This is a genomic window from Streptococcus sp. A25 (genome assembly GCF_043674095.1).
Classification (GTDB): domain Bacteria; phylum Bacillota; class Bacilli; order Lactobacillales; family Streptococcaceae; genus Streptococcus; species Streptococcus suis_V.
This window is the reverse complement of record NZ_JBIMJO010000001.1, coordinates 115,343-173,013: the sequence shown is the minus strand read 5'-3', so window position 1 is coordinate 173,013 and position 57,671 is coordinate 115,343. Positions and strand designations below refer to the sequence as shown.

The window sequence follows — 57,671 nt, the reverse complement described above, 5'->3', positions numbered from 1 at the left end:
TGGGCAAACAGTAACACCGAGAGAGGTTGTCCAGAAAACATTGAATTTCTCTGAGGAACTGAAATTCTATTACGAACTCTACCAGGTCCTTCTCTTCCATTTCCAAGAGAAGAACTTGAAACATTTCTTCGATCTTCTAGAGAACAATCTGAATCTTGTCAATCCAACCTTTAGGACTGTTTTTAAGACATTTCTAAAGTATAAAACGTACATCACGAACACCATGGTGCTTCCATATTCCAACGCTAAACTGGAAGCGACCAATAAACTCATCAAAGATATCAAGAGGCAAGCATTCGGATTTAGGAACTTTACGAACTTTAAAAACAAGATATATATTTCTTTGAATATACAAAAAGAGAGAACGAATTTCGTCCTCTCTAGGTGTTAGCTTTTCACCTACCCACTACAGTTGACAAAGAGCCCAGATATTGGCAGGTAATATTTTATGATTCCGTAGTTTCCTTGGCCAATCGCTCGCGTTCCAAACGAAGTTTACGATTGGGGTTGAGTTTATTGAAAAGCTCTTCTAATTTTTCAGCATTCCAAACATCGGCTGCCGAAACAAAATTTCCATCCTTATCCTTGAAGGATATTGGTTTATCACCCATTGCATACCTCCTTGAGGAATAAAATGTAGTCCTGAAACACAAGCTCAGGTTGATGATTATTGAATAATAGCGGGACACTCAGTCTTATGGTCCCGTCCAGTTTCTGGGAGACCAGCTGAAAAAGTCCACTAAACAGGTTACGACACGGAACCCAAATGGGCGATACTACCATTTGGGTGTAGTTAGTAAGGTAGCTAGCCAAGATCCCATAGGACTTGGCGTAGTTTGACTAGCAAGTTAACTTGCAGCCAAACTGCTACGTTAATCAACAAATTCAAATTCAAATTTACCGATGCGGACAGTGTCACCGTCCTTGGCACCGCGCGCACGGAGGGCTTCATCAACACCCATTCCACGCAACTGACGGGCGAATTTCATGACAGATTCGTCGCGGTCAAAATTGGTCATGGTAAAGAGTTTTTCTAGCTTGTCGCCAGACAAGATCCAGCTGGCATCATCCGCACGGCTGATGTCAAATTCAGGCTCATCTGGATTGAAACCATAGTAAGCTTCTTCCTCTTGGAAATCAGAATCTTCATACAGCAAGAATTCTGGCGTTTTCTCAAGCAATTCTGCTGTCGCCTCCAGTAAGTTTTCCAATCCTTGATGAGCAATACCGGAAATCGGGAAAATCTGTGGCAGTTCGTCAAACTCGTCATAGTTGGCTACCAGCTTCTTCTTGAATTCTTTCAAATTCTCTTCCGCATCTGGCATGTCCATCTTATTGGCAACAATAATCTGCGGGCGTTCCATGAGACGAAGATTGTAGGTTTCCAATTCATTGTTAATGGCCACATAGTCCTCATAGGGATCACGGCCTTCGCTGGCTGACATGTCCAAAACGTGCAAGATAACACGCGTCCGTTCAATATGACGGAGGAATTGCGTTCCCAGGCCGACACCTTGACTAGCTCCCTCAATCAAGCCTGGCAGATCGGCAACCGCAAAGGATTCGCCTGATTTAGTTCGCACCATTCCCAAATTCGGTACAATGGTTGTAAAATGGTAGGCACCAATTTTTGGCTTGGCAGCTGTAATAACGCTGAGGAGAGTGGATTTCCCAACAGATGGGAAACCAACCAGACCAACGTCCGCCAGAACTTTTAGTTCTAATTCCAGATTGCGTTCCTCACCTGGTTCACCATTCTCAGCAATTTCAGGCGCAGGATTTTTCGGCGTGGCAAAGCGGATATTTCCACGGCCACCACGACCACCGTGGGCAATGACGAACTCCTGACCGTGCTCCACCAAGTCAGTGATAACCTTGCCAGTCTCCGCATCACGAACGGTTGTTCCCTGCGGCACGCGCACAATCAAATCTCCCGCACCACGACCGTGCATGCCCTTGGTCATACCTTTTTCACCGGCATCCGCCTTGAAAATGCGGTTGTAACGAAAATCCATGAGGGTACGCAAGCCTTCGTCTACCTTGAAAATAACGTGACCGCCATGACCACCGTCACCACCCCACGGACCGCCGTTGGGAACGTATTTTTCACGACGGAAGGCAACCATCCCGTCGCCACCCTTACCTGCCTTGACCTTAATCTTGGCAGTATCTAAAAACATACTCATAATCTACCTAATCTTTCTCTGAAAAAGACGCTAAAAAGCGCCTTTTTAGTTCATCAATGCATTGATTGCAGGGAAAATTAAACCAGCGATCGTGGCAACCACCATAATAATAACAATCAATAATGTAAAGCGTTCAAATAAAGTTTTCTTGTGTTTTTCTTCTCCAAAAGCCATTGCTTTCTCCTTCTACAGTCATTATCCTTTATTTTACCATAAAATGGCAGAGCGTTCAATTTTCATTGTTCAACTTCTCCTTGACCTTCTCCGCTACCTTATAAGGCACACCTGCTTCGGCGATTTCTTGTAGGTTTGCTGCTTGGATATTGCCAATGGATTTGAAATGTTTCATCAGAGCCTGCTTGCGCTTTGGTCCTAAGCCCTCAATACCATCCAATTTTGATGAGAAAGAATTTTTCGAACGAACCTGACGGTGAAACTCAATGGCAAAGCGGTGTACCTCGTCCTGAATGCGTTGCAGGAGGAAAAATTCTTGCGAGTTACGAGGCAGTTCAACCACTTCAAGCGGATTTCCAAACAGCAATTCGTGGGTCTGGTGCTTGTCATTCTTCTGCAAGCCCGCAATCGGAATGGTCATACCCAACTCATGCTCGATAATCTCCTTGGCCACATTGACCTGTCCCTGACCACCGTCAATGATAATCAAATCGGGTGGCACCAAGCCTTCTCTGAGGACGCGACTATAACGGCGGCGCAAGACTTCCCGCATAGAGGCGTAATCATCCGGCCCCTCAACCGTCTTAATCTTGTACTTGCGGTATTCTTTTTTATTAGGTACCCCATTTTCAAAAACCACCATGGCCGACACAGGACTGGTCCCCATGATGTTGGAGTTATCGAAAGCCTCAATCCGCACAGGCGTCGGAATCCCCAACAGCTGACCGATATTCTCCACAGCACCGTAGGTCTTCTCCAGATTTTTCTCCAAGAGATTAAACTTCTGCTCCAGACTAACACGCGCATTCTTAGTTGCCAGATTGATGAGTTGCTTCTTCTCGCCACGCTGGGGCTTAAGCACCTTGGTATCCACCAGAGCTTCTACGGCTTCTTGGTCAATATCCTGCGGTATCAAGACCTCTGAGGGAATCAAATGTTGCTGGTCCCTGTAAAACTGACCGATGTAGGTCAAAAAGTCTTCGTCCGCATCATTATAGTATGGAAAAAGATTGACATTCCGCTCAATCAGTTTCCCCTGCCGAACAAAGAAAACCTGCACACACATCCAGCCCTTGTCCACATAGTAGCCAAATACATCCCGATTTTGCAAGTCATGGGCCATCACACGTTGCTTGGTCCGCAGGGTGGAAATGGATTGCAGGACATCACGATATTCCGCAGCCTTTTCAAACTCTAGATTGCCAGCAGCTGCCTTCATCTTTTCCTGCACTTCTTTGACAATCTTATCATCATGACCTGTCAAGAACTGGGCAACTTCCTTAGCCATCTTGTCATAGTCAGACAGGCTGGGCATATTATCTCCATGGGCCAGACATTGCCCCAAATGATAATAAAGACAATACTTGTTCTCAGGCAATTTACACTTGCGGAAAGGATAGAGGCGTTCCAGCAATTTGAGGGTCTGGTTGGCCGCACCCACATCTGGATAGGGACCAAAATACTGACCACCATCCTTTTTTATCTGCCGTGTAATGATCAGTCGTGGATGGCGTTCCTTGGTAATCTTGATAAAAGGATAGGACTTGTCATCCTTGAGCATGATGTTATAACGGGGCTTGTTTTCCTGAATCAGATTGATTTCCAGCAAGAGGGCCTCGATATTGGAATCCGTTACGATAAATTCAAAGTCGGCAATCTCTGACACTAAAGCCTCTGTCTTGGTATCATGGGCACCACGAAAATAAGACCGCACCCGATTGCGCAGGTTTTTGGCCTTGCCTACATAGATAATTTTTCCGTACTTGTTTTTATGAAGGTAGCAACCCGGACTGTCCGGTAGCAGCTCCAACTTGTGCTTAATGGTATCATTCATAGTTCTAGTATAGCAGTTTTGACCAAAAACTTCATAAAGAAAAAATGTGATTTTTTTACATTTTTCCTCTAGAAACTCTTGTTTTTGTCCTAAGACAGTAGTATAATAAGTCTATATATCATTTGAACGACTAAGGAGGAGCTTATGATTACATTCGACCACATTACTAAGGCTTACGGTGACAATCTTGCCTTGGAGGACTTGAATTTGACCATTGAATCGGGTGAGATTTTTGGGCTGATTGGCCACAACGGTGCCGGAAAAACCACGACCATTAGTCTGCTGACCTCCATTATTGAGGCGACGGAAGGTCATATTTTGGTGGACAATCTCACTCTGGCTGAGCATCGGGATGAGATTAAAAAGCGGATTGCCTACGTTCCAGACTCGCCAGATATCTTCCTCAATCTGACAGCATTTGAATACTGGCACTTCCTCGGCAAGGTCTATGGTGTGCCGAAGGAGGACGTAGACCAGCGCATCGGGACCCTATCAACTCTTTTCGACATGACCGCCCGCCAGCACGAGCCTATCGATAGTTTCTCCCACGGTATGCGGCAGAAGACCATTATTATCGGTGCTCTGATACCCAATCCAGATATTTGGATTTTAGATGAGCCCTTGACTGGACTGGATCCGCAAGCCTCCTTTGACCTCAAGCAGATGATGAAGGAACATGCCAGAGGTGGCAATACGGTTCTCTTTTCAACACACGTTTTGTCCGTTGCTGAGCAACTCTGTGACCGCATTGGCATTCTGAGAAAGGGTCGTCTGATTTTCGTAGGTAGTCTGGAAGAATTAAAATCCCAGTATCCTGATAAGGACCTGGAAACTATCTACCTGGAATTGGCTGGCCGCCAGAAGGAAAAGGTAGGTGAGGAGGCATGAACAAATCTGTCATCTGGGAATTGGTGAAAATCAATATCCTCAACTCCAATCCGCAATTGCTGGCCCAGGTCAAGAAAAAGCAAAGCAAGCGCAAGGATGCCTCCTTTTCGGCCTACAAAAGTATCCTCTGGCAACAGGGATTTATGGTAGTGGGCTTTGCCGTCCTCTACACTGTCTTTTTCCTTGGAATTGACTATAGTCGCTCGGTTGGTTTCTTCTCCATGCAGCTGGGCATCTTTACGGTCATGGCTATCCTTTATGGATTTACAGGATTTTTCTCCGTCTTCTATGATAGCAAGGACACCAAACTCTATCTGGCCCTACCTGTCAAAGACAGTGAGGTTTTTGTAGCCAAGGTTCTGTCGGCTCAAGGAATGGTTCTGCCCTTCCTCATGCCCAACCTGACTCTACTGGGTGTGGCCTATTATCAAATCGGAGGACTGCCCCTGCTACCACTTGCCCTACTTTCCTTTGCCATCCTCTGGCTCCTGGTCAATGTGGTCAACCTAATCATGGTACATTTTATCGGAACTATTCTGACAAAAAGTTCTCGTAAGACCTTGATTTCAACCATCTTGACAACTGGAGCGTCCCTGATTTCTGTTGGGGCCATGATGTACATCCAAAGCCAACAAGTACGGTCGTTTGATACAGGTGGCTTTGTGGAATTTCCGACCATTCCGATCTTTGTTGGTTTCCACTATCTAGTCAGCAAGACCTTGTCGCTGGCTACGCTCCTACATTTTGCTCTTCCAATCTTGGTTATGATCGGTCTGATTTACTATGCGACCAAGACAGTTATTCCAAATTATTTCAATCAAATGCTGGTCATTGATACCATTTCCAGCAAGAAGAGCAGGAAAAAATCTGGCAAACTTCCTAGCAATCTCAAGCAGGCCCTGGTTAAACACCACCTGGCTACGCTTAACGACAGCAATCTCCTGGTTCAATCCTTCCTACAGCCAATTATCATGGGTGTGGCCCTCTTTCCAAGTTTCTCACAATTTATGGATGGTGATTCCTTTAGTCAAATCGGAGTAGATTATTTCGGTATTTTTCTGCTGGCTGGAACTATTCTGGGCAGTATGTTTGCAGGGGCTACAACCTTTATTGGGGTGGCCATGTCGCTGGAAAAGGAAAATTATCACTTTATCAAGACACTACCTATCAACTTTAAGCAGTTTACTATTCAGAAATTCTGGGTTGTCTCGGCAGTCCAATTTCTGCCACCTGCCTTGCTCTATTTGGTCCTGGCAATCGCATTGCTCAAGGTAAACCCAATTTTGGCCCTCTCCTTTACAATTGGTAACCTAGTAACAGCAATTTTAGTTGGACAGATTTTCTATTGGCGGGATCAGCGACTCCTCATGCTTAACTGGCAAAATTCTAATCAGCTCTTCGGTCGCGGCGCTGGCCAGTGGCTGATTGCAGGCTCAATTTTTGCAACCATGATTCTGGGAACCATTCTCTTTGTGATTGCAACAATCCTGACGAACACTATCGGTCCAATCTATGTTAGCTCAGGAATATTCACACTCGTTCTGGTCTTAGCTGCTGGCTTGCAGTATTACCTCTATAAGGTCTACTGGAAGAAATTATGATATAAAAGTAAAGAGTTTGGAAAACAGTTCCAAACTCTTTTTTCTTGTTTAATTGACCCTTGTAAAATCTGGTTTTTCCTTGCGTAAAAAGGCTCCTACTGCTTCAAACAAGGCTTGTTCCTTAGAAGACAAATGGGTCTGCATAGCTTCTAATTCGAGAGCAGCTTCCAAATCAGGATAGAAGAATCGATTGAGCCAATCTTTTTGAATTGAAAGGACTTTAAGAGGTGTATTCAATAGGAAGTTAGCAAAATCTAGTGCTTCTTTATCCAAATGCTCATCATCTACAGATTTAGTGATAATTCCTAAATCCATAGCTTCTTCTGCACGGATAATCTGATTCGTTGTAAAATATTGAAATAGTTTTGATGGTCCTATTTGTTTGCCCAAGAGATAAAATAGCCCATTATCCCCGGGTAAACCGATACCATTAAAGGCTGGAACTAACTTGGTTTTCTTTCCAATGATACGGTAGTCACAAGCCATCGCTAGCCCAAATCCTGCTCCAGCCGCTGAACCTTGTATGACAGCAATAATAGGCTTAGGATTATTACGGATTGCCATAACCAGTCGACCAGGATTCAGAGTGTGGTTCAAGTCAAACGGCTCCCGAGTTTCAAGTAGCTTATTAAATTTGTTTATGTCACCTCCACCGGAAAAAATTTTTCCATTTGCGCGTAAGATGATGATTTTCACTCTTTCATCGTCTGCCAAATTATGAAATGTTTGGATTGTCTCTTCAAACATTGTTTTATCAAATGAATTACCGAATCCCGGCCGATTCAGCGAGATTGTCGCAATAGAATCATGAATGTCTAATTCTATAGTTTTATACATATTTTAACCTTTCTAACCTAATATTATATAAACAGGAGGCTGGCAGAACCAACCTCCGACTAGTTATTGATTTAGAAAAATGGTAGTTAGTGATGAAGAGGTAGACCAATAACTAGACTTTGTAAATGAAGGAGAAATAATCTTGGTATCCAATTGATAGGATTAGTTGAAGGCAGCTTCGCCTGTCAGTGAACGTCCGACAATCAAAGAGTTCATTTCATGCGTACCTTCGTAAGTATAGATTGCTTCAGCATCTGCAAAGAAGCGGGCAATATCGTAATCAGCTACAATACCATTACCACCGCAAGCTGAACGACCAAGTGCAACGGCTTCGCGCAACATTTCAGCATTATTCAATTTACCGATAGAGGTTGCCACTTCATTGTAATCACCTTTTTCTTGCAGGCGAACAATCGATGCACAAAGTGCCATTGCTGTCGTAAGGTTGGATTTCATCTTAGCTAGCTTTTGTTGAGTCAATTGAAATTGAGACAACTTCTTGCCAAATTGCGCGCGACCATTGACATATTTCAAGGTAGCTTCTAGGGCACCCGCAATTGCACCCGTCGCCATGAAGGATACTCCAGCTCTAGTCGTATAAAGAATACGAGCGATATCTTTGAATGAATTGATTTTTTGTAGACGTTCACTCTCTTCCACCACAACATCTGTCAAAGTAATATCGCAGTTTGGTACAATGCGCAAGGCAATTTTATTTTGGATGACAGAAACTTCTACACCTGGTTGGTCTCTGCGAACAATAAAGGCTTTTGGCTTACCAGTCTCAACATCACGCGCATAGACTGGAATGACATCTGCCACATTAGCACCACCAATCCAGCGTTTAGCGCCATTGATAATCCACTTGTCTCCCTCGCGACGAGCAGTTGTTTGCAATCCCCAAGCAACATCAGAACCATGGTCAGGCTCTGTGAGGGCAAAACAGGTTCTCAGTTCATGGTTGGCCAATTTCTTAATATATTTTTCTTTTTGGGCATCGTCTCCACCGTAAAGGAATGAGTAGAAACCAAGCCCTGAGTGAACACCGTTTAGCGTTGCAAGGGATGGGTCGAAACGGGCCATCGTATAGGCGAAGAAGAATTGGAAGATGAGACTTGGAGTATCTGCACCCTCGCGGCCTTCATACAATAGTGGACTATATTTGTATTCCAGGGTTCCCATATCTTCGAAAAATCCTTCTGGTACTGTACAATTCGACCAATGGGTATTCAAATCCTTACGGTATTTAGACTCCAAGAGTTCATAAAGGTTTTCCAAAATTGTCAGTTCACCTTCACTCAAATCTTCGGAGATGCGCAATACATCTTCTGGAAATAGTTTTTTTAACCGTTCTTCTTTAGTTGCCATAGTGATTACTCCTTTTATTCTGATTTAAATTCTGCTTTACGTTTTTCAAGAAAGGCATTGATACCTTCAACCTTATCATTGGTATCAAGTAGGACAGAGAAAGCTAAATTTTCAAATAACAAGCCTGAATGAATATCCACATCATTTGCGGAGTTGATGACACGTTTAGCCAGCATAACCGCAATTGGTCCCTTAGCCGTTACCCGTTTTGCTACTTTTTCAGCTACAGTCAATAATTCTGCAGGATCAGCTACTTGCATAATCAATCCACTTGCCACACCTTCTTCGGCTGAAAGAATTCGCCCTCCCAAAATAACCTGTTTTGCAATCGATTCATTGGTCAAGCGCACCAATTTTTGTGTACCACCAGCACCTGGTAAAAGTCCCAAGTTAGTTTCTGGCAAACCGAGCAAGGCAGTTGTAGAAGCAATGCGGATATCACAGAACATTGACAATTCTAAACCTCCACCAAAGGCATAGCCATTGATGGCTGCAATGAAGACTAGGCGTGAATTTTGCATTCCCAATAAGAAGTCGCGAGCAAAGGATGAAAGATTTTCCTTCCCTTTTTTAACCAAGAGATTTTTTACATCTGCACCTGCTGCAAAGGCCTTATCCCCTGCCCCTGTCAAGATGACAGCACGAATGTCTTCTTGATTATTGAGATAATCTACAGTTGCTTTTAGCTCTCTCCAAACTTCTGTAGACAAGGCATTCATAGCCTCTGGACGATTGATAGTCACAATAGCTGTATTGCCTTTTTCTTCCAATAGTAAATATTCTAATTGTGGTTTAGACATAGTTCTTACCCTCCTAAAGTGTTACATTTGAATCAATAAAGGCTTTGAATTCTTCATCAGAATATCCCAAAGCTTTCAGTATTTCTTCTGAATCACGACCAATCCGACCAGTCGGTTGATAAGAATCAAAGGTATCATATTCTGAGAATGATACTGGAAGATTAGGCATAACAGCTGTATTTCCCGATTCAAAGGTAACTTCACGAAGATAATTATTAGCCCAGGCTTGTTCATCTTTAGAAACATCTGCATTGTGTTTCAATACTTCGTAAACAATATCTGCCTCATCAAATAAAGCAGTCCATTCAGCCATTGTCTTGGTTCTAAAGACTTGATAAAGTTTTTCCATCAATTCCTTCAGGGTATCCGGATGAGCTTGCAAGATAGCAATCGTCTCTGTATCTGGATGCTCTGCGTACTCATCTAATCCTAGCAAACGGTAGAAGTCAGGGGCCTGACGTTCATAATTACCGAGGGTAATGATAACCCACTGATCATCTGAAGATTGATAGATATGATTCGTAGGGGAACCTGGGGCCATTTTATGTTTTGGATACTCTGCGCCATACCGCTCTTGTGTGGCCACAACACCTGTAGCATTGTACCAAATACCTGTACCGTACAAGGAAGATGTTAAGAATGTTCCTTTGCCACTAACAGTTCTTCCATACAAAGCACCCATGATTCCCAGGGCGATAACAGATGCGACCGTTGAATCTCCAAAGCCGCCTAAAGGCTTAATAGGAAAGTCGCCTTTTGAGCCCCAGTCAACCATTGCACCCGTTCTTGCCCAAAAGGCTGCCATATCAAAACCTGGTCTGCTTGCTGCTGGCCCTTCATAACCATATCCTGTGAAATGAGCATAAATAATCTTTTCATTGACTGCTTTTACTGTTTCATAAGAAATGTTCATTTTCTCAAGAGATTTCAAACGAACATTCGTAATGAAAACATCTGCTTCTTTAATCAAATCAAATAGAATTTTCAGACCTTCCTTGGTTTTCAAATTCAAAGCCAAGAGTTTTTTGTTTGCGTTTTGAACGGTAAAAAGTGGGTTTTCATCATCAGCTTTTGGTGTTCGGAAACCTGGACCTATGTGACGCCAATCATCTCCTTGCAAACCCTCAATTTTGATAACTTCTGCACCCCAGTCAGCCAGCCATCTGGTTGCCGTAGGAACGGCTATAAACGTTCCTAATTCAACGACTTTTATACCCTCTAAAGGTTTTTTCAAACTCATTATATGTACTCCTTTCAATACATTTTTTTATCCTGTCGAATGTAGAAATATCGACAGACCTGCACAATTACATGTCAAGCTTTTTCCAATGTTATTTAACATCAGACAAATATTCCTAATTTGATAAGAATCATTGCGACGATAATAGAGATAACACCACCCAGAAGCCCTGTCCTAAGGTAGACTACAATCCCTTTGCGATATTCTAATTTTGCTAATTCCATGGCATTATTTACACCTGGCGAATGAGCCGAAATAGATGTAGATGCCGCTATGGCCATAAGACGATGGGAGGTTGCTGCCGTCAGACCAGCTTGCTCAGTAAACATAGCATTTACCTCTGCACCAAAAGAGTTGATAGCACCTGCTCCTGTTGCTGTAATAAAGGATACTAGCGAGATTAGAAGCACACCCTTTGTCATTGGAGAAAAGATATCCAAGCCAGCAGTTACCAAGGCAAATCCAGGAACAACTTTGATAACTGAACCTATAGCTGACGTTGCAGCGACACCAAAAATTGGTGCGTAGGCGGACGATAGAGCTCCTGTAATTGTCTTATCCAAGGCTTTATAACGCTTGAAGAAAAGAATGACACAAAGGATACAGCCAGCTGTAATCGAATACAGTACATCAACTTTAAGGAAACCCGCCAAAGCAATCATGACAACAATTGGAAGAATTGACAACGATACAGAAGGTAAATCTTCATCCGCACTGCTATTTCCAAGTCCTGCATAGAAATTAGCACCAGTTTCATCAAATCCTTCACCACGCTTCTCCGCAACTTTTAAATCATAAACGATAAAGAAAGCTTGATAGGCATAGAAAACTAGTGCACAGATTAGGGAAAGTCCCATACCAGCTGTAATAGGCTGACCTGTAAATTGAGAGGGTGTAATATTGGTCAATTGGAGAGACCCACCGATAAAGAGAGCGCCAATAACAGCCGATCCACCATTGGTATAAAGCCTCCAAGGAATATTAAATTTCTTGAACAGTTCTGCCGATACGTCAATGACCGTATAGACAATGACTAAGCCTGAAACTCCAACATAGGATAGGATGGCATACATAACAGGTACAAACGCAACTGCCCAGAACTTTTGATTCTTCTTCAATTTAGAGATAGCTCTGTAGATGCCCATAGCGATAGACTTTGATGCTCCACCGTCATTGAGCAAACGACCAAAAATGGCACCAGCGGCAAAAATAAGAAAGAAGTTTTGAATAAAGGAAGCAAACCCTGGTGCCCAGGCAGTTTTGAGCAATTCCAACATAGGTAAGCCTGATGTCAGAATAATGATAAAAGCGGAGAGTAGTGCTGATAGTACTAGATTAAATCCTTTCACACATAAGAAAATGAAGAATCCAATCCCAAACAGCATTCCGATAAGACTGATTAGTTCCATAGCACACACACTTTCTAGAAACTAGGTCTCATCTTCGATTAGTTCAATCAGACCAGCAGCGCCCATTCCGCCACCGATACACATGGTAATCAATCCAAGTTTGCCTTTTGTTCGTTTCAATTCTGAAATTGTTTTTGAAATCAAGATAGCACCTGTTGCACCAAGTGGGTGACCAAGGGCGATTGCTCCACCATTAGGATTGACCTTAGCTGGATCAAAGCCCAGAGTATCGATGATTGGAAGGGCTTGAGCTGCGAAGGCTTCGTTCAATTCAATAACATCAATATCGTCTACTTTGACATCCAAGCGATTTAACAAACGTGGTACTGCCTCTATTGGACCAATTCCCATGATATTTGGATCTACCCCTGCAACATTGAAACCAAGGAATTTGGCAACCGGTTTAATGTTTAATTCCTCTGCCCGCTTACGAGACATAAGAACTACAAATCCTGCACCGTCTGAAACTTGCGATGCCTGTCCAGCTGTTACAGTACCATTTTCTTTAAAGACAGGATTCAAAGCACCTAAAGCTTCAATGGTCGAACCATAACGAATACCTTGGTCATCTTTGAATTCAAACTCATTGCCCTCTAGGTCATTTCCAATCACTGGGATAATTTCGTCAACAAACTTACCAGCTTTTTGAGCAGCCTCTGCACGGTGGTGACTTTCAACAGCGAAAGCATCCATTTGTTCACGGGTCACACCATATTTTTCTGCTACATTTTCTGCTGTAATTCCCATTGGCGTATAAAGACCAGGTTCATTATCTGAAATCCATTGATCACGGGTAGCAGGATTTCCTGCCATTGGCAGTTTGGACATGGATTCCACACCACCAGCTACTACTACATCTGCCTCACCGGACCAAATCATATTTGCTGCTGTAGAAACCGATTGTAGACCTGATGAACAGAAACGGTTAATCGTTTGAGCAGATACACTGTACGGTAAACCAGCTCTCAGAGCAATGAGACGAGCGACGTTGTTCCCTTGTTCCGCTTCTGGTTTGGCTGTTCCGACAACAACGTCATAGATTTCTTCCTTTGGAAGATTCGGTACTTTTGCTAACACCCCTTCCAAAACCTTGCCGGCAAAATCAACCGGATGTTGTAGGCGCAAGAACCCCTTCTTTCCCGCTTTAGCAACAGCTGAGCGACCATAGGCAACAATCACTACTTCTTGTTGAGACATGAATATGTTCCTCCATTTTTAAAATATATTTTTTAAATTTTATTTAGTATATTTATAGAAACCTTCGCCTGTTTTACGGCCCCATTTTTTCTCATTGTACATTTTCTCCAACAACTCAATACCTGGACGACGCTCTCCAGTTTCATCTTGCTGACGTTTGGCAGCTAGATAGGCTAGGTCAATACCGGTCAAGTCCATCAGGCGGAATGGGCCCATCGGATAATTGAGACCTTTTTCGACAGCTGTATCAATATCTTGATATGATGCGATGCCTTCATCATAGAGTTCCATGGCTTTACGAGAAACAGCACGGAGTACTGAGTTCGCTAAGAATCCATCATTTTCTTTCATAACAAAGACAGGGTCCTTACCAGTATTGCGGGCAAAATCCATTAATCGTTCAACAGTTTCCATAGAAGTGTGTTCGCCTTTGACTACTTCAACCAATTTCATTACCAAAGCTGGATTAAAGTAATGGAAATTAGCCAACAATTCTGGTTCTCTAACAGCATCTTTGAACAAGGAAGACACCATGAAACTAGAGTTTGTAGCAAGAATAGTACCTGGTTTTACCAATTCAGTCACTTCTTTGAAGAAATCAAACTTAATCTGGCGATCCTCAATAATGGCTTCAATGACTAAATCTACATCCTCTACTGCTAATTTTATATCTGGTTCAAAGAATAAAACCTTATTGACATCATCGATATGCTCTTGGGTTAACTTCCCTTTGGCAATGCGTCCATTAAGATAATCGACTGTCCACTCTTTTGCTTTTTCTAAAGCTTCTTCATTCTTATCATTCAAAAAGACTGTATAGCCATAGAGGGCTGAATTCAGGGCAATTTGACGCCCCATTAAGCCTGAACCGATGACAGCAACACGTTTAATTTCACTCATTTTTATTTTCCTCCTAAAGATTGGAAGGTATTTTCACACCCTTCAAGTTTCTCTGAATGTCTAAATAATTTGGTAAAAGTTACCATATACCCATTTGATAAAGTATTGCACCAACAAAGGCACAAATAATTGGAATCACAACTGATGTTACAAAGGTATTTAGATAAGATTCCTTGTGAGTCAAGCGCATAACAGCTAAGGAATTGATAACAACTCCGTTATGCGGTAAAGAATCTAGGCCACCAGCAGAGACAACTGCTAGGCGATGAATGACCGGAGCCGGAATTCCCTGATCAAGAAAGCGCTGACCAAAGACCTGCAAGCCAACTCCCAATCCACCTGCTGATGATCCGGTAATTGCGGAAGCAATGTTAACTGCAATGACCAACTGGACTACAGGCGGACCAGGAATCTTATCCAGACCGGAAATGATGTACTGAAAGGCCGGTAGAGCCGCCACCACTGTACCAAAACCAACCACTGAACAAGTAGCTCCTACTGCATTCAAAGTGTTTGTGGTCGCTTTTTGAATAGTAGCAAAAATTCCTTTCAAGTGCTTGTAGAACAGCAGGTAAGTCACTGTAATAGTAATGAGTAGACTAATAGGTGGCGAGAATTTCAAGATATTCATAAAAAGGAACAAGACAATCGAAGGCAAGAAACAAAGCCATAATGGAATATTAGGAATATCTGTCTCAGTTTTGATATCTGACTCTGCAATCCTATAACCAGTCTTATAAAATCCTTCTCCCCTTTTTTGAGCCTGCCTCAAACGAAATTCGATATAGCCGACACCCATTATCAAAGCCAAGACGGCAAGAATTAAGCCAAGTATAGGGGCGGCCATCGTCGTAGTCCCCAGATACTCCGTAGGCATAATATTTTGAATCGAGGGTGTTCCAGGTATCATCGACATAGTAATAACTCCAGCAGCTAATCCATTACAAGTGTACATGTGCCAAGGGATATCTAGCTCTTGAAATATTTCCTTAGAAATAGCCACCATTGTAAAGACCAAGACATAGACCGAGATGCCACCATATGATAAGGTCGATGAAATAAAAATCAGGGTCAAAATTGCAACTAGTTGCTCCTTACCTGGAAATTTCCGAGCAAATCCTGCAAATGTATAAGCAATCACTTTTGCTGCTCCAGAATCTCCCATCATCTGACCGAATACTGCTGAGAAGAAGAAAATGAGCCAGTTTCGCTGAGCAAAATTTGCAAAGCCAGTCATATAATTTTCCTGTATCAGCTCGTTTATATTTCCGCCAGATAAAAGAATCATCGGCAACATACTGATAATACTTAGAAAAAGTATTGGAAAGCCCTTATAAGCAAGGTAAATAAGAAGACTTAACGATAGGAGAACCCCTATCAGACTAATAAGTCCAGGATCCATTGATTTCCTCCATGTTCTAAAAAATAAGTTTATACGTTTCTATAATTGTTAGTTTGTGAATTCTTAAATTTTTGGAAGCGCTTCATTTACTTTATAGACAAATTATAATACGATATAGTAACTTTGTGAAATGCCAAAACAGAATGCTTCCATAACAAAATCATTATGGTAAAATGTTAATATATTTTAAAACAATTACAAAAATGGAGGTATATAAATGTCGAGTATTTCTAAAAAAAGCATCATTGAATCCATCATTTCCTTAGGAAGTATCACTGCTGCTGCCGAATCACTCTATGTAACACAGCCCTATATTTCGAGAATATTAAAAGAAATTGAAGAGGAGTTAGGAGCTAAACTATTTGAACGCCGCTATCGTGAAATGAAATTAACTCAGGCTGGTGAAATTTATTTAGCCTTCTTAGAAAAAGTGGACGTACTTCACAGCGTTATGTTGGATCAATTATCCTCTATTGCCAAAGAAAAAAAGGGACTGTTGCGTATCGGCATCAACCCCATGTTATCTCCTATTTTTCTACCAGCTATTTATCCTATCGTTACAAATACAATGGACAAGGTAGAATTTAAATTCGTTGAAAATACTTCAAAAGTCCTTCTAAATATGCTAAATGAAGGCGATTTAGACCTCCTATTTGGTATCGGAAATGAGGACAGCAACTTTGAAACAATCCACGTTTTTGACTCCAGCATGTGTCTCATCGCTTCCGAATCATCCTCTCTCTTCCAACCAACTAGACAGCGCGAGCTACTAAAAAATTCATTGGATATGAAACAACTTCATAACTTGCCTGTCATATTATTGAATGAACATTATGTTTTTAGAAAAATTATTGATACTGCGTATTTTCAAGAAAATATATCAATCAATTGTATCCATGAAACCTCAAATACGTACACTGCAATTGGCATGGTCAAAAAAGGAATTGGGAATATATTTCTACCAAAGGTTGTAACTATACCTAGTAACTTTAACAAATGCAGCATTTATGAAATTGCTGAGCCATCCTTCACTATTGAATTTGTCTTTTATCGAAACCCAACTATCCAATCACCGTCCTACCTTGATGAGTTTATTGAGCAAGCTGGCAGGACTCTACATGAACATTATACTCAACCAGTTATGGTTAATCGCTAGTTATTGATAATATATAAACCAAAAAAGTTCGGAACATTTGCTCCGAACTTTTTGTGTGTTTAGTTTTCTTCTGCGTAGTATTCCGCCCCATAGCCTTCAACTTCTGCGTTGAATTGCCATGTGATGCCGAATTTGTCCGTAACATTTCCGTAGGCCGGTGACCATGGCACTGCCTGCAACTCCATGTTGATGGCTTTAGCATCTACTGACAATTTGTCGTAGAAATCCTTAGCTGTTTCAGCATCATCAGTGATAAGGGCAACGGTGATGTTGTCGCCTACTAAGTAAGGCATTTCTGGGTTGTTATCAGAAAGCATGAAACGTTGACCGTTTGGCAAGCGGAATTGTGCATTCATCACATGATTTTCCAATTCAGCTGGACAATCTGGCAAGAAATCCTTGAACAAATTTACTTGCTCAACTGTTGCACCGAGGGCATTTTTGTAAAATTCGATGGCTTCCAATCCGTTACCATTGGTTACCAAATATACTTCCATTGCTTTAAACATTATGTTCCTCCAATTATCGTCATATGGTTTATCTTTTATTACTTCGTTAACTCGTCTTGCCTAACTTCAGTTATGCCTGCGACTATTGACGCAGAATACATCTGCTGTATCATTATACCCTTCAACAGTCTCCCAGACTGTTGATGCAAGTACTAAAAGTAAACTAAACGACTTTATAAGATAAACCATCATATCACATCTGATTTGTATGGTCAAATACTTTTTTCTATTATTGATAACCGCCGCCAGCAACGCCGAAATACTCTTCCAGGGTCAGGCCAGAATTGTAAATGTCAGTCGCTTCTTGGCCAATATAACGCAGGTGCCAGGCTTCAGCCATGTAGCCTGTGATGGCTTCTTTTCCAGGCTGATACCGAACGATAAAGCCATAGTTGTGGGCGTTTTTAGCTACCCAGTTGGCTGCGGTCGGCTCTTCTAAGAGATTGCCAGCGCTGTCCATTAGGTCAAATGCTAAGCCTGTCTGATGCTCACTATAGCCTGGACGGGCTGAATAGGTATCGGCAGCAACCTGACCATCACGATTGACATAGGACTGATAGAGCCCAGCCTGGGTCTCGTAAGAACGGAAACCACTATAGGAATGCGATACAGCGAACCCTTGTGCCTGCATGTCTGCAATCAGGCTCTGGAAGGCTACCAAAGCTTGCGGGTCCTCACCTGGAGCGTAGGAAGCTGCCAGAGGATGCTTTTTATTGGCAATGACAACTGGTCCGTATTTCCCTTGGACACTGTAATAAGAGCCGTTGTAGTTTGCATCTGTAGCAATGGTCTCCTCGGCCTGTTCAGACGACGAACTAGCATCGCTACTGTTTTCTGACCCTTCAGCAGTTTCGCTGGTTTCTGATGACACTTCAGTCGTGGTTTGCGCTGTCTTGCTTGAATGACTGGTGTCATTTGATTTACTTGATTCTACCTTGCTTTCTGATTGGCCGCATGCTGTTAAGAGCAGAGCGGAGAGCAAGAGAAAACTCAAGCTTTTTTTATTCATCATTATTTGCCTCACGTTTCACTTACTCCATAAATCAAGAACGAATCACCATTTTGTCTCAGATTAAAGACTTGTTTTTTCGTCAAGGTACTCGATTTACCATTGAGATAAACTTCTCTAAATTGATTATGAACGGTCACGACGTAATTGTCTCCATCTTTCTTGACATCCGTCACAGTATAATCAATCGTCGTTTGGTAATCAATATTGGCTCTGGCAACACCGCCACCCTCAATATAGTTTACATATATACGATATACCTCACTTGAGGTATCGAAATATCTGTCAAACTGAACGGTACGGTGGGTAATAGAAGACCGCATTGACTCGATATAGTCATTCATGAAGGTCTGGATTTTTTCCTTGGTTTCCTGCTCCTCTTTGGCCTGAGCTTCCTTGCTTTCCTTAGCTTTTTGAGCGTCCGTCAACTTCTTGCTTTCCTCAGAAGACATGGTCAAATCCGCATAAATTTCGCCAACTGCTGGATCGACCAGAACCTTGGTAGATTCCGTTGTAAATGTTGCGCCCTCAAAATTAAAGCTAACCTTCAAATCAAGATGTTGATTGTCTAGAACTTCAACGCTGTCTGACAGTGATTTGGCAATTTCCTTATCACCAGAGAAGACCTTGATGTCCTTGATAGAGCCGTTATCGACCGGCAGGTGTAGGTTGAGCGTTTTCTGAACAGGCGATAGAGTCATGACAATCCTGTTTTCTTCAGCTTGGCTGAGATTCGGCTGCAAGCTGGTTTCAAAGTCTCCAGATTTAGTTTTGCCCTTAGCCTTGAATTCTTTATTGGCAAAATGATGTTCACCCAAAGATGTTTCTTTGTTGGCTTCAATCTTTTGGTCATCAATAGATAATTCAGACAGGTCACTATTGACAAGAATTTCAACCGGATAACTGGTCACTTGGTATTCTGGAAAAAGACCCAATTTACGTCCTTTTTCACGTAATCCGAGCAACTTATTTCCACGTTGGTCGTTAAAAGTATTTTTTCCGCCAGATGCTTCAATGGCATCTAGCTCACTCTTGATATCGACGCCTTCAGAGTTCAAATATTGGATAAAATCCTTAGCCTCTGACTTGGACCACTTGTCATCATTAGAAGATAGGAGGGTCGCAATCTGGTCGTAATCATTGCTGTCAACTGCTGTTTGGAATTCATCAACAGCGATGTCCATTCCAGTCACAGAATCCATATAGTAGTAGCCCGCGCCGAGTGCAAGTAGGGCCACAGCACCCAAGCCAAAGAGAATCTTCTTTTTCTTGCTCTGTGGCTTGGTTTGATAAGTGGTAAAGACAGGTTGTTCCACAAGGACCTGCTCCACCTCTTGAACAGGCTGGGCTGGCTCTACAGGTACTACTTCCGCTACTGGCTGTACAGGCTGGGCTGTTTGAACTGCTTCTGCTACAGTCTCTGCACCATTCTCAGCCACATTTTCTGCAGCTACTTGTTGGTCGCTGTCCAATCCTGCTATGGCCTTGATTTGCTTTAAGTCAAAGTCAACTTCCTTGGCCTTAACAAATTCAGCAGGGGTTGGCTTTCTACCAACAACCTTTTCAAATAAATCAATCCATTTTTCTTTCGTTGCCATATTTCAACTCCTATTTGATTAAAAGAGACTTGACCAGAACATTTGTCCTACGATAGAGGCTGCAATAATTCCTGATACAAAGATAATCAGACCATTTACCAAAATAGCAATAAAGTAGCGATACAAGGAGTCCATCTGTGATGAATTAGTAAAGTTAGCAAGGGCATAGACGCTGGCTGAACCCACGGCAAAGAGGGCTAAAGAGGTCGCAACACCAACCAGAGAGAAAATTCCCAAAACAGCTGACAAGGCCGCAATTGCATAAAGCAATACGTTTACCGCAAACAAACGACCATAATATTCAAGAGTGTAAGCAAATGTATATTGCTGTTCTTTGTAGATAAAGCGTTTCACCACAAATCCTGCCAGGACAATTGAAAAAATAATCAGAGCAATTCCGATAAAGGTCTTAAACAAGATATCCAGTCCAACACTTACTGCAGGTGCGGAAGAACCATAAGCATCGTAGCCATTAGCGCCCTCAAACAGACTACCGAGTTCTGAAGTCAGACTATTTGTAAAGCTATTGACACTGTTTGCCGCCTTAACCATTGGGAAATAAATCGTCAGGGCTGCGAAAAAGGCGATGAGCAAGAGAGAGGTCAAACCGTTATATTTGTGGGTATGGCTGGCAATTGAAGTTGGTTTCTTCCAAGCAGACACAATCCACTCTCTAAACTGCTTGAAGAAGAGACCGAATGCTGATGGTGCAGCTGGCGCTTGTTGTAAGGCCTGCGGATTTACCTGCTGTACCATTGGCTGTGGCTGTGCTTGTTGCGCTTGAGCATTGGTTTGCTGAGCGAAGGCTTGAGCTGGTTCCTGAACTGGTTGCTGGGCAGGAATGTCTTCTGGAGCTGAAACAGGCTCTACAGTAGACTCTGCATCAACTTTTTCTTCTTGAACAACTTCTTCTGTAGGTACATTTTGAAGGTCATCCTCTTCAAATTCTCCAGCGACAAGAGCAGCTTCAATCTCATGAGCTTCTGGCGAACGACCATTGATAGCTTCAAAATATTCAATCCAATCAATCTTTTTCATATTATTTCTCCTTTTGTTTTGATAGATTGTGCAGAATACACTACTCTAGTATAGCATATTTATTTCATTTTTAAAACTATTTATACAATATTGTTACAAGAATTTTAAGATTTGAAAAAATGAAAAAAGCAAGCAATGGTCTCGCTGCTTATAAGATATCTATTAATTGCTGGTAGTTGCTGATGGTGTAGGTTGGTTTGAGATGGCTTGTATTTTCTAGGCCAGCTGGATTGTACCAGACTGTATCCATGCCAGCGTTGATACCGCCTTGGATGTCTGCCGTCAGGCTGTCACCAATCATGAGCGCTCTGAACAGGTCAAAACCGGTAATCTGCTCTGCTATTTTTTCATAAAAATCAAGCTCCGGCTTCTGGGTCCCCATCTGCTCAGAGATAAATACTTGCTTGAAATAGCTGCCAATGGGTGAGTGTTTGAGACGATTTTCCTGGATGTAGGTGATGCCGTTGGTCGCGCCATAAATCTGGTAGCCACGCTCCGTCAAGGTCTCAAGCAAATCATCCGCTCCCTCAAAAATCTGTCCTTGACGACCGATAAATTCTTGGTAACGAAGGGCCAACTCAGCTCCGTCTTCCTGCCGTCCGAAATGGGCAAAGGCCCGCGAAAATCGAGTATTGACCAGCTCCTTCTTGGTAATCAAACCCTTTTCCAAGTCCTTCCACATGCCCTGATTGAGCGGACGATAGACATCTTTAAAGGCCTGAATGTCCTCCACTTCCATAAATTCCAGAAACTGAGTGAGGGCAATCTCCTCACCAGTCGCAAAATCCAACAAAGTATGGTCAAGGTCGAAAAGTAGAAATTTGTAGGTCATGATGCTTTTCCTTTCAGAGGCGAATTATTTTATCAAAGGTTAATGAAACTATTATACCATATCTTTAATATCAAATTTGGGATAGATGTGATTAGGCACACTTACCGCGATACTTACAGGAAATCTACAACATATTTGGCACAATTATTTCCTCACTCAAGTAAATTTTTAATGGTTCCTAATGTATTCTAAAAATAGATCGGTCACGCGCATTCTTATTGGATTGGTGTACAGACCGTGCTCGCACAAAAAACAGCCAACTTTCGTCAGCTGTTGAGTTTCTTAAAAATTCACATTGTCTGGATTAGATTGGACGCTGACGCCTTCAACACTATCCAAGGTCGCCACATCATCTGCCGACAATTCAAAGTCAAAGATGTTCAAATTGCTTTCAATATTGGCTGGTGTGACAGATTTTGGTAGAGGCAAGAATCCTTTTTGCAGGCTCCAACGTAATGCCACTTGGGCAACAGATTTGCCAGTCTTTTCAGCAATTTCTTGCACTACTTTATTCTTGAAGATGCTGCCTGTTCCCAGTGGACTATAGGCTTCAAGAAGAATGTCGTGCTCACGGCAGAAGGCTGCTAATTCTTCCTGCGTGCAACCCGGTGCCAAGAGAACTTGGTTGACCTGTGGCTTGATTTCAGCTGTTTCAAACAAGGCTTCCAGGTGATGGATCATAAAATTGGATACACCGATAGCGCGGACCTTGCCTGCCTTGTAGGCTTCCTCCATGGCCTTCCAGGCACCAGCATTTCCAGCCTTCCAGGCATCATTCTCACGGAGCGCCTTTGGATTTGGCCAGTGAATCAAGAGCAAGTCAAGATAGTCAACGCCTAATTTTTCCAGCGATTCCTCAATCGACGCCTTAGCAAGCTCATAATCGTGCTTGTCGTTCCAGACCTTTGTCGTCAGGAAAATATCCTCACGCGCCAGGTCACTATCTGCGATGGCACGACCAACACTGCGCTCATTTCCATAAATCTGCGCCGTATCGACATGCGTGTAGCCAACCTTGAGGGCGTGCGCCACACTCTTGTAGGCATCATCGCCTTCTTTAATCTGCCAAGTACCAAAACCAATCTTTGGAATCTTGACACCATTTGAAAGTGTATAGTTTTCCATGTTTCCTCCTTTTTGAAACACTAGGACTCTGCGTCTTTTCTTCGTATATCGTAGTAGGCATCTGTCCGCTCATTTGCCGAAATTCCCTAAGCTTCTAGCTGGGCTAACTGCTGATGGATCTCGATTTTCTTTACCAGATAGGCATGGGTCTCCTGCAAGGCCGCGATCTGATCCTCCAGCTGGGCCTGCGTTTTCTTGAGCAAGTTCGACGACAGGGCATGATTGTGGAACTCCGCCAAAATCTTCTGGATATCCTCCAAGGGCATTCCCACACGGCGATTGTGGACAATGGCCTTGAGCCGGTCAATGCTCCGCTCATCAAACTGACGGATACCCCGCTCATTTCTAGGAATCTCCACCATTCCCTCTTTATCATAAAAACGGATGGTCGGCGCTGAAATCCCCAGCAACTCCGAAATTTCTTTAATCGTGGACATAGCTGCCTCCATCACTACTGTATCAACTTAAACCTACTTTAAGTCAAGTCTGAAGTTTATTTTTTGAAAATAGCCTGGAACTCAACTGTATCATTCCCAGCAAGCCCCTACTTGACCTGACCACGTTGGTAAGAGGCATTGTAGACTTGAAAATCATGGTCGTGCAGGACCTCGGCCGCCTCTGCCAACCAATTGACATTACGAATGAGACCACGACCGACTTGGATCAAATCAGCCTGGCCATTTTGCAAGATATATTCTCCCAACTCTGGACTATTAAGCAAGCCAACAGCTGTAACTGGAATACTGACAACTTCTTTGATTTTGGCAGAAAAACCAGCCTGATAACCACCATAGATTGGAATATTTGGTCGCGTATCCATGACACCGCCAGTTGAGATATCCAGGCAAGCCACGCCCAGTTCTTCCAACCATTTAGCAATTTGTTGGTAATCTTGGAGTGTATTTTGCTGGCCAGTCTCATCGTAGGCGGTCACTGACAAGCGCACCCAAACTGGACCAGTAAAGACAGCTTTCACATCTTCGATAATTTCTTTCAAGAAACGGAATCGATTTTCCAGACTACCACCGTAGGCATCCGTCCGCTGATTGGTCAAGGGTTCCAGAAATTGATTGACTAAATAGCCATGCGCCCCGTGAATTTCAATCATGTCGTAGCCAGCCTGAGCTGCACGCGCCGCAGCCGCCACAAAAGCAGACTGAACACGCTCAATATCTTCAAGGGTCATTTCCTGCGGTACCTTGTAATCTTGGTTAAAGGCAAGAGCAGTCGGAGCAAGGGGCAGTTCCGCATCCTTGGCCTTACGGCCACCATGACTGAGCTGGATACCGACCTTACTTCCGAAAGCCTTCAATTCCGAAACTAATTTGGCTAGAGCCTGTGCCTGTTCATCTGTCCAAATGCCCAAGTCATGCTTAGATAACCGACCATCTGGTTCTACAGCCGTCGCTTCTTGGATAATCAGGCCAACTCCGCCGATAGCACGCGCGCCATAGTGGGCATGATGGAAGGCCGTTGGCAACCCATCTTCAGCCTTGACTTCGTACATACACATAGGTGGCATGACCACACGATTTTTGAGCGACAAACCAGCAATCTCAACCGGTGACAATAATAATGACATAACTACCTCCTCTTACCTGAACTCAACAAATACTATTATAGCACTAATTAGAATAAAAATCAGAATATGAACACGACAGAAAAATCCTCTGACTATTGTCAGAGGACTCACTAAGCTTTCCAGCGTTTGGTTTTCTTGAGCATCATAGGATAGCTGGCCTTCATCAACCATTTGACAAAGGCATTTCCTTGACCATTTGAAATAGCAGTTTTGCCCTTAGCTAACATTTCTTCAAAACTGATGTCTGGCTCTACAAAACGACCGTTGACATAACAATAAGAGCAATAGATAGACGATTTCGTCCCATCTTTCTCACTTCCACGAACATCTAGGCCATGCAAATTCAAAGGCATAGCACAAGACACTGACAAAATTTTTCCATAGTATTTCCTTTCGGTGAATTCTTTCTTACACTCTCTCTTTCAACCGCTCTACAAAAAGATAGGCTGCTGGGCAAATGAGCGTGTTTTTCAAGGTCAGATGGTTAATCTGATAGAAACGCTTTCGGTCGGTATGGGGAAAGGCTGCGCAGGCCTTGGGACGGGCGTCATAGACGTCACAGAGATTGTCAGGGCCCAGAAATGGACAGGGCATGGACTGGAAGACCTTGTCGCCATCCTCATCCACCCGCAGATAGGTGGACTCAAAGGTCGACAATTTCATCCGAAAGAGCTTGGCCATGCGGGTAATATCCGCCTCCGTCAAGTCTGGTCCTAAATCCTTGCAACAATTGGCACATTTGGTGCAGTCAATTTCTTGGAAGACCTCGTCGTGCAATTCCTTGACAATTTTATCTAAATTTTTCGGTGGCTTTTTCTTCAAGCTAGCCAAAAATTTGCGGTGCTCTCCCTGTTTTTGCAGGGCCAGCTGCCGGTACTTCTCAATATCTAAGCTCATAAACTTCCTTTTCTCAATGGTCTAAAGTGCTCTGCTATTTTCCAAAGCCTTTGTAGAAAAAATCCTACGGGAAACCTCAGCGACGGGCAGGCCAATGATGGTATGAATGTCACCTGAAATCCCGGCCACAAAGCGTGGGTCCAGCTCCTGAATACCGTAGGCACCAGCCTTGTCCAGGGGCTGCTTGTCATGGATGTAGGTCTGGATAGGCTCCTCAAGCGCTGGGTAATAGTCGACAAAGTCAATCTCTGCCACAGTGTAAAAGGCATCCAATGAATCCGCAGTGCGCAGGCAGACCGAGGTCACAACCTGATGGATCTTGCCGAAATAAGAGCGCAACATGGCCTCAGCCTCCGCCAAATCAAGCGGTTTATTAAAAATTCGGTCGTCCGCCACCACAATGGTATCCGCTGAAATGTAGAGCTTATCCGGCTCCAGAGGCAGATCAGACTTGGCCTTGGAAATTTCACAACAGGTCTTGGCGGCCCGGGTCAGAAAATCATCCGCAGCGAATTCAGCCATAAACTGTTCTTCAATCCTGCGTTCATCAACTTCTACCGACTGGATTTCTGGCGCTAAAAATTGCAAAAGCTCTTTTCTGCGGGGTGAGTTGCTGAGCAGGACATAGGAGTCAATTTGTCCTGCTTGGCCTTGACTTTGGTAATCGAAAATTGTTTTCATTGTTCAACCTATAGGAAAAGGGCTAGGCATCTGCCCAGCCCTTCCTGACTTATTTTTTATCATCTTCATCCATGCTGAGGACGCTGAGGAAGGCTTCCTGCGGTACTTCGACGGAACCGATGGCCTTCATCCGTTTTTTACCGGCCTTTTGTTTTTCCAAGAGTTTGCGTTTACGGGAAACGTCACCGCCATAACATTTAGCCAATACGTTCTTACGAAGGGCCTTGATGTCGCTACGGGCAACTATTTTTTGACCGATAGCAGCTTGGATTGGCACTTCAAACTGCTGACGAGGGATGATTTTCTTGAGCTTGTCCACGATAATCTTCCCACGTTCGTAGGCAAATTCCTTGTGGACAATAAAGCTGAGAGCATCGACCTTGTCGCCATTGAGGAGAATATCCATTTTCACCAGTTTAGATGAGCGGTATTCAGAAATCTCGTAGTCAAAGCTCGCGTAGCCGCGGGTTGAGGACTTAAGCTTGTCAAAGAAATCAAAGACAATTTCAGCCAGAGGGATTTGGTAAATGACATTGACACGATTGTCATCAATATAATCCATGGTCACGAAGTCGCCACGCTTGCGCTGGGCCAATTCCATCACCGCACCGACATATTCCTGCGGTACCATGATTTGGGCCTTGACGTAAGGTTCTTCGATAGTGGCAATCTTGGTTGGATCTGGAAACTCAGATGGGTTGGCCACATCGATCGACTCACCATCTGTCATATTGACATGGTAAACCACCGACGGCGCTGTCATGATCAGATCAATGTTGAATTCCCGCTCAATCCGTTCTTGAATAACGTCCATGTGGAGCAGTCCCAAGAAACCACAGCGGAAACCAAATCCAAGGGCCTGCGAAGTTTCAGGCTCAAATTGTAGACTCGCATCATTGAGCTGGAGTTTTTCCAAGGCCTCACGCAAGTCATTGTACTTGTTGGAATCAATCGGATAGATACCAGCAAAGACCATTGGGTTCATCTGTTTGTAGCCAGCCAAGGGTTCAGAGGCAGGATTGTCAGCTAAGGTCACCGTATCACCGACACGGGTATCCGCAACCGTCTTGATGGAGGCCGCAATATAACCTACGTCACCCGTTGCCAGGTAGTCACGCCCCATGGCTTTGGGTGTGAAAATTCCCACTTCTGTCACGTCAAAGGTCTTGCCATTGGACATCATTTGAATGGTGTCGCCGGGCTTGACCACACCATTGACAATGCGGACCTGCAAAATAACACCGCGGTATGGGTCGTAAACAGAGTCGAAAATCAATGCTTGAAGGGGCGCCTCGACATCACCAGTTGGTGCAGGCACTTTTTCAACGATTTGCTCAAGGATTTCCTCGATGCCAATACCCGCTTTTGCGGACGTCAAGACAGCCTCTGAGGCGTCCAGTCCGATTACATCTTCGATTTCATGACGGACACGTTCTGGATCAGCCGCTGGCAAGTCAATCTTGTTGATAATGGGCAGGATTTCCAAATCATTGTCCAGGGCCAGATAAACGTTGGCCAAGGTCTGAGCCTCAATACCTTGAGCAGCATCGACCACCAAAATCGCACCTTCGCAGGCTGCCAAAGACCGAGAAACTTCATAGGTAAAGTCAACGTGCCCCGGTGTGTCAATCAGGTGGAAGGTATAGGTCTCACCATCCTTGGCCTTGTAGTTGAGCTGGACAGCATTGAGCTTGATGGTAATGCCACGCTCACGCTCCAAATCCATGCTGTCTAGGAGCTGGGCCTGCATTTCACGGCTAGAAACTGTCTCTGTTTTTTCCAAAATACGGTCAGCCAGCGTTGATTTCCCATGGTCAATATGGGCAATGATAGAGAAGTTACGAATCTTCTCCTGTCGTTTTTTCAAATCTTCTAAATTCATCATTCATCCTTTAAGGGTAATACTCTTCATTATATCAATTCATTATAGTTTTGGCAAGAAAGCTACTGTCTTCAAGCCTAAAGTACCAGCTTTCGCGAATAGCTCCGATATGCTCTAAAACAGGCAAAGAATAGAGCATTTGCTCAACTTCTGCTAGTATTTCTTTGTACTATGCTTGTTCATAACCCTACTCCTTGCTATTTTGGGTACAAGAAAAGCACTCGAATACTCGAATGCTTAATAAAAGCTCTATAATTTCTGTAGTGGGTAAATCCACTGTAGAGATTATGTAGCCTTTTTGAGTGTATACAAAAAATCCCATATGACCTATAATGAAAAGCAACCACACTCACATTAGAAAGACTCATATGGAACAACTTTATCATACCACAAAACTAATTGGAATCAAAGACAAAAACATCAAAATTCTCTTCGTTTTAAAACATCAGACCCATCTGGAAATTCGGGCAAGGCTGGATTATGACAGCCCTAGCTATCCTCATTGCCAAGGGAAGTGTATCAAGTACGATTTTCAAAAGTCGTCAAAAATCCCTATTTTAGATTGTCAGGGGTCTCCAACCTTCCTCCTGCTTAAAAAACGCCGGTTTCAATGCAAATCTTGCCAAAAAGTGACCGTATCTGAGACACCTCTGATCAAGAAAAACTATCAGATTTCCCAACCTATTTGGGAGAAAGTCACACAACTTCATACAGAAAATATGACCAATATAGCCATCGCTAGGAGACTACATATCTCCGTGTCAGTCATCCAGAGGAAACTGGCTCAATTTCAATTTGAGAATGATTTTATGAAATTACCAAAAGTCTTAAGCTGGGATGAATTTAGTCGGAACAAGGGAAAACTCGCCTTTATTGCTCAGGATTTTGAGACGAGATCGATTGTGACCATTCTTGACAACAACCGCCAAACCACCATCAAGAACTATTTCTACAAGTATCCTAGGGCGGTCAGAGAAACTGTCGAGGTCGTGACCATGCTATGTTTAGCGTCTACTACAAATTGGCTAGCCCCTTCGCTTTCCTATCTCTAGGCTCAGGCTGAAACAGTCTATTCCCAGACTGTTTCACTCCCAAAAGCTAAAATTGTCCTTGATAGATTTCACATTATCCAACACCTGAGCCGTGCTATGATGACGACTAAGAATTGATATTATGAAGACTTTCGATACGCGTTCCCTACCTTATCGATCCATGAAAAATCACTGGCGTATTCTCCAAAAAGATAGCCGTAAACTGTCTCTGAATCGCTTCTTTTCTCGCACTTTCGGGCAAACAGTAACACCGAGAGAGGTTATCCAGAAGACATTGAATTTCTCTGTGGAACTGAAATTCTATTATGAACTCTATCAGATCCTCCTCTTCCATTTCCAAGAGAAGAACTTGAAACATTTCTTCGATCTTCTAGAGGACAATCTGAATCTTGTCAATCCAACCTTTAGGACTGTTTTTAAGACATTTCTAAAGTATAAAACGTACATCACGAACACCATGGTGCTTCCATATTCCAACGCTAAACTGGAAGCGACCAATAAACTCATCAAAGACATCAAGAGGCAAGTATTCGGATTTAGGAACTTTACGAACTTTAAAAACAAGATATATATTTCTTTGAATATACAAAAAGAGAGAACGAATTTCGTCCTCTCTAGGTGTTAGCTTTTCACCTACCCACTACAGTTGACAAAGAGCCTAAAAAAAGCAAAAACCCCAGAAGAGTTTTTGCTGTTGTCAAACTGATAGATGAACCTGCTCATCAAAGAGGGCTAAAAAACTTTCCTCCTGAGAGTGTGTCACAACAATCACCAGTTTGTCCCTTATTTTCTCGAGACTATCCGCAATCAATTGTTCGCTTTGAGAATCTAAGCCTGTTGTAGGTTCATCAAATAAAAAGACCTCTGCATCACGGTAAAGGGCACGCGCCAAATCAAACCGTCTCTCTTCCCCACCTGATAATTGCTGAGAAGAGGTCAAGAGAGTAGCAAATCCATCTCCCTGCCGATAGAACCAGTCCTCTAAACCAACTTGCCGCAAGCAACCCATTGCTTTATTCTCATCTAAAGGCGCAAACAAGGTCAAATTATCCCCGATGCTAGCTGTAAATAGATTGGTTTTCTGCGGTAGGTAATAGACTTTCCGAAAGAGGGCAAGCTGGTCCAGTTCTGCCAGATTCCTCTGGTTGACCAGGACTCTTCCAGCCTCTGGTTTCTGAATCCCCAGCAAGAGGCGGAGCAAGGTCGTCTTCCCACTCCCACTCTTGCCCAAGATAGCATATTTTTTATTGGCTTGAAAAAGATAAGAAAAATTCTCCACAATCAGATGGTCCTGATAGCGACAGTCAATCCCTTCCAGACCAAGGCTCGTAATGGATTCCTTCAAAACTGGCTTGGCAGCGTGACCTTCTTCCTTCCTATTTAAGAGACCTGTCAACTCCTCCACAACCGTCCGACTAGACAGATAATCCGTCAGCAAGCCTGACATGGTTTGGATAGGCCCAGCCACCGTCCCCATCAGGGTTGTCATAGCAATCAAATCTGAAATGTTCAGCAGACCTTGGAAAACAAATATCCCTCCAATAATCCATGAACCTGAATAGACTATGCTGCTCAAACTGTAGGAAACCGCATAGGTCTGAGATTGTTTTTTGGCAAAACGGTTAGCACGCCTGGTGTATTCCTGATTGGATGCCGCCAGCTTGTCTTTAAAAACTGGCGTGATGGTGCTGATGCGGATAAAAGAGAGAGCTTCTACAAACTCACTAAACAAGGCGAGATAAGCATTCTTCTCCTCTTGACTGTCCTTTGTCGCACGAGCTAAAATCCCCTTATTAATCATCGGAGCCAAAAATGGAATAAAGCAGAGCGCCAACATGATCATAGCCATGGTTCCTTGAAGATAAAGAGCCCCTATCAAGGAAAAACTAAAGACTAATATGCTTGTCACCATGGATAGAAGCGGCGTTAGATAGGTAGTTTCTAAGATGTTCAGATGATGAACCAAGACATGGACCTTATCTGCCTGACTGTCTTTTGCTGCCTCTCCTAAGTCCTCACTCGCATAGACCATCATTAATTGATTGCGCGTCTCTTCCATAATCTGATTGATTGCCTTAAACTTGAGATAGCGCGGCAGGTAATCAAAATAACCGTCACATAAAAAGAATACCACTGCAATCACCGAACTAGTCACAAATGCCTTTTGGTCACCAGATAAGGCCGCTTCCGAAACACGCGCATAAATAAAACCCGTTGCCGCTAAAATCAGAGCATAGACCACCGACACAGCAATATAAGCAACTACTGCCAACTTGCATTTTCTAAGGTAGTAAATCAAAGTTCAGACCTCCAATCCATTTCCATTTATATAACTATAGTATATTATAATAATACTTTTGTTGCAATGATAACAAAATTAAAAAAAGCCAGGACTTGCCTGACTTCTTATAGGATTGATTGGATTAGCTGAAGAAGGTAAGCTGCTTACCATCAGCCCTCATCTCCAACCTTTCACCTCGCTTGACATCTCTAGGCTCGGGCTGAAACAGTCTTTTCATAGACTGTTTCACTCAACTGAACCTCGACGCAGTAGGACTCAGCCAATCATCCTTCACTTCGTTTGGATTCTTGGGAGACCCTTGCGGAGGTAGTGCGACGAAATCGAGTTTGCAAAGCAAACTACCGATTTCTGCCTAATGGCGCAGTAGGCGTCAACAAATCTCTCTTGGCATTGCTTGAGTTCTTTGGACGCCCTTGCGAGGGAAAGACGACGAAATCAAATCAACTTTGTTGATTACTGATTTCTGTACAGAGACGCAGTAGGTCTCGGCCAATCATCCTTCACTTCGTTTGAATTCTTGGGAGACCCTTGCGGAGGTAGTGCGACGAAATCGAGTTTGCAAAGCAAACTACCGATTTCTGCACTACTCTCACATCTTCTCTTCCAACTCCACATCCGGATACTTGTCTGCAAACCAGCGGAGGGCGAAGTCGTTTTCAAAGAGGAAGACTGGTTGATCAAAGCGGTCTTTGGCTAGGATGTTGCGGCTTGAAGACATCCGTTCATCCAGGTCTTCTGGCTTGATCCAACGAACAGTCTTTTTGCCCATTGGGGTCATAACTACCTCAGCATTGTACTCACCTTCCATGCGGTGTTTGAAAACTTCAAACTGGAGCTGACCAACGGCACCCAGCATATACTCGCCTGTCTGGTAGTTCTTGTAGAGCTGGATAGCCCCTTCTTGCACCAGTTGCTCGATTCCCTTGTGGAAGGATTTTTGTTTCATGACGTTTTTAGCAGACACTTTCATGAAAATTTCCGGGGTAAAGGTTGGCAGCGGTTCGAATTCAAACTTGTTCTTGCCTACGGTCAGGGTATCTCCTACCTGGTAGGTTCCTGTATCGTAAACCCCGATAATGTCCCCCGCCACTGCATTTTCCACATTCTCACGGGACTCGGCCATGAACTGGGTCACGTTGGACAACTTGGCTCCCTTTCCTGTACGAGGCAGGTTGACCGCCATACCGCGTTCAAATTCACCCGAAACCACACGAACAAAGGCAATACGGTCGCGGTGACGAGGGTCCATGTTGGCTTGGATTTTGAAAACAAAGCCTGAAAAGTCTTTGTCGAGCGGGTCAATGACATCACCAGTTGTCGTCTTGTGTCCATGTGGCTCTGGTGCAAACTCCAAGAAGGTATCCAGGAAAGTCTGTACACCAAAGTTGGTCAGGGCTGAACCGAAGAAGACAGGTGTCAAATCGCCATCCAAAATGGCCTGCTCTGAAAATTCATTTCCAGCCTCCGCCAAAAGTTCAATATCATCCAGAACTTGAGCATAAAATGGGTTAGAGCCAAATAACTTATCACCCTCATCCAAGCTTGCAAAACGCTCCTCGCTACGGTAGAGTTCCAAACGTTGATTGTGAAGGTCATAGAGCCCCTCGAAAGATTTCCCCATACCGATAGGCCAGTTCATGGGGTAGCTAGCGATGCCCAAGACTTCTTCCAATTCCTGCAACAAATCAAGCGGCTCACGACCGTCACGGTCCAACTTGTTGATAAAGGTAAAAACAGGAATGTTGCGGTGCTTAACAACCTCAAAGAGTTTTTTGGTTTGGGCCTCGATACCTTTGGCAGAGTCCACCACCATGACAGCCGCATCCACCGCCATCAAGGTCCGATAGGTATCCTCAGAGAAGTCCTCGTGTCCTGGCGTATCCAAAATGTTAACACGCTTGCCCGCATAGTCAAACTGCATAACAGACGATGTAACAGAGATACCACGCTGTTTCTCGATATCCATCCAGTCAGACTTGGCAAAGTTACCAGTCTTTTTCCCCTTGACCGTCCCTGCCTCACGAATTTCACCACCAAAGTAGAGCAACTGCTCGGTAATGGTGGTCTTACCCGCGTCCGGGTGAGAGATAATCGCAAAGGTGCGGCGTTTCTTGATTTCTTCTTGTAGTGACATGATTGTTATTCCTTTTTTCTTTGGTCCATAGCAGAGCTGACTTCTTCTTTTGCCCACCAAATCAAAAGAGTACAAAAAAAGAGAGCCACTACTGCAACTCTCTCATTATACCGAAATTCAAGGGAATTTTCAAACTATCTGAAAATCAATGTCTAACCCAGTTCCAATCCGTTTTTTTTAGAAGATTCTGAACCAAACTATTAACTAGCAGAACAGCAAATACAAAGAGCCCGGTCTCCAATAAGAAGTTGAAGGCAACATTTTCACTGTTAATCAAGGGCGTTTTTGATAAAAATCCATAATTGCCCTTCAAAAAGAGATTGGCTAGCAACATCAAACTATGGGTCAACAGTGTCACCCGAATCACAAAGGTCCTGTCCAAATCATCCTCCTTCTGCTCAGACAGCAGATAGATAAGGCTGTTAACCGCCAAAGCGTAATGGCCGATAATAAAGCTCAAAATGGTGACGTGAGGGAAAGCAAAGGGGTCAAAAACTGGATAGACAAAGGCCACAAGAGAGCCAAAGAGTCCCAGGCAGGCAAAATACCGCTTGAGCGGACCAGGCTTGGCAAAAAGCATAAAGAGCATAGACAATCGACAATGATAGAGGGGGAGACTCTCGGACAAGGTCCAGTCTACGGCCATGTACCAGGAATAAAGGGCAATGACCTGAAGGCATTGCAAGCCCCAAAAGAATCGTCTGATCTTAGGCGAACGATGATAAACAACTGCTAAGTAAAGCAGGCCAACATAGATGAGCAAGAGCGACAGATAGGTCAAAATATCCAGCTGGGGAGCTTGACTGCGATGACTGGTAAAAAACACTTCAAACACTGGAGCCTCCTTGACAAGTATTTTAATTAGTATATCAAATATCGACAGAAGTAACAAGAGCTAATTGAATAAATAAGTCTTTCTTTACTTTTCTAATTCCTCAACCAGCTTGGCCAAATTCATAGAATTAGAGCCCTTGAGAAGGATTTGGTCGTTTGGACCTAAAACTGCTTTGACCTGAGCAACTAAGTCATCAAACTGATTCTCTTCCGCAGTTTTCTTGAAGAAATAGATCTTACCAAGCGGGAACATCTGACTAGCCAGCTGAGATAGCTCCTCAATATCCTGACCATAGAAAATCACTGTATCTAGGACATCCGGTGATAGACTCATAATCATTTGATTGTGGAGGTCGACCGATTGAGCACCCAACTCCTTCATCTCCGCCAGAACCGCAATTTTCTTACCACCTTGGTTGGCTGGAATACTTGAAAACGTCTCTAAAATCAAGCGCATGGCCGTTGGATTGGCATTGTAGACATCACTGAGAATATCTGCTCCGTTTGCCGCCTTCTTCCACTCGGTGCGGTTGCGGGTCAAGTTTAGACCAGCTAGGGCTGACTTGATTGCCTCATCAGGCACACCCAAGGTCTTGCCCACATAGCTTGCTACCATGGCATTGGTGGCATTGTACTTGCCTGTTACTGGGAGGAAAATGTCGCCGTCCATAAAGTTGACGGTGAAGGTCAGGCTATCTTTTGACTCGACAAGACTGGTCACCTGCAAATCAGCCTGCTCACCGAAGCGAATGAGGTCTACATGGCTCGGCAAGAGCTTATCCGCAATCGAATCTGCTGGGATCAAGAGTTTACTACCTGGCTCCATTCCATCTGCAATCTGTAATTTTCCTTTGGCAATCTCTTCTCGTGAGCCGAAAAATTCCAAATGGGCTTCGCCAAATAGAGTAATAACCGACAGGCTTGGCTTGGCAATTTCAGATAGGAGATGAATGTCACCCAAGTGGTCTTGACCCATTTCCAAGACCACTTTTTCTGTATCGTCAGGCATATGAAGTACGGTGTATGGCAGACCAATTTCGTTGTTATAGTTGCCCTGAGTCTTGTAAGTCTTGTAAGTCATCGCTAAAACATCATGAATCATGTCCTTGGTGGTGGTTTTACCGTTTGAACCTGTCACAGCAATGACTTCTACCCCTGTTTTCTCTAGGTAGTAGGCCGCTAATTGTTGTAGCGCAGCCAGACAGTCGTCCACTAGGATATGGGGGACATCAAGAATGACCTCAGACAGGGTAGCCACGCAGCCATTTTCAAAAGCCACAGGAATAAAGTCGTGACCGTCACGCGCACCCTTGAGCGGAACAAAGAGGTCGCCCGCTTCAATCTTGCGGCTGTCAAATTCGACCTGGCGGAGCGGTGTGTCGGGGTAGTTCGTTACATCATTTTTTGCGCCCACAACTTGAGCGACTTCGTGTAAAGTTAATTTCATTTGATTTCTCCATGTATCGTCATTTAGTTTATCTTTTATTACTTCGACGAATGAGGAAACTTTTTTTCCTTATTTCCAACCTCAAACAAGGTCATTGTTTGAGGTTATCTTGCCGTACTCTAGTACAGCCTACGACTCGTTGCCTAGTACTAAAAGCAAACTAAGAGACTATAAAAAGAGCCGATGGGCTCTTTCCATTATATCACTTTTGCTTTTATTTAGCGAACCTGGGTAAGAACGCCGTCCTTCATCTCGTAGACATTATCGCATTTTTCAATCATACGCTGGTCATGGGTCACCATGATGATAGACTTTTTCCGCTCCTTGCTCTCTTTGGCCAAAAGATTCACCACTTCAAAGGCCCGATCACTATCTAGGCTGGCTGTCGGTTCATCTGCTAAAATCAGGGCTGGATCATTATAGAGAGCCCGTGCAATGGCAACTCGCTGGCGCTCCCCACCTGACAAATCCTTGGGAAACTTATTTTTCAAATGGTCCACACCCAATTCTACCAAGAGCTCATGGCGCTTGCTGGGATAGGCTGATTTATTGACCTTGTCCACCAATATCAACTGCTTCTCAACGGTTAAAAAAGGAATGAGATTGGAGGCCTGGAGGACAAAACCGATATCACGGTAGCGGAGCTTGGCCCGTTTTTTCTCTGGCAAATCAGAATAATCTTCTTGGTTAATGAGAACACGGCCAGCTGTCGGTGTTTGCAGACCACCTGCCAGGGTTAGAAAGGTAGATTTTCCCGAACCAGACGGCCCGATAATAGCCACAAATTTCCCCTCTTCAATAGAGAAATTGGTCGGCTTGAGGGCGGTGATAGTCTGACTTCCGTCCTGGAAGGTTTTACTTATATTTTCAAAAATCAATGTTTTCATATCAACCTCCTAGGATAGATTTTTCAACGGGTCGACCTTGAAGATCGAGCGAATGGAGAAACTTGCCCCCAGTAGAGCAAAGACAATCAGAGCAGCCCCAATAGTCAGATAGAAGGTCCAATTGTTTTCAAATGGCACAGCGCTTGGCAAACCTAAGGAAGACAAGTAGGTTCCAGCCAGACCAATGACTGTCCCAAAACCTGCCAGCAAGAAGGTTTGAGCCAACACAGATCTTGAAATATAGGCATTTGACAGACCTTGGATTTTCATAAGCCCGAAAATCGGAGACTTTTGGGTTGTCAACACAAAGATGAAAATACCAATGACAATGGCTGAAATCACAATCAAAAAGCCAATCATAAAGCCGAAGGTCATATTTTGTGCCTTATAGCCTGGCAAATTCTCAATAAAATCAGCGGTGGCAACATTTTCCAAATCTGCTGGAAACTTATCTGCTGCACCTCGAACAATGATCGCACTGGCCAGCTTACTAGAGACCTGCTGATCGTCACCCTGCATGAGATCACCAAAGGCTTCCAAGTCTATATAGACCACCGGAGCTACACCGAAGTAAGCCTTGTCCGTATAGCCAACAATGGTCACTTTTTCATCCGTACCAGATAGATAAATCTCATCTCCTAGACCAAATCCCACAACCTGAGCTAGATTTTGCTCGACAACAATCTCTCCAGCTTTTTCATAGAGACGGCCTTGGACAATATTGGGCTCTAAGAAACTATCAGCCTCAACCGCAAAGATATTGACTTTTTCCTTGTCATCCGAACTGGCATCTTCCTTAACATAGGCGACACCAGCCTGTTGGCGGATGAGAGCCTTCTGGTCTGCCTCCACTTTGTCAATCAACTGAGCATCGATTTTTGAGGCTGTTATCAGACGATTGGCTTCCGAGGATACCAAGACAGAATCTGCCTGCCACTTGTCCACCGCAGTACGGTTTTCCTGCATGAGACCATAGGCCAGGCCTGTCAGGAAAAAGACCAGATAAGAAATCAAGATTAAGAGCCCTAAAATCAGGCCGTAGCGCAGCTTGTTTTGCCGCATTTCTTCAATCGCTAAAAACACTTTTATTCCACACTTTCTAAGACCACAAAGCTTGTGTTGATGGTCAAGTCCTCTCTCAAAAGAACCTTGACATTGCACTTCTTGTCCACGTAGGCTAGGATAGCCGCCTGCTTTTCACTTGAGACCGCCTCAGCAATGGCGATAGTCAAGTCAAAACGGTCATTTTCTAACTGACTTTCCACCTGGACAGACATGGTTTTATTATTTTCTTGGCTGGCATAATAGCCTTGTACACACATGGTCACGCAGGCCGCTAGGGCAATATTGACCAGACTGACAGGTGTCTCGCCTTTCTCAGTCACCCCAAAGCTTGTAATAGGATTTCCGTATCCAGCCGACGTCGCTTGAAAAAGAGCATCCCCCTTGACTTTCGTTTGATACATAACTTTCCTCCATACATATACATATCATTGTAGACCATTCTGAAAGCCATTGCAAGAAAAAAGATTGGAGCATTCCAACCTTTCTCACTGCCTTAAATCAAATGGCTTTCTCGTTTGTCAAACATTTCCTTGGCTAGGCTAACCAGCTCTTCAATCAAGTCTGGATAAGCCAAGCCCATATTGTCCCAAAGCAGGGGATACATGGACCACTGGGTAAATCCTGGCATGGTATTGAGCTCATTGAGGAAAATGTCGCCTTCTTCTGTCAAGAAGAAATCACAACGGGACAGTCCGCAACCACCGATGGCACGGAAGGCCTTGGCGGCATTGTCACGCATGATATCCATGATAGACTCATCAATCTTAGCTGGGATTTCCATGGTGATTTTGTTGTCGATGTATTTGGCATCGTAGTCATAAAAAGCAACGTCTTTAACAACTTCGCCAGGAAGGGTGGTTTTCACGTCAGCATTTCCCAAAAGACCAACCTCAATCTCACGCGCGTTAACACCCTGCTCAACGAGGACACGGCTGTCGTACTTGAATGCCAGATCAAGTGCCTTACGCAAGCCAGCTAAATCCTCAGCTTTTGAGATACCGACACTTGACCCCATATTAGCTGGTTTTACAAAGACCGGATAAGTCAATTTTCCTTCAATCTCTGCAATCTTATCGTCGATATTTTCACCCTCGATAACTGCTACATAAGGTACTTGGGAGATTCCTGCTGATTCAAGAACGCGCTTGGTAGTGATTTTATCCATGGCAACGCTGGAAGACAAGATATTGGTGCCCACATACGGCATACGAAGCACTTCCAAGAAGCCTTGGATCGAGCCATCTTCCCCCATTGGTCCGTGAAGAACTGGGAAGACAACCGCATTTTCTTCATAAATGTCGCTTGGACGGATTTTTTGTTCTGCTACAATCGTGTCATTGGTCATCAATTTTTCATCCGCTGACGGCCTTGATGAAAATTCCTGAGTTTTGATAAAGTCACCTGCCTGTGTGATAAAGTAGGTCTTAACGAAAAACTTATCATAATTGATGGCCCGCATTACACTCTCAGCAGACAAAACAGACACTTCACGCTCAGCTGAACGACCACCGTAAAGCAAAACTAGCATTTCTTTTGACATAGATATTCCTTTTCTAAAACTTGATAATTCTCTACTTAATTATAACATATATAAGTTGAGAAGATAATGATTCAAGGTTCCACAAGACTTTCCGTTAACCAACTTAACAATTTTTCCAGATGACAGTCTGCGACGGTTTAAGAAGAAAAACGATTTATTTTTCTTCTTAAACCTACTAGTGCAAATTTTAGGTAGACCGCCGTAAAGCGGCTACCGTTGATTGACTAGAAACTTGAGTTTCAGTCAATCATAGCTCTGTCCTATTCTCAATGGCACGCAGGAGGGTAACTTCATCCGCGTATTCGATATCGCTTCCGACTGCCAAGCCTCTCGCCAAGCGAGTAACCTTGATTCCCGCTGGTTTGAGGACTCGTGAGATATACATGGAAGTTGCCTCCCCATCTGCTGTCGCATTGGTCGCTACAATCACCTCTGTCACCTCATTTTCCATCAGGCGGGTCAGTAGAGTTTTCAAGTTAATATCGTCTGGTCCAATGCCATTCATAGGGGAAATCAATCCTTGCAAGACATGGTAGAGACCGTGGTATTCTTGGATATTTTCCAAGGCTGTCACATCTCGACTGTCTTCTACAATTAAAATGGTCGACTGGTCACGACTGGTATCTTGACAAATGCCACAAGGATCCTGGTCTGTCAAATTACCGCAAATGGAACAATAAGCTAAATCCCTCTTGGCCGCCAGGAGATTTTTAGCAAATTCGTTAACCACATCATCTTCCATACCGATGGTATAAAAAGCCAGTCTCGTAGCTGTCTTAATACCAATACCGGGTAATTTGGAATAACTGTCAATCAATTTAGCTATGGGAGTTGGGTAGAGCATAAGCCTCCTTAATTCATTGGGTAAAGTGAATTGTATAAATTAATAATTTCTGTCACAATAGTCATGCTAGCTGTGGAATTAAAATCTGTCAGATTTGGTAGAACAACTGCTACAGCAATTTTAGGATTAGCACTTGGGGCATAAGCTACGATATTGGTATTTACAGCACTTATAACCTGACCATTTCTATCCGTCGTAAATGTCTCTGCAGTACCTGTTTTGGCACTGATAGACACAGCAGCACCATTACTGATTTGACGCCCGGTATTAAAGCTACCACTTCCATTTGCTACCTGATAAAATCCCTGTTGTAGAATAGCCAAATCCTGTTCTGAGATGGCAACTTTATTGAGTTCTGTACTTGTCTTCTTCTCAATTAACTCACCTAAACCACCTTCTGCGCTATTCCCATAAATCCCCTCCACCAAGTGAGGAGCTACTCTAGTTCCATTATTGGCGATTGTCGCTACATACTGGGCCATTTGCATCGGTGTATAGTTATCAAACTGTCCAAATGCATTCGTAATAAAGTTTGCGGTGGAATATTCTTCTGGTAAGAAACCTGTTGATTCAAGTGGTAAGTCAATTCCTGTTGGAGCACCTAATCCATATTCCGCAAAAGTAGAACGAAGTTTTGTCATAGCATTTGTTAATGCATCTCCATCATTTAAATACATATTAGGAGAATAGGTTTGTCCAAGTAAACCTAGCGCAATTTTTACCATATATGCGTTTGACGAATATTCTAATGCTTCAGTTACATCAATATTACTACCAGAAGCTCCATACCAAGAAGTAATCGGTGCTGAACCTGCAAAATAGATTGGTTCGTCTAACTGCACTTGATTGCCACTGATAACTCCATTTTCCCAACCAGATGAAATAGTTGCACCCTTGACAATAGAACCTGGAGTAAAGACGCTTGTGATAGTTCCAAGAGCATCTTCTGTAATTTCTCCCGAACCTTTTTCATGGCTATAGCCAGACATAGCGAGTACTGCGCCTGTCGATGGCTCCAAAGCTACAGCATAGACACCTTCTGAATACAAGGCACTTCCTGTACTAAGTTCACTCTCAAAATGCTTTTTCAAAATTGCATTTACCCCATCTTGGAAAGCTAAGTCAATGGTCAACTGGATATTATTTCCTTTTTGACCTTCTTGGATTGTATCGATAGACTCGACATTTCCATTTCGATTGAGCTTGACTTCCTTGAGCTCTCGTTGTCCTTGTAAGACGCCTTCGTACTGCTTTTCAAGGTAGGCAGTTCCCACACGGTCGTTCAGATAATAGCCCTTGGCCAGATAATCTTCAGCATCTTCTGCAGGGAGACCAACCTGCTCCGTCGTCACCGTTCCAATAATCGAGGAAAGCGAGGTATCTTTGACAAGACGGTCCCAATTGGTCACTGTTGTAACCCCGGGCATGTCCTGCTCATGAGAAGCAATCAAGGCAATCTGTTCTGCATTGAGGGGCTGGGTTGCTAGGCGGACGGTCTCAAAAAAGCCAGCCTTGTTCATTTGGGTAAAGAGGTAGACAACCTTCTCTTCAGCCTCCGTCAATTGTAAATCTTTGGGGTCCAAGCTTTCTACGGCATTGGCATAAATTGTTCCTTCGCTCAGGAGGTTTCCATCGATACCGAACCGCTTCTCTCTTGGGAGCTCTGCGACAACCTTTTCATAGATATCTGTATCCGCCAAGAGGTAATCTGCCTTGTCCCGCTCCGACACACGAATATCCTCAGGTAAGGACACCCAGGCTACCAATTTTTCCGCAATATCCCGAATTCCTTTGGCAGTGATTTTATTTGACCGAGTAAAGGACACCACCTGGCTTAACTTATTTTCAACAAGCGGAAGACCTTTGGCATCATAAATCTGACCGCGGACCGAGCTTCTTGACACCACTTTTTGACTGGCAGTCTCTAATTTTTGGACATAAAAATCTTTATTGATTAGCTGCATATCCACTAAACGAGCAATCAGGACTGAAAACAGGAAGACGACAATGGCAAACAGCATGTTCAACCGCCTTGGGATAATCCTATCCTCTCGCCCCACTCGCGAAGGCAATTTATTCGACACATCGGACCTCATTCTAGAAAGTTTCTACTTATTATACCACAGGCGAAAAATATTTTTGAAACCCAACTGTCGATTCAAATAATATTTTCTCTATAAACGTTGAACAAGCTGACAATTCTCAACCAACCATTTTCTGTGCACAACACTCTCAACAAACCGCTGATCATGGGAAATCAAGAGGACACTTCCCTGGTATTCCTGCAAAAATTTCTCCAGAGCTTCGATGGCTGTAATGTCCAAATAGTTTGTAGGCTCATCTACTATCAAAAAATTGGCATCCGATAACAAGACCTTGGCCAAGGAAAGCCGAACACGTTCACCACCAGACAGATTTGCTACCTTCTGCTGGGCCTTATCGTAAGAAAGTCCCAACATGCCCAATAAATTGAGAACCGTTACCTTATCTTGAAGCGATGTCGAGCTAGCATTCACAAAGGCTGTTTCTTCTTCATTGAGACTTGTCAAATCTTGGGAGAAATAAGCAATTTTTAATTTTGGATTGTAATAGCCTTCTAATTCTTTTGAAATCAATTTCCGAACAAAACTTGTTTTTCCACAGCCATTTGACCCAACCAAAGCTAGTTTATCCCCAAAAGTCATACCAAGCTGAGGAAAATCAAATAAATACTTTTCCCCAATCCACAGCTGTCCATCCTGCAAGCGAAAGAGACTGTGAAGACCAGTATCCAAGGCACCTTTCGCTTCCATCTTTACCCACGTTTCCTTTCTAGGTTGTTCAACCTTTTCCAAACGCTCCATCCGTTTTTCCAAATGCTTGGCAGTCTTGGCCATAGACTTGGCTTGACTGTCATAGGAACCCATCATGGCATTAACCTTCCACTCGGACGATGAAAAACCTTTCTTTTTCTTCCCCATCTTATGTGCCTTTGCCTGACGCTCTTGCTGGGCTTTTTTCAGTTGAGCGACTTTTTTCTGATAGGCTTCATAAGCTTCCTGCTGTCCTTCTCGGTTCGCTTTCCTACTTTGGACAAAGCAATCGTAGTCCCCAGAATAAACCTCTATCTTTCCTTCCTCTAAATGCCATATATGACTGGCTATTTGATTGAGAAAATGCCGATCATGACTGACAACCAGTAGACTGCCACGATAGCGTTTGATTTGTTTGATCAGCTTTTCCTGGTGTTCATAGTCTAGGTTAGCTGTCGGTTCATCCATAATTAACAACTGCGGTCTTTGGGCAAAAGCCTCTTGAATAGACTTCCAAACTTGTTCCCCACCTGAAAGCGAGCTCCTTTCCTGTAACTGGGGTACATAGGCCCAGTCTGTTTTTACCTCAATCTGACCAGCAAAATCCCTATCCAGTCCTAGTAAGATTTTCAAAAAAGTAGACTTGCCAACACCATTATTTCCAACCAAACCAACCTTTTGACCAGCTTGAAGGCTTAACTGCTGGATTGTAAACAAACTACGTCCCGCAAATTCCTTCTCTAATTGAATACATTTTATCATTTCCATATAGACCTCTTTTCTTCACAAAAAGGGCTTCTATTCTTCAAAAAATGACACAAGAAAAAAGCCATGCAAAACATGACCTTTCCCTATGGAAAAAGTCACACGAATAGTAAGCCCTTATGAGCAGTATTATCCCTTGTGTAGTCATTTAGTTTATCTTTTATTACTTCGACGTAAGAGGAAACATCGTTTCCTTATTTCCAACTTCAAACACTCCACTGGATTGTTTGAACTCGCTTTGCCGTACTATGTAGAAGTAACTTGCTTGGCAAGTGCTATCTCCAACCTTGTACAGTCACTCGACTGTACAAGCAGCCTGCAGCTTTTGGTGCGAACATCATTCGCTCTATTTCCGACCTCCAACAGTCTATTCCTAGACTGTTGGAGCAAGTACTAAAAGTAAACAAAAAGACTAAATTATCAAATAATTGATTTTCAACAAGTTTTAAGAACGACTAATAAGCAGCTTAATTATTCATGTAACTTCACCTCACGTATTTTATATATTTATTCTAAACAAGTTCAATGAATTTGTCAAATCTTGGTCAATGGCGTCGCTGTATCTGGCGAGGTATCATAGACCTGGAAATCCACTCCAACTCCTAAATCAGCCTGCGCCAACTGATTAACCATGGTCATGTGAGCCAATTCCTTGATATTGTTTTCCTTTGATAAATGCCCTAGGTAAATCTTTTTGGTCCGATTTCCTAGTGAGCGAATCATGGCATCCGCACCATCCTCGTTACAAAGGTGCCCCTTATCAGACAAAATCCGTTGTTTGAGGTTCCAAGAGTAAGAACCCGAACGTAAGATTTCGACATCATGATTGGATTCTATCAAATAAGCATCAGCATTGGCTACAATCCCTGCCATCCGATCGCTGACATAACCTGTATCCGTCAGCATGACAAAGGACTTGTCATCCTTCATAAAACGGTAAAATTGAGGACAGGCCGCATCGTGGCTAACACCGAAGGACTCAATATCCAGGTCACCAAAGGCCTTGGTTACCCCCAGCTCAAAAATATGCTTTTGTGCTATATCAATCTTGCCCAACTTGCTGTCCATGGCCTGCCAGGTCTGCTCATTGGCATAAATGTCCATACCGTATTTACGCGCTAAAACACCGATACCATGGATGTGATCGCTATGTTCATGCGTTACCAGGATAGCATCAATATCCTCTGGCTTGCGGTCAATTTCTGCCAAAAGGCTGGTAATCTTTTTTCCTGATAAACCAGCATCTACCAAGATCTTCTTCTTATCCGTTTCCAAATAGAAACAGTTTCCACTGGATCCCGATGCCAAAATACTGTAGTTAAATCCTTTTCCGATCATATTCTCCTATTCTTCCTCATCCGAATCATCCCACTCATCCATAGTAATATCCTTACTGTAAGGCAGAACAATCGTAAACGTTGACCCATGGCCATACTCACTCTTAGCCCAAATGAATCCCTTGTGTTGCTTGACAATTTCTTTGGCAATGGCCAAACCTAAACCAGTACCACCTTGGGCGCGTGAACGAGCCTTATCTACTCGATAGAATCGGTCGAAAATCTTTGGTAAATCAGCCTTTGGAATGCCCAAGCCCTCATCCGAAATTGAAACAATCAACTGACTATCTGTCGTTTTCATACTAAAGGTAATAGTCCCACCGTCAGGTGAATACTTGATGGCATTGTTTAAGATATTATCCAAAACTTGGGTCAGCTTATCTGTATCAATTTCGACCCAGATTGGACTTATTTGATAATCACGAACAATAGTATAAACTTTATCAGAATCAGAATGCTTCATCTGATCAAAACGGTTGAGAATAAAGGTCACAAAGGCTGTAAAGTTAATCAATTCAACATCCATTTCACCGACTTGATTATCTATCCTTGACAAACTTAACAAATCAGTAATCATCCGCATCATGCGGTTGGTCTCATCCAATGATACCTTAACAAAACTTGGTGCAACTGATTCCGTCAATGCCCCCTCATCCAGGGCTTCTAAATAGGATTTGACAGATGTCAAAGGTGTACGCAATTCATGGCTGACATTTGAGACAAAGAGTCGACGTTCCCGCTCTTCCTTGGCCTGCTCGGTCATATCATGCAAGACGACAACCAAGCCTGAAATTAGACCACTTTCGCTCCGAATGGTCGCAAAATTTGCCCGAAGTGTCAGAAATTCCTGGTTTTCATTGGTGTGCTCAAGCACAATTTCCGGTGTCTGAGCCAGCAATTCACGAAAACTGTATTCCTCCTGGAGGTCCAAAACATCCAAGATATCTGATTGCGTCGCCTCCTGTACGCTCAGACCTAATTGTTTCTGGGCCATGTCGTTAATCATAATGATGCGCCCCATTCGATCGGTTGCCACAACACCATCACTCATATAAGACAAAATGGAACTGAGGCGTGTTTTTTCCTGTTCCAAATTATCATGCGTCAGGCGAATCATTTCAGACAAATCGTTCAAGGAGTTGGTCATATCCGTAATTTCCGGACTACCTCTTAGATCCAGAACATCCGCATAATCTCCTTCCATGAGCGACTTAACACGTTCATTTAATTGTTTAATCTGCTTATTGTCCCGGTAATTCTCAATCAAGAGAACAGTAATGGCAATCACAAAGCCAATACTGATGACAATAAACCAGAATTCCGAGGTCGTTATCAGGTAACGCAGTTGATTAATCATTGGATTTTATAAAGTACCCGACGCCACGGCGGGTCAAGATGTATTCAGGGCGGCTTGGAATGTCTTCGATTTTCTCACGCAAACGACGAACCGTCACGTCGACCGTCCGGACATCACCAAAGTAATCATAGCCCCAAACTGTTTCCAGCAAGTGCTCGCGGGTCATGACTTGACCAATGTGTTGGGCCAGATGATAGAGCAGCTCGAACTCCCGGTGGGTCAATTCCAATTCCTTACCATGTTTTTTGGCAACAAAGGCATCGGGCAAAATCACCAGGTCTCCGATGACCAATTCCGCCTTGCCAGCCACAACAGGAATGGACTGGGTCTCTGTCAACTCGCTCCGGCGAAGCAGAGCCTTGACGCGGGCCTGCAATTCACGGTTAGAGAAAGGCTTGGTCACATAATCGTCCGCTCCAATTTCCAAGCCAATAACCTTGTCAAATTCGCTATCCTTGGCAGACAACATAATAATGGGCACATTGCTGGTTTTGCGAATGTTACGGGCCACTTCCAAACCATCCAACTCTGGCAACATCAAATCCAGAATGACAATGTCCGGAAACTCCGCTTCAAATACTTCTAAGGCCTCGCGACCATCAAAAGCTGTCACGACCTCATAGCCCTCACGGGTCATGTTAAATTTAATAATATCCGAGATGGGTCTCTCATCATCTACAACTAGAATTTTTTTCATATTACTTATACCTTTTATTTATTTCTTCTATTATATCATAACTTATCTGGAAAATTCATGTTTAAAATCTATCTCGCTATTTTATGTTATATTTTCTAACATATCAAAATCTTAAATTGTCAGAATATACTTGACATTTAATCTTTGCAATGATATGATGCTTAGTATCGCATTAGATAAAGGAGATTCTCATGTCATTAGTATCGTTTAAGAATGTTAATAAATATTACGGCGACTACCACGCCCTACGCAATATCAACTTAGAATTTGAACCTGGTCAGGTTGTTGTACTCCTCGGCCCTTCTGGTTCTGGAAAATCCACATTGATTCGTACCATCAATGGACTGGAGTCTGTAGAAGACGGTGAATTGGTGGTACACGGCCACACCGTATCTGGTTCATCTACCAAGGAACTAGTTGCTCTCCGCAAAGAGGTCGGCATGGTTTTCCAACATTTCAACCTCTATCCTCATAAGACAGTCCTAGAAAATGTTACCCTAGCCCCTATCAAGGTTTTGGGCATTGACAAGGCAGAAGCAGAGAAGACTGCGCAGAAATACCTAGAATTTGTAAACCTCTGGGACCGCAAGAACTCTTATCCAGCCATGCTTTCTGGTGGACAAAAGCAGCGTGTGGCTATCGCCCGTGGACTGGCTATGCACCCCGAACTCCTGCTCTTTGATGAGCCAACTTCTGCCCTTGACCCTGAAACCATCGGTGATGTTCTTGCAGTTATGCAAAAATTGGCCCGCGACGGCATGAACATGATTGTTGTAACCCATGAAATGGGCTTTGCCCGTGAGGTGGCTGATCGTATCATCTTCATGGCAGAGGGCGAGGTTTTGGTGGATACGACCGACGTCAATGGCTTCTTCGACAATCCAACAGAACCACGCGCCAAGCAGTTCCTCAGCAAGATTATCAACCACGAATCAGATAAGGTTAAGATCTAGGAGGTGCCTATGGATACAAAGAAAATCAATTTATTTTTCGCCATTCGGATGCTCTTGATTGGTGTGGTCCTCCTCTTTGCTTTCAGTCAAACCAAGGTGCAGACTGAAACTCCTGCTCAAGCTGTCAGCAGCGACCAGGTCCAGGCTATCATTGACCGTGGTGTTCTCCGTGTCGGCGTCAAACAAGACGTACCAAACTTTGGTTTTAAAAATCCAGACACTGGCGAATTTGAAGGAATGGAAATTGACATTGCCCGCAAAATTGCACAAGAACTGGGCGTAGATATCGAATTTACACCAGTTACAGCACAGACCCGTGGTCCACTTCTAGACAACGAGCAGGTCGACATGGTCATCGCGACTTTCACCATCACGGAAGAACGCAAACTCCTCTATAACTTTACCAGCCCTTACTATACAGACGCTGTCGGCTTCCTGGTTAATAAGGATTCTGGTATCAAGACCTTCAAGGATTTGGACGGCAAGAACATCGGGGTTGCCCAAGGCTCTATCACACGAAAACTAATTTCTGATTTAGCTGATAAGCACGGCATTTCCGTAACCTTCGCAGAATTGGGTTCCTATCCTGAACTCTCTGTTTCTCTCCGTGCCCATCGCACAGATGCCTTCTCAGTAGACCAGTCTATCCTGTCAGGCTATATCAGTTCCCAGTCTGAGCTCATGGACTTCAGCTTCTCAGCGTCAGACTACGGCATTGTGACTAAATTATCCAATAAAGACCTTAATGATTACTTAAACGGTCTCATCGAAACATGGACAGCGGATGGCAGTCTACAGGCCATCTACGATGCCAACGGACTCAAACCTGTCACTGAAACAGATGAATAGGGAGCGGGAAAGAACTCGACTAAGGAAAAGAGGATTCGTCTGAACTCTCGAGTTTCTGGGTTCAGGCTAAAACGGACTATTCCCAGACCGTTTTACTCCCTCCCCCGCACAGCTCCAAGGTTCGGGGAACCTTTGGAGGTTGGAAATTGAACGAACACAGTTCATATCATTCGTTAGGGCTGGTTCGGAGCGTAAAACGCGAACGAAACTGCCAATCAACCACTGCGCTGAGATGTTGACTCGAACCACAGTAAGTGAGCCGAGACTCACATCCAACCACCTACTACTACACACTAGAAAGGAACGGTTATGTTTGTTTTTGCAACTAGCCCCTATGCTTGGGAAAACTGGCTGAGCTACTTCAATGATTTTCCAGTCTTTTTCCAAGGCTTCCTCTTTACCCTAGCTATTTCTATCGGTGCCTTTATCACGGCCATGCTGCTAGGAATTCTCTTCGGTAGCCTATCATCCAGCAAGAAAAAATCACTCAAATTGTTGGCCCGTATTTATGTTGAATACTACCAAAACACACCACTCTTGGTGCAATTCATGATTGTCTATTACGGTCTGCCCTTGATTTCCAACTATGTGCTCATGCCATCTATCTATTGGACAGCGGTTATCTGTGTCGGGCTTTACCACGGTGCCTATATTGCCGAAGTTATCCGTGCAGGTATCGAGGCAGTACCGACTGGTCAGACTGAGGCTGCCCTATCTCAAGGCTTTACTGCCAGCGAGACTATGCGCATCATCATCTTGCCACAGGCTATCCCAACCATTCTTCCACCATTAACCAACCAAGTGGTTAACTTGATTAAAAATACGGCCACGGTCGCTATTATCTCTGGTGCAGACATCATGTTCATGACCAAGTCCTGGTCTGCCATGAATGCCAACTACATTCCAGCCTTTGCAGGCGCGGCCTTTCTCTACTTTATCATGTGTTTCCCAGTTGCTAGCTGGGGACGCCGGATTGAAGAGAAAAACAAGGCTGCCTTCAGTCATTAAGGAGGTCTATGATGAATACTATTTCAGAACTTCTCAAACCATCGACCTTCCAATTGCTCTGGTCTGGTTTGCAGCTAACTCTCTACATTTCAAGCATCTCTGTGGTCCTATCTGTCCTCTTCGGAATGATTTTGGCCATCATGCGAAATGGAAAAAATCCACTCTTCAAGTGGATTGCAACAATCTATATCGAATTTGTCCGTAACGTACCCAACCTGCTCTGGATTTTCACTGTTTTCTTGGTATTTCAGATGAAATCAACGCCAGCTGGTATTACAGCCTTTACCATTTTCACGACCGCTGCTATGGCAGAAATCATCCGCGGTGGTCTCAATGCCATTGGTCCAGGTCAAACAGAGGCTGGTCTGGCGCAAGGATTCACACCTGTCCAGATTATAATTTATATCATCATGCCACAGGCTATTCGCAAGATGTTGCCAGCCATCATTTCACAAATCGTAACGGTCATCAAGGACACCAGTTTCCTCTATTCCGTTATTGCCCTCCAGGAACTCTTTGGTTCCAGCCAAATCCTCATGGGACGCTACTTTGAGGCCGAGCAGGTCTTTGCTCTCTATCTCATGGTTGCCCTCATCTACTTCCTCATCAACTTCGCCATTTCCAGCCTATCACGCTACGTAGCTAAGTCTTGGGCAAGCAGTATTGAATAAACGTTCCTCCCAGCCAGATGGTTGGGATTTTTTGTGTTTGTTACAACTATTTTAAGAATGAATGATGATGATCTTTTACCTTGATTGTTACGAAAAAACTTGTCGACTGCACTCCAGGTCTACGAAAACCAATTCTATAGGTTCCGTCTTCCACATTAGAATAGTCAAATGTTTCGACTTTCTGTTTTAAATCAGCTAGTAATTTATCTTCCTCTACTAAGTCGTTTTCTAAACCAAGGTCCTTCTTATTAAAAAATTCAACTTCGATTACCGCCATTTCTTCCTCCATGAGCCAGTCTAAATTAATATCATAAAAACCTGCAAAAGCCCGACCATTATAGCGATTTTCCTCTACCTTTTCATAAAACTTTATCAGTTTTTCATCCTGAGTTTCAAGCCTACCATCCACTTCAAACAAAGTGAAATCTTTTTCTTCCATCAATTTAAATATCTGCTGTGCCTGATTCAGTAAATATTTACCTCTCGGCTGATGCCACATAGCTTGGTCAACGATACCATCAAATTGATACAACATTCCACTTGGACTATCATCAAAATAGGCCGTCATATTTAGTAGTCCGTTTAATGCCTCCTGTCCTTCAATTCGGTTATTGACCAAAGTATCAGAGGATTGAAGTGTAATTGACTGACCATCTATAACCTCAGTATAATCATACTCTAAAACATCCCATGGGTTACCAATGGCAATAGGACGAAATTTTGTCAACTCCACCTTACCAGTGAAACCATATGACTCCATACCCTGTTCTAGCATCATCTGATACGATATCAATTCCTCTCGACTAGCCACTTTGGGACTAAAGAGCAGCAATAGACAAAGCAACAAAATGCCAAAGAAACCAATAATTCCTAATAAAAGACCTACAATAAACTTCATTATCCTTTTCATTTAAGCACCTCTTTCCTTGACTATTATACCAAAAAAGAAGTCCTTTCGGACTTCGCTGATTTACAAAATCATTCTGCTAGTTGATAGAAAGTGACTATGTTAAAGGACAAAATAGTGCTGATAATATTCCAGATTTCTGAGCGAATGAATTTATGAGATTACGGTTACTCAGAAACAATCAACATAGATTTAATCACTTTACGGTCCGCCATATCTTGATAGGCTTGGTTAATTTCACTGAAATCATAGGTATTTGTGAAAACTTTACCAGGGTTAATCCTTCCATCCAAGACGGCTTCGAGTAATTCATTTTTGACATAGGTAGTGACCGATGCTGAACCACCGCCGAAGGAAATATTCTGTGCAAACGTCGAGCCAATCGGACGGTTATTGTAGTGAGGGATACCAACATAGCCGATACGACCGCCATTATGAAGGACCCCCAGTGCCTGTTCAATAGAAGATTCTGTACCAACGCACTCAAGGGCAGCATCCGCTCCTCCACCTAAAATTTCACGCACCTTTGCAATACCTTCCTCACCACGTTCAGCAACAACAGCAGTTGCACCCAGTTGAAGGGCTAATTTCTGACGATCTTCATAACGGCTCATCATAATGATTTGAGACGCACCTCGCATTTTAGCAGCAATAACGGCACATTGACCGACAGCGCCATCTCCAATCACAACGACCTTGTCGCCTTGTTTCACTTGTGCTACCCTCGCAGCATGATATCCTGTAGGCATGACATCTGCCAAGGCCAGTAAAGACTTCAGCAGATCTTCTGAGTAATCAGATGGCTGACCAGGTACTTTAATCAGTGCCCAGTTCGCATAGTGAAAACGTAGGTATTCTGCCTGGTAACCGTTTCCCCAGTTGGTCGGAGCTACATGATTATCACAAGTGCCGTCAAATCCAGCACGGCAGGCATCGCATTCACCACAACCATGCGTAAAGGGTACAATGACAAAATCTCCGGGATGAATATCTGTCACTTCGGGACCAACTTCTTCAACAATACCAAGTGCCTCGTGTCCAGAATTGACAGAATGACCTTCTTTACCATCCCCATGTGAGTATGACCAGAGGTCCGAACCACAAACACAGGCACGGACAATTTTTAAAATGGCGTCATCCGGTGCTTGAATCGTCGGTTTATTAACCTCTTCGATAATCATTGACCCAGCTTTTTCAAAAATAGCGGTTTTCAATTTAATATTTCCTTCCAAAAATTAATGATTTGTATTTATAATTTTAGCAGGTACACCTGCAACAGTTGTATTATCAGGTACATCCTTTGTCACAACACTTCCAGCACCTACTATAGCATTTTCACCAACCGTCACCCCTGGTAATATAGTTGCTCCCGCACCAATCCAAGCATTGTTCTTAATATGGACGGATTTCAAAATTAAGCCCCGTCGCTGTGATGATTCTTGAGGGTGATTAACTGAGATAATCATAGCACGAGGACCAATCAAGACCTTGTCCTCAATAACAATCCCACCTAAATCTGTCATCATCACATCCGTATTGATAAAAACTTCCTTACCGATGGAAATATGGCGTCCGAAATCCGTTCGGAAAGGCAATGCAATTGACGTTGTATCATCCAACTTCTTACACATGATTTTTTCCAACAAGTCACGCTTACTCGCTTCGCTTTGGACTTCTGTATTCAATTTTTCTATAAGCGGTAAGGTTTCAGCAGTAATTTCGTGAATAAGTTCATAAACAATGTCTCCTTTTTTAATGATTTCTCCTGTTTCAATAAACGATTTAATTTCTTGATGCATACTTCATACCTTATTTTAGTTACTGTTTCCTTTCCTGTTTTCTTTAGATATTTTATTACAAACACAACCCATAATCAAATACTTGTTTTGTGTTCTATGTATGCCTATGAGGCATATGTTGTGGTATAATAATTCTAAAAAAAACACTAGGAGATAGTAATGGATATCCGTGTTCTTAATTACTTTGTCACAATCGTACAAACCAAATCTATATCTAATGCCGCCAAGGCCTTGCATATCACACAGCCAACCCTTTCTCGACAAATTCGAGACTTGGAAACAGAATTAGAAACTCAGCTTTTCGATCGTGGTAGCCGAGAAATTCAGATAACCGAAGACGGGCGTTACCTTTACAATCGCGCCATAGAAATTCTATCCTTAGTCAATAAAACAGAAAATAACATCCGTAGAAACGATGGTATTTCGGGTGAACTTAGTATTGGAGCCGCGGAAAGTCAATCTCTGGATATCATGGCACGAGCCGTTAAAAAATTGACCACTACCTATCCAGAAGTTAAAGTACACATTCTTAGTGGTAACGCTGACTATGTACAAGAGTATTTAGACCAAGGCAATATTGATATCGGTATAACCTTTGGTTCTTTTGATGAAAGTAAATATAATCACTTACCTCTTCCAAATAGAGATTCTTGGGGGATACTTGTTCCAAAAAATCATCCCTTAGCCACTCTTCAGACCCCAAAACTTCATGATGTAATCAAATATCCACTGATAGTATCTGCTCAGCCCAACATCACCTTTGAAGAACTAGATAAAGTTGGTGATTATCACATTGTTGCAACTTATAATCTTCTATATAATGCTGCCCTTCTTGTCAAAGCAGGTGTTGGTGTTGCACTTTGCTTGAACGGCATTGTCCTGACTGATGAATATAGCCAACTAAAATTTATAAAATTACAAGAAGGTAACCATGACCCTCTACAAGTTCTCTGGAAAAAACAAAACAATCAATCCCGGGTCGCCAATAAGTTTTTAAAAATTTTAAAAGAAATTTCTGAATCGAATGTCCAGTAAAATGACAATCAGCTTTCTAAAGAAATCTAGTCTATTCTATTTTGACAACTTGGGATTTTTTTCTGCCAAAAAAGAAGCCCTTTCGGACTTCTTACTTTATTTATTCAGCATCAGCTGGACGTGACTTGCGGGCAATATCTGCTAGGATATGGTCCACAAATTCTGATACAGACTGAGTTTGCGTTGCCTTGCTTCCGTAGCGACGGACGTTGACAGCATTGTCTTCCATTTCCTTATCACCGACGATGAGCTGGTATGGAATCTTGCTGGTCTGGCTCTGACGGATCTTGTATTGCATCTTCTCGTTACGCTCATCTACGTGTACGCGAACGCCACGGTCTTGCAATTCTTTGGCAACCTTCCAAGCGTAGTCCAAGTGAGCTTCCACAGAGATTGGAATCATGGTCACTTGGGTTGGAGCCAACCAGGTTGGGAAGGCACCCTTATAGGTTTCAATCAAGATAGCTGTGAAGCGTTCCATGGTCGAGATAACACCACGGTGAATCATGACTGGGCGGTGCTCCTCGCCGTCAGCACCAATGTAGGTCAAGCCAAAACGTTCTGGCAAGAGGAAGTCCAACTGAATGGTTGACAGGGTCTCTTCGTTACCAAGGGCAGTCTTGACTTGGATATCCAATTTCGGACCGTAGAAAGCCGCTTCACCCTCAGCTTCGAAGTAGTCCACGCCCATTTCATCCATAGCGCCCTTCAACATACGCTGGGCATTTTCCCACATCTCATCATTGTCATAGTACTTCTCTTTGTCCTCTGGGTCACGATAAGAGAGGCGGAAACGATAGTCATTTAGGTTGAAATCTGCGTACACATCGATAATCAACTGGAGAGCTTTTTTGAACTCTTCTTGGATTTGTTCAGGTGTCACAAAGATATGACCGTCGTTGAGCGTCATCTCACGTACACGCTGCAAACCAGTCAATGCACCTGATTTCTCATAGCGGTGCATCATACCAAGCTCAGCGATACGCACTGGCAACTCACGGTAAGAACGCACATGGTTTTTGTAAACTTGAATGTGGTGCGGACAGTTCATCGGACGAAGAACAAACTCTTCACCGTCACCCATGTCCATAGTTGGAAACATATCTTCTGAATAATGCTCCCAGTGACCCGAAGTCTTGTAGAGTTCGACAGAAGCCAAAGGTGGCGTATAAACGTGCTGGTAACCTGAAGCCAGTTCCTTGTCTGTGATGTAACGTTCCAAGGTACGACGGATAGTTGCACCATTTGGCAACCAGAATGGCAAACCTTGACCAACTTCTTGGCTGATCATGAAGAGATCCAATTCCTTACCAAGTTTACGGTGGTCACGCTCTTTGGCTTCCTCACGCATTTGAAGGTAAGCCTTGAGGTCTTTCTTGTCAAACCAAGCTGTACCATAGACCCGTTGCATCATTGGATTTTCACTCTTACCACGCCAGTAAGCACCTGCCACATTGAGCAATTCAAAAATCTGGATACGACCTGTTGACGGAACGTGTGGGCCACGGCAAAGGTCAACGTATTCGCCCTGTGTATAAATGGTCAAACCGCCTTCGTCATCAGAATGTTCCTGAATCAATTCCAACTTGTAGGGATCATTTTTGAAAATCTCAAGAGCTTCTTCCTTAGTTACCTCGCGACGTTCTGAAGGGAAGTTTTCCTTGACAATCTTCATCATTTCTTCCTGAATGCGCGGCAGGTCTTCATTTGAAATCTGACCAGCCGCATTGTCCGTGTCATAGTAGAAACCGTCTTGAATAGCTGGACCAACACCCAACTTAATGTCTGGGAAAAGGCGACGAGCCGCTTGGGCAAACAAGTGGGCAGCTGAGTGACGCAAGATGTCCAAGGCATCTTCATGGTCAGGTGTTACGATTTCAAGCGTGCCGTCCTCTTCAATGGCACGAGTAGTATCAATCAATTTACCATTGAACTTACCAGCAAGTGCCTTTTTCGCCAAAGACTTGCTGATGCTCTCCGCAATTTCAAAAGTTGTCACGCCAGCTTGGTACTCACGAACAGCACCATCTGGGAAAGTAATTTTAATCATAATATAAGATATAAAGGGCGTTAAGCGGACACAGACAAAATAGGAAACAGAACGACGACGCAAGCGTCTAGTTCTCGTTTATCTTTTTGGCCCAGTCCGTAGCCCGTATTCAGTTCAACCAAATACGGAGACCCTAGTCCTTTCTATTTTTTATTTATTTTTTAATCCCTAGTAGCTCTTCTTTTTGAGCTAAAAAGGTTTCCATTTCTTTTTGAATATCAATATCCAGGCGGTCAGCTAATTCGATTAACCACCAGATATTTTCAGCCATTTTATGCTCCAAGGTATAGGGTGTTTCATCATAGTAACGACCCTGCTTGGTCATAATCAGGCGGTTCATGTTGCCAATATCATTGGTCAAGGCCAAGAGGTCCTCTTCAATAGACCATTCTTTGTCATGGTGCTTGAGTTCCAACTCTCTATAGGCTCTTCGCACATCTTGGCACCGTTTTAATAAGTCATCAGGTAGCATAACTACTCCTCCAAAAGAAAATACGACATCCTCACAAAAGGACGTCGTAACGTGGTTCCACCTTCATTCATCACCAGCTCAAAAAAACTGATGACCTCAGAATGGCGATAAGGGAACCACCCTTTTATGTTTGCATAAAATCATACCGAGTAGTGTCCATCCTATCCTCTATGCGCTCACAGCAACCGCGCACTCTCTCAAAGATTTCCTAGAATGGATAAGTCTCTAACAGTTATTATAGCAGGATTTTCGGATTTTTCAAGGATTTTTGCGAGAATTTCTAGATTTTCCAATTCCAAGCATCTTCCTCATCAAAACCCCTACTCCTGCTCCGAGAAAGCCTACAAGAATGTAAGGAATAACGTAGATTTCTGAGCCCTCTGCATTTGGAAAAATCAGGGTATCGACTGGCAGATAAAGCAAGCCTTGTAGCAGTGGAAACCACCAGGAAAAGCCATGTTTGACAGTATAAATGATTGAAATCAGTAAAATCAAGATTGGTTGATAGACTAAAATCAAGTTAATCAACAATCCCTTGATGGTCAAGTCATCCAGCGGAGAATACATAATCAGCACCGGCACCAGATAATAGACCAGTAAAGTAGGCAAGATGTACCAAAAGATTTTTCCTGAATTCTTCATTTTCATCCCTCCTAATCAAAGAAATTACGAACGGACTTGACCTGGGCAACTGATTTTCTGAGAATGCGAGCTGTGGTGTCGGTTGAT

At 43.4% G+C, this 57,671-nt stretch carries 53 protein-coding genes and 2 pseudogenes (2 of these 55 running past the window's edge); 10 read left to right on the top strand and 45 right to left on the bottom strand.

Going from position 1 to position 57,671, the window contains the following annotated elements:
- A pseudogene (locus tag ACHBID_RS00835) lies at positions 1–391 on the top strand (transposase); it begins 917 nt to the left of the window's first position.
- Positions 392–446: 55 nt separating this feature from the next.
- Here the strand turns inward: ACHBID_RS00835 and ACHBID_RS00830 are convergent.
- The 4 genes from ACHBID_RS00830 to uvrC form a co-directional block, all read right to left on the bottom strand.
- The gene (locus ACHBID_RS00830; RefSeq protein ID WP_105101249.1) at positions 447–611 is read right to left on the bottom strand and encodes a hypothetical protein; all 165 of its coding nucleotides are present in this window, start codon (positions 609–611) and stop codon (positions 447–449) included.
- Positions 612–872: 261 nt separating this feature from the next.
- A complete protein-coding gene (obgE, locus tag ACHBID_RS00825; RefSeq protein ID WP_105161308.1) occupies positions 873–2,186 on the bottom strand; it encodes a GTPase ObgE in 1,314 nt (437 codons plus the stop codon).
- Between the two features lie 45 nt (positions 2,187–2,231).
- Complete coding sequence (locus ACHBID_RS00820) at positions 2,232–2,360, bottom strand: DUF4044 domain-containing protein (protein WP_105137515.1); 129 nt, start codon at positions 2,358–2,360, stop codon at positions 2,232–2,234.
- A gap of 55 nt (positions 2,361–2,415) precedes the next feature.
- On the bottom strand, positions 2,416–4,194 hold the full coding sequence (gene uvrC / locus ACHBID_RS00815; protein ID WP_394731322.1) for an excinuclease ABC subunit UvrC: 1,779 nt from the start codon (positions 4,192–4,194) through the stop codon (positions 2,416–2,418).
- Positions 4,195–4,338: 144 nt separating this feature from the next.
- On the opposite strand from uvrC, the gene ACHBID_RS00810 reads away from it, so the two are divergent.
- Entirely contained in the window at positions 4,339–5,082 is a 744-nt protein-coding gene (locus ACHBID_RS00810) for an ATP-binding cassette domain-containing protein (protein ID WP_172099385.1), read from the top strand.
- Positions 5,079–6,683, top strand: coding sequence for a permease (locus ACHBID_RS00805; RefSeq protein ID WP_394731323.1), 1,605 nt, complete (start codon positions 5,079–5,081; stop codon positions 6,681–6,683). The genes ACHBID_RS00810 and ACHBID_RS00805 overlap by 4 nt, the downstream gene beginning before the upstream one ends.
- A 48-nt stretch (positions 6,684–6,731) precedes the next feature.
- On the opposite strand, the gene ACHBID_RS00800 is transcribed toward ACHBID_RS00805, so the two are convergent.
- From ACHBID_RS00800 to ACHBID_RS00765, 8 genes are all read right to left on the bottom strand, one after another.
- Positions 6,732–7,520 carry an enoyl-CoA hydratase/isomerase family protein gene (locus ACHBID_RS00800; RefSeq protein ID WP_105122728.1) on the bottom strand — a complete coding sequence of 263 codons (789 nt, stop codon included), beginning with the start codon at positions 7,518–7,520 and terminating at the stop codon, positions 6,732–6,734.
- Positions 7,521–7,682: 162 nt separating this feature from the next.
- Positions 7,683–8,888 carry an acyl-CoA dehydrogenase family protein gene (locus ACHBID_RS00795; protein WP_105122727.1) on the bottom strand — a complete coding sequence of 402 codons (1,206 nt, stop codon included), beginning with the start codon at positions 8,886–8,888 and terminating at the stop codon, positions 7,683–7,685.
- A 14-nt stretch (positions 8,889–8,902) separates the two neighbouring features.
- A complete protein-coding gene (locus tag ACHBID_RS00790) occupies positions 8,903–9,688 on the bottom strand; it encodes an enoyl-CoA hydratase/isomerase family protein (protein WP_105161303.1) in 786 nt (261 codons plus the stop codon).
- Positions 9,689–9,701: 13 nt separating this feature from the next.
- The gene (locus ACHBID_RS00785; protein WP_105110829.1) at positions 9,702–10,928 is read right to left on the bottom strand and encodes a CaiB/BaiF CoA-transferase family protein; all 1,227 of its coding nucleotides are present in this window, start codon (positions 10,926–10,928) and stop codon (positions 9,702–9,704) included.
- A gap of 101 nt (positions 10,929–11,029) precedes the next feature.
- Positions 11,030–12,337, bottom strand: coding sequence for a GntP family permease (locus tag ACHBID_RS00780; protein ID WP_153056081.1), 1,308 nt, complete (start codon positions 12,335–12,337; stop codon positions 11,030–11,032).
- Positions 12,338–12,358: 21 nt separating this feature from the next.
- Positions 12,359–13,534 (bottom strand): thiolase family protein, encoded by a 1,176-nt coding sequence (locus ACHBID_RS00775; RefSeq protein WP_105161301.1) that lies wholly within the window; start codon positions 13,532–13,534, stop codon positions 12,359–12,361.
- A 39-nt stretch (positions 13,535–13,573) separates the two neighbouring features.
- A complete protein-coding gene (locus ACHBID_RS00770) occupies positions 13,574–14,434 on the bottom strand; it encodes a 3-hydroxyacyl-CoA dehydrogenase family protein (protein WP_202850082.1) in 861 nt (286 codons plus the stop codon).
- A 79-nt stretch (positions 14,435–14,513) separates the two neighbouring features.
- Positions 14,514–15,671 (bottom strand): GntP family permease, encoded by a 1,158-nt coding sequence (locus ACHBID_RS00765; protein WP_105161300.1) that lies wholly within the window; start codon positions 15,669–15,671, stop codon positions 14,514–14,516.
- Between the two features lie 382 nt (positions 15,672–16,053).
- Here ACHBID_RS00765 and ACHBID_RS00760 point away from each other — a divergent pair, with 382 nt between their 5' ends.
- Entirely contained in the window at positions 16,054–16,992 is a 939-nt protein-coding gene (locus ACHBID_RS00760) for a LysR family transcriptional regulator (RefSeq protein ID WP_105161299.1), read from the top strand.
- 59 nt (positions 16,993–17,051) lie between these two features.
- On the opposite strand, the gene ACHBID_RS00755 is transcribed toward ACHBID_RS00760, so the two are convergent.
- The 12 genes from ACHBID_RS00755 to lepA all read right to left on the bottom strand — a co-directional run bounded on the left by ACHBID_RS00755 (position 17,052) and on the right by lepA (position 28,145).
- The gene (locus ACHBID_RS00755) at positions 17,052–17,501 is read right to left on the bottom strand and encodes a VOC family protein (RefSeq protein WP_394731324.1); all 450 of its coding nucleotides are present in this window, start codon (positions 17,499–17,501) and stop codon (positions 17,052–17,054) included.
- Positions 17,502–17,730: 229 nt separating this feature from the next.
- Positions 17,731–18,513 (bottom strand): LD-carboxypeptidase LdcB/DacB, encoded by a 783-nt coding sequence (ldcB, locus tag ACHBID_RS00750; protein ID WP_105161297.1) that lies wholly within the window; start codon positions 18,511–18,513, stop codon positions 17,731–17,733.
- 8 nt (positions 18,514–18,521) lie between these two features.
- The gene (locus ACHBID_RS00745; protein ID WP_394731325.1) at positions 18,522–20,108 is read right to left on the bottom strand and encodes a TcaA second domain-containing protein; all 1,587 of its coding nucleotides are present in this window, start codon (positions 20,106–20,108) and stop codon (positions 18,522–18,524) included.
- Between the two features lie 18 nt (positions 20,109–20,126).
- Positions 20,127–21,146: a DUF6574 domain-containing protein gene (locus ACHBID_RS00740; protein WP_172023361.1), complete on the bottom strand. Its 1,020-nt coding sequence runs from the start codon at positions 21,144–21,146 to the stop codon at positions 20,127–20,129.
- A gap of 148 nt (positions 21,147–21,294) precedes the next feature.
- Positions 21,295–21,978 carry a YjjG family noncanonical pyrimidine nucleotidase gene (locus tag ACHBID_RS00735; protein WP_170242485.1) on the bottom strand — a complete coding sequence of 228 codons (684 nt, stop codon included), beginning with the start codon at positions 21,976–21,978 and terminating at the stop codon, positions 21,295–21,297.
- Between the two features lie 282 nt (positions 21,979–22,260).
- Positions 22,261–23,103 (bottom strand): aldo/keto reductase, encoded by an 843-nt coding sequence (locus tag ACHBID_RS00730; RefSeq protein WP_394731327.1) that lies wholly within the window; start codon positions 23,101–23,103, stop codon positions 22,261–22,263.
- An 86-nt stretch (positions 23,104–23,189) separates the two neighbouring features.
- Positions 23,190–23,540 carry a MerR family transcriptional regulator gene (locus tag ACHBID_RS00725; RefSeq protein WP_394731328.1) on the bottom strand — a complete coding sequence of 117 codons (351 nt, stop codon included), beginning with the start codon at positions 23,538–23,540 and terminating at the stop codon, positions 23,190–23,192.
- Positions 23,541–23,647: 107 nt separating this feature from the next.
- Positions 23,648–24,685 (bottom strand): NADH:flavin oxidoreductase/NADH oxidase, encoded by a 1,038-nt coding sequence (locus tag ACHBID_RS00720; protein WP_394731329.1) that lies wholly within the window; start codon positions 24,683–24,685, stop codon positions 23,648–23,650.
- Between the two features lie 110 nt (positions 24,686–24,795).
- A complete protein-coding gene (locus ACHBID_RS00715; RefSeq protein ID WP_306455674.1) occupies positions 24,796–25,050 on the bottom strand; it encodes a zinc ribbon domain-containing protein in 255 nt (84 codons plus the stop codon).
- 43 nt (positions 25,051–25,093) lie between these two features.
- Positions 25,094–25,582: a YkgJ family cysteine cluster protein gene (locus ACHBID_RS00710; RefSeq protein WP_105110808.1), complete on the bottom strand. Its 489-nt coding sequence runs from the start codon at positions 25,580–25,582 to the stop codon at positions 25,094–25,096.
- A gap of 21 nt (positions 25,583–25,603) precedes the next feature.
- Complete coding sequence (locus tag ACHBID_RS00705; protein WP_394731330.1) at positions 25,604–26,263, bottom strand: Maf family protein; 660 nt, start codon at positions 26,261–26,263, stop codon at positions 25,604–25,606.
- A gap of 49 nt (positions 26,264–26,312) precedes the next feature.
- Positions 26,313–28,145, bottom strand: coding sequence for a translation elongation factor 4 (gene lepA / locus ACHBID_RS00700; protein ID WP_105110806.1), 1,833 nt, complete (start codon positions 28,143–28,145; stop codon positions 26,313–26,315).
- Between the two features lie 368 nt (positions 28,146–28,513).
- Here lepA and ACHBID_RS00695 point away from each other — a divergent pair.
- Positions 28,514–29,822: pseudogene (locus tag ACHBID_RS00695) on the top strand (transposase).
- A 72-nt stretch (positions 29,823–29,894) separates the two neighbouring features.
- On the opposite strand, the gene ACHBID_RS00690 reads toward ACHBID_RS00695, so the two are convergent.
- From ACHBID_RS00690 to yycF, 14 genes are all read right to left on the bottom strand, one after another.
- A complete protein-coding gene (locus ACHBID_RS00690) occupies positions 29,895–31,496 on the bottom strand; it encodes an ATP-binding cassette domain-containing protein (RefSeq protein ID WP_394731331.1) in 1,602 nt (533 codons plus the stop codon).
- Between the two features lie 592 nt (positions 31,497–32,088).
- On the bottom strand, positions 32,089–33,633 hold the full coding sequence (locus tag ACHBID_RS00685) for a peptide chain release factor 3 (protein ID WP_105110803.1): 1,545 nt from the start codon (positions 33,631–33,633) through the stop codon (positions 32,089–32,091).
- A gap of 145 nt (positions 33,634–33,778) precedes the next feature.
- A complete protein-coding gene (locus ACHBID_RS00680; RefSeq protein WP_238140724.1) occupies positions 33,779–34,468 on the bottom strand; it encodes a TIGR02206 family membrane protein in 690 nt (229 codons plus the stop codon).
- 84 nt (positions 34,469–34,552) lie between these two features.
- Positions 34,553–35,914: a UDP-N-acetylmuramoyl-tripeptide--D-alanyl-D-alanine ligase gene (gene murF / locus ACHBID_RS00675; protein ID WP_105160172.1), complete on the bottom strand. Its 1,362-nt coding sequence runs from the start codon at positions 35,912–35,914 to the stop codon at positions 34,553–34,555.
- A 218-nt stretch (positions 35,915–36,132) separates the two neighbouring features.
- A complete protein-coding gene (locus ACHBID_RS00670; RefSeq protein WP_105110801.1) occupies positions 36,133–36,801 on the bottom strand; it encodes an ABC transporter ATP-binding protein in 669 nt (222 codons plus the stop codon).
- 9 nt (positions 36,802–36,810) lie between these two features.
- Positions 36,811–37,884, bottom strand: a complete 1,074-nt coding sequence (locus tag ACHBID_RS00665; protein ID WP_394731332.1) for an ABC transporter permease — start codon at positions 37,882–37,884, stop codon at positions 36,811–36,813.
- A gap of 2 nt (positions 37,885–37,886) precedes the next feature.
- Positions 37,887–38,267 (bottom strand): OsmC family protein, encoded by a 381-nt coding sequence (locus tag ACHBID_RS00660; RefSeq protein WP_105110799.1) that lies wholly within the window; start codon positions 38,265–38,267, stop codon positions 37,887–37,889.
- Between the two features lie 92 nt (positions 38,268–38,359).
- Positions 38,360–39,406, bottom strand: a complete 1,047-nt coding sequence (locus tag ACHBID_RS00655; protein ID WP_105160169.1) for a D-alanine--D-alanine ligase — start codon at positions 39,404–39,406, stop codon at positions 38,360–38,362.
- Between the two features lie 247 nt (positions 39,407–39,653).
- On the bottom strand, positions 39,654–40,250 hold the full coding sequence (gene recR, locus ACHBID_RS00650) for a recombination mediator RecR (protein WP_105110797.1): 597 nt from the start codon (positions 40,248–40,250) through the stop codon (positions 39,654–39,656).
- 8 nt (positions 40,251–40,258) lie between these two features.
- The gene (gene pbp2b, locus ACHBID_RS00645; protein ID WP_394734383.1) at positions 40,259–42,346 is read right to left on the bottom strand and encodes a penicillin-binding protein PBP2B; all 2,088 of its coding nucleotides are present in this window, start codon (positions 42,344–42,346) and stop codon (positions 40,259–40,261) included.
- A gap of 78 nt (positions 42,347–42,424) precedes the next feature.
- On the bottom strand, positions 42,425–43,810 hold the full coding sequence (gene vga(F) / locus ACHBID_RS00640) for an ABC-F type ribosomal protection protein Vga(F) (protein ID WP_394731334.1): 1,386 nt from the start codon (positions 43,808–43,810) through the stop codon (positions 42,425–42,427).
- 531 nt (positions 43,811–44,341) lie between these two features.
- Positions 44,342–45,145 (bottom strand): MBL fold metallo-hydrolase, encoded by an 804-nt coding sequence (locus tag ACHBID_RS00635; RefSeq protein ID WP_105160167.1) that lies wholly within the window; start codon positions 45,143–45,145, stop codon positions 44,342–44,344.
- A 6-nt stretch (positions 45,146–45,151) separates the two neighbouring features.
- Positions 45,152–46,501, bottom strand: coding sequence for a cell wall metabolism sensor histidine kinase VicK (gene vicK, locus ACHBID_RS00630; protein ID WP_105160166.1), 1,350 nt, complete (start codon positions 46,499–46,501; stop codon positions 45,152–45,154).
- Positions 46,494–47,198, bottom strand: coding sequence for a response regulator YycF (gene yycF / locus ACHBID_RS00625; RefSeq protein ID WP_105110793.1), 705 nt, complete (start codon positions 47,196–47,198; stop codon positions 46,494–46,496). The genes vicK and yycF overlap by 8 nt, the downstream gene beginning before the upstream one ends.
- Before the next feature lie 191 nt (positions 47,199–47,389).
- Here yycF and ACHBID_RS00620 point away from each other — a divergent pair, with 191 nt between their 5' ends.
- From ACHBID_RS00620 to ACHBID_RS00605, 4 genes are all read left to right on the top strand, one after another.
- A complete protein-coding gene (locus ACHBID_RS00620; RefSeq protein ID WP_105110792.1) occupies positions 47,390–48,151 on the top strand; it encodes an amino acid ABC transporter ATP-binding protein in 762 nt (253 codons plus the stop codon).
- A gap of 9 nt (positions 48,152–48,160) precedes the next feature.
- A complete protein-coding gene (locus ACHBID_RS00615) occupies positions 48,161–49,000 on the top strand; it encodes a transporter substrate-binding domain-containing protein (protein WP_105160165.1) in 840 nt (279 codons plus the stop codon).
- 309 nt (positions 49,001–49,309) lie between these two features.
- Positions 49,310–50,008: an amino acid ABC transporter permease gene (locus tag ACHBID_RS00610; protein WP_105122699.1), complete on the top strand. Its 699-nt coding sequence runs from the start codon at positions 49,310–49,312 to the stop codon at positions 50,006–50,008.
- 11 nt (positions 50,009–50,019) lie between these two features.
- Complete coding sequence (locus tag ACHBID_RS00605; RefSeq protein WP_105160163.1) at positions 50,020–50,679, top strand: amino acid ABC transporter permease; 660 nt, start codon at positions 50,020–50,022, stop codon at positions 50,677–50,679.
- 46 nt (positions 50,680–50,725) lie between these two features.
- Here ACHBID_RS00605 and ACHBID_RS00600 read toward each other — a convergent pair whose 3' ends face one another.
- The 3 genes from ACHBID_RS00600 to ACHBID_RS00590 form a co-directional block, all read right to left on the bottom strand.
- Positions 50,726–51,577 carry a hypothetical protein gene (locus ACHBID_RS00600; protein WP_153056039.1) on the bottom strand — a complete coding sequence of 284 codons (852 nt, stop codon included), beginning with the start codon at positions 51,575–51,577 and terminating at the stop codon, positions 50,726–50,728.
- Positions 51,578–51,753: 176 nt separating this feature from the next.
- Positions 51,754–52,800, bottom strand: coding sequence for a zinc-binding dehydrogenase (locus tag ACHBID_RS00595; RefSeq protein ID WP_394731335.1), 1,047 nt, complete (start codon positions 52,798–52,800; stop codon positions 51,754–51,756).
- 21 nt (positions 52,801–52,821) lie between these two features.
- Complete coding sequence (locus ACHBID_RS00590) at positions 52,822–53,373, bottom strand: DapH/DapD/GlmU-related protein (RefSeq protein WP_394719786.1); 552 nt, start codon at positions 53,371–53,373, stop codon at positions 52,822–52,824.
- Positions 53,374–53,544: 171 nt separating this feature from the next.
- Between ACHBID_RS00590 and ACHBID_RS00585 the strand changes: the two genes are divergently transcribed.
- Entirely contained in the window at positions 53,545–54,420 is an 876-nt protein-coding gene (locus ACHBID_RS00585) for a LysR family transcriptional regulator (protein WP_105160161.1), read from the top strand.
- 100 nt (positions 54,421–54,520) lie between these two features.
- On the opposite strand, the gene thrS is transcribed toward ACHBID_RS00585, so the two are convergent.
- The 4 genes from thrS to ACHBID_RS00565 all read right to left on the bottom strand — a co-directional run.
- Positions 54,521–56,470, bottom strand: coding sequence for a threonine--tRNA ligase (gene thrS / locus ACHBID_RS00580; RefSeq protein ID WP_105160177.1), 1,950 nt, complete (start codon positions 56,468–56,470; stop codon positions 54,521–54,523).
- Between the two features lie 154 nt (positions 56,471–56,624).
- Entirely contained in the window at positions 56,625–56,942 is a 318-nt protein-coding gene (locus ACHBID_RS00575; RefSeq protein WP_105128098.1) for a MazG-like protein, read from the bottom strand.
- A 258-nt stretch (positions 56,943–57,200) separates the two neighbouring features.
- The gene (locus tag ACHBID_RS00570; protein ID WP_105160160.1) at positions 57,201–57,584 is read right to left on the bottom strand and encodes a hypothetical protein; all 384 of its coding nucleotides are present in this window, start codon (positions 57,582–57,584) and stop codon (positions 57,201–57,203) included.
- A gap of 11 nt (positions 57,585–57,595) precedes the next feature.
- Positions 57,596–57,671, bottom strand: the end of a protein-coding gene (locus ACHBID_RS00565) for a glycosyltransferase family 4 protein (protein WP_105160159.1). Its footprint extends 1,238 nt past the window's final position; 76 of the gene's 1,314 nt are visible here — the last part of the coding sequence; its start codon lies beyond the right edge, outside the window — the gene reads right to left on this strand; its stop codon occupies positions 57,596–57,598.

Bases quoted from the DNA above. Each gene is read 5' to 3' on its own strand.
- ACHBID_RS00740 (WP_172023361.1), bottom strand. From the start codon at position 21,146: ATGAAAAAGATTGATTGGATTGAATATTTTGAAGCTATCAATGGTCGT.
- ACHBID_RS00805 (WP_394731323.1), top strand. From the start codon at position 5,079: ATGAACAAATCTGTCATCTGGGAATTGGTGAAAATCAATATCCTCAAC.
- ACHBID_RS00605 (WP_105160163.1), top strand. From the start codon at position 50,020: ATGAATACTATTTCAGAACTTCTCAAACCATCGACCTTCCAATTGCTC.
- ACHBID_RS00660 (WP_105110799.1), bottom strand. From the start codon at position 38,267: ATGTATCAAACGAAAGTCAAGGGGGATGCTCTTTTTCAAGCGACGTCG.
- ACHBID_RS00585 (WP_105160161.1), top strand. From the start codon at position 53,545: ATGGATATCCGTGTTCTTAATTACTTTGTCACAATCGTACAAACCAAA.
- ACHBID_RS00800 (WP_105122728.1), bottom strand. From the start codon at position 7,520: ATGTATAAAACTATAGAATTAGACATTCATGATTCTATTGCGACAATC.
- ACHBID_RS00725 (WP_394731328.1), bottom strand. From the start codon at position 23,540: ATGTCCACGATTAAAGAAATTTCGGAGTTGCTGGGGATTTCAGCGCCG.
- yycF (WP_105110793.1), bottom strand. From the start codon at position 47,198: ATGAAAAAAATTCTAGTTGTAGATGATGAGAGACCCATCTCGGATATT.
- lepA (WP_105110806.1), bottom strand. From the start codon at position 28,145: ATGAATTTAGAAGATTTGAAAAAACGACAGGAGAAGATTCGTAACTTC.
- ACHBID_RS00615 (WP_105160165.1), top strand. From the start codon at position 48,161: ATGGATACAAAGAAAATCAATTTATTTTTCGCCATTCGGATGCTCTTG.
- ACHBID_RS00730 (WP_394731327.1), bottom strand. From the start codon at position 23,103: ATGGAAAACTATACACTTTCAAATGGTGTCAAGATTCCAAAGATTGGT.
- ACHBID_RS00655 (WP_105160169.1), bottom strand. From the start codon at position 39,406: ATGTCAAAAGAAATGCTAGTTTTGCTTTACGGTGGTCGTTCAGCTGAG.
- ACHBID_RS00785 (WP_105110829.1), bottom strand. From the start codon at position 10,928: ATGAGTTTGAAAAAACCTTTAGAGGGTATAAAAGTCGTTGAATTAGGA.
- pbp2b (WP_394734383.1), bottom strand. From the start codon at position 42,346: ATGAGGTCCGATGTGTCGAATAAATTGCCTTCGCGAGTGGGGCGAGAG.
- ACHBID_RS00775 (WP_105161301.1), bottom strand. From the start codon at position 13,534: ATGTCTCAACAAGAAGTAGTGATTGTTGCCTATGGTCGCTCAGCTGTT.
- ACHBID_RS00820 (WP_105137515.1), bottom strand. From the start codon at position 2,360: ATGGCTTTTGGAGAAGAAAAACACAAGAAAACTTTATTTGAACGCTTT.
- ACHBID_RS00795 (WP_105122727.1), bottom strand. From the start codon at position 8,888: ATGGCAACTAAAGAAGAACGGTTAAAAAAACTATTTCCAGAAGATGTA.
- uvrC (WP_394731322.1), bottom strand. From the start codon at position 4,194: ATGAATGATACCATTAAGCACAAGTTGGAGCTGCTACCGGACAGTCCG.
- ACHBID_RS00810 (WP_172099385.1), top strand. From the start codon at position 4,339: ATGATTACATTCGACCACATTACTAAGGCTTACGGTGACAATCTTGCC.
- ACHBID_RS00770 (WP_202850082.1), bottom strand. From the start codon at position 14,434: ATGAGTGAAATTAAACGTGTTGCTGTCATCGGTTCAGGCTTAATGGGG.
- ACHBID_RS00735 (WP_170242485.1), bottom strand. From the start codon at position 21,978: ATGACCTACAAATTTCTACTTTTCGACCTTGACCATACTTTGTTGGAT.
- ACHBID_RS00760 (WP_105161299.1), top strand. From the start codon at position 16,054: ATGTCGAGTATTTCTAAAAAAAGCATCATTGAATCCATCATTTCCTTA.
- ACHBID_RS00790 (WP_105161303.1), bottom strand. From the start codon at position 9,688: ATGTCTAAACCACAATTAGAATATTTACTATTGGAAGAAAAAGGCAAT.
- ACHBID_RS00610 (WP_105122699.1), top strand. From the start codon at position 49,310: ATGTTTGTTTTTGCAACTAGCCCCTATGCTTGGGAAAACTGGCTGAGC.
- ACHBID_RS00710 (WP_105110808.1), bottom strand. From the start codon at position 25,582: ATGAGCTTAGATATTGAGAAGTACCGGCAGCTGGCCCTGCAAAAACAG.
- ACHBID_RS00755 (WP_394731324.1), bottom strand. From the start codon at position 17,501: ATGTTTAAAGCAATGGAAGTATATTTGGTAACCAATGGTAACGGATTG.
- ACHBID_RS00705 (WP_394731330.1), bottom strand. From the start codon at position 26,263: ATGAAAACAATTTTCGATTACCAAAGTCAAGGCCAAGCAGGACAAATT.
- ACHBID_RS00745 (WP_394731325.1), bottom strand. From the start codon at position 20,108: ATGGCAACGAAAGAAAAATGGATTGATTTATTTGAAAAGGTTGTTGGT.
- ACHBID_RS00575 (WP_105128098.1), bottom strand. From the start codon at position 56,942: ATGCTACCTGATGACTTATTAAAACGGTGCCAAGATGTGCGAAGAGCC.
- thrS (WP_105160177.1), bottom strand. From the start codon at position 56,470: ATGATTAAAATTACTTTCCCAGATGGTGCTGTTCGTGAGTACCAAGCT.
- ACHBID_RS00670 (WP_105110801.1), bottom strand. From the start codon at position 36,801: ATGAAAACATTGATTTTTGAAAATATAAGTAAAACCTTCCAGGACGGA.
- ACHBID_RS00620 (WP_105110792.1), top strand. From the start codon at position 47,390: ATGTCATTAGTATCGTTTAAGAATGTTAATAAATATTACGGCGACTAC.
- ACHBID_RS00830 (WP_105101249.1), bottom strand. From the start codon at position 611: ATGGGTGATAAACCAATATCCTTCAAGGATAAGGATGGAAATTTTGTT.
- ACHBID_RS00720 (WP_394731329.1), bottom strand. From the start codon at position 24,685: ATGTCATTATTATTGTCACCGGTTGAGATTGCTGGTTTGTCGCTCAAA.
- ACHBID_RS00570 (WP_105160160.1), bottom strand. From the start codon at position 57,584: ATGAAGAATTCAGGAAAAATCTTTTGGTACATCTTGCCTACTTTACTG.
- ACHBID_RS00635 (WP_105160167.1), bottom strand. From the start codon at position 45,145: ATGATCGGAAAAGGATTTAACTACAGTATTTTGGCATCGGGATCCAGT.
- ACHBID_RS00685 (WP_105110803.1), bottom strand. From the start codon at position 33,633: ATGTCACTACAAGAAGAAATCAAGAAACGCCGCACCTTTGCGATTATC.
- ACHBID_RS00600 (WP_153056039.1), bottom strand. From the start codon at position 51,577: ATGAAGTTTATTGTAGGTCTTTTATTAGGAATTATTGGTTTCTTTGGC.
- recR (WP_105110797.1), bottom strand. From the start codon at position 40,250: ATGCTCTACCCAACTCCCATAGCTAAATTGATTGACAGTTATTCCAAA.
- vicK (WP_105160166.1), bottom strand. From the start codon at position 46,501: ATGATTAATCAACTGCGTTACCTGATAACGACCTCGGAATTCTGGTTT.
- ldcB (WP_105161297.1), bottom strand. From the start codon at position 18,513: ATGATGAATAAAAAAAGCTTGAGTTTTCTCTTGCTCTCCGCTCTGCTC.
- obgE (WP_105161308.1), bottom strand. From the start codon at position 2,186: ATGAGTATGTTTTTAGATACTGCCAAGATTAAGGTCAAGGCAGGTAAG.
- ACHBID_RS00780 (WP_153056081.1), bottom strand. From the start codon at position 12,337: ATGGAACTAATCAGTCTTATCGGAATGCTGTTTGGGATTGGATTCTTC.
- ACHBID_RS00765 (WP_105161300.1), bottom strand. From the start codon at position 15,671: ATGACTGGCTTTGCAAATTTTGCTCAGCGAAACTGGCTCATTTTCTTC.
- murF (WP_105160172.1), bottom strand. From the start codon at position 35,914: ATGAAATTAACTTTACACGAAGTCGCTCAAGTTGTGGGCGCAAAAAAT.